This window comes from Flavobacterium sp. 38-13, from assembly GCF_001899155.1.
GTDB classification, from domain to species: Bacteria; Bacteroidota; Bacteroidia; order Flavobacteriales; family Flavobacteriaceae; genus Flavobacterium; species Flavobacterium lindanitolerans.
Map to the genome: position 1 here is coordinate 146,194 of NZ_MKVG01000018.1, position 56,282 is coordinate 202,475.

Sequence of the window (56,282 nt, forward strand, 5' to 3'; positions counted from 1 at the left end):
GAAACCATTTGACCCGAGATTGATTTCCGTAGTGGCTCCTGCAGTTGCCAAGGCAGCGATGGATTCCGGAGTGGCAGCAAATCCAATTCAGGATTGGGATAAATACAGAGAAGAATTAATGGAACGTCTTGGTTCCGATAATAAAATGGTTCGTTTGTTGGCCAATCGCGCCAAAACTGACCCGAAACGTGTGGTTTTTGCTGAAGCAGACCACTTAGACGTATTAAAAGCAGCGCAGATTGTTCTGGAAGAAAAAATCGGAACCCCGATTCTTCTTGGAAATCGCGAAATCATCCAGGAACTGAAAGAAGAATTAGGCTTTGATGCCGATGTTCTTATCATCGACCCGAAAACGCCTGAAGAAGATGAAAGAAGATTGCGTTATGCCAATTCATTCTGGGAAGCCAGAAGAAGAAAAGGAACCAGTTTGCTGGATGCTCAGAAATGGATGCGCGAAAGAAATTATTTCGCAGCCATGATGGTCAATGAAGGTGAAGCTGATGCTTTGGTTTCGGGCTATTCCAGAAGTTATCCGTCTGTCGTAAAACCAATGATGCAACTTATTGACAAAGCACCGGGTGTTTCTAAGATTGCGACAACCAATATGATGATGACAAAGAGAGGCCCGATTTTTCTGTCGGATACCGCTATAAATCCAAATCCGACTGCTGATGAGCTGGCAAAAATCGCATTGATGACAGCCAAAACTGTACGTATGTTTGGAATGGAACCGGTCATTGCCATGGTATCTTTCTCAAACTTTGGTTCCTCTAATGATGAAGGAGCAAGAAAAGTTGCCGAAGCCGTTGCCTATCTTCACAAATACTATCCGGATTTGGTTGTTGATGGAGAAATCCAGGCCGATTTTGCTTTGAATTCTGAAATGTTGCAGCAAAAATTCCCATTCTCTAAACTGGCAGGCAAAAAAGTAAATACGCTTATATTCCCTAATCTGGAATCGGCTAACATCAATTATAAGATGCTGAAAGAATTGGATAAGTCGGTTTCAATCGGACCAATCATGATGGGAATGGACAAGCCTGTTCACATCTTCCAATTGGGCGCAAGTGTAGAAGAAATGGTAAATATGGCCGCTGTTGCAGTTGTTGATGCACAAGAAAAAGAAAAAAAGCAAAAATCCATAAAAGTCAATTTTTAACGTATTTTTTTGTTGATGAACAATTAGATGAGGCTCAATAAAAGTTTTTCGTTACATTTGGGATTTATTTAACAATTCATGATAGCGCATTTACAAGGAAAATTAGTGGAAAAAAACCCTACAGAAGTTGTGATTGACTGCAACGGAGTAGGGTATCATATTAATATTTCACTTCATACTTATTCTTTGATTCCTGACTCGGAAAACATTAAACTTTTTACTTATCTCCAGATTAAGGAAGATGCACATGTACTGTTTGGATTTGCCGAAAAATCTGAAAGAGAAATCTTTAAATTGCTTTTGTCTGTTTCCGGTATCGGAGCAGGTATTGCGCGGACTATGCTGTCTTCGCTGGAACCAAAGCAAATCATCCAGTCTATAGCTTCGGGCGATGTGGCAACCATCCAATCCATTAAAGGAATTGGCAGTAAAACAGCACAAAGGGCTATATTGGATTTGAAAGATAAAGTGTTAAAAGTGTATGATTTAGACGAAGTTTCTATTTCACAAGACAATACAAACAAAGACGAAGCGTTATCTGCTTTGGAAGTTCTTGGATTTAACAGAAAATTGGCGGAAAAAACTGTAGAAAAAATTGTTAAGGAAAATCCAAATGCAAGCATTGAAAACATTATTAAACTAGCCTTAAAAACCTTATAATACTTGAAAACTAACTATACTAAAGGCATTGCCTGTAACTTGAAAATTAGCTTTTGGCTGATTTCGATTTTTTTTAGTGTAACGATACAAGCACAAGAAGACGAGGAAGTTCAGGATACTACCAAAACAGGGTATTCCGTTGGAAGAGTAGAATTGAAAAATCCCCCTAGTATTATAGAGGCATATACCTATGACCCCATAACAGACCGTTATATTTATACGAATACCGTAAATGGTTTTAATATAAATTATCCTGTAGTTCTTACACCGCAGGAATATGAGGAATTGGTGCTTAGGGAATCAATGCGAAAGTATTTTAAGGAAAAATCAGATGCGATAGAAGGTAAAAAAGATGGTAGTGATGCCAAGAAAAAAGACCTTTTGCCGCGATATTATGTCAATTCCAGTTTCTTTGAAACCATTTTTGGTAGTAATACCATCGACATCAAACCAACAGGTTCTGTCGAAATGGATTTGGGAATCCGACATACAAAACAAGACAACCCTGCGTTATCGCCAAGAAACAGAAGTACAACCACTTTTGATTTTGACCAGAGAATCAGTATGAGCCTTATGGGGAAAGTTGGAACGAGGCTGAATGTCAATGCTAACTATGACACCGAGTCTACCTTTGCTTTCCAAAACCTGATAAAGTTGGAATATACGCCTACGGAAGATGATATCATTCAAAAGATTGAAGTCGGAAACGTAAGCTTGCCGTTAAACAGTACGCTGATTCGTGGTGCGCAAAGCCTTTTTGGGGTTAAGGCGCAATTCCAGTTTGGAAAAACAACCATTACGGGAATCTTCTCAGAGCAGAAATCCCAAACCAAAACAGTTACGGCCCAGGGCGGAGGAACAGTGCAGGAATTCGAATTGTTTGCATTGGATTATGATGCAGACAGGCATTTCTTCCTTTCACAATACTTCAGAAACCAATACGACAGATCGCTCCGAAACTATCCGTTGATTGATAGCCGTGTTCAGATTACCAGAATAGAGGTTTGGGTAACCAATCGCCAGAACAGGGTCAGCACAACAGACAATAACCTAAGAAATATTATCGCAATTCAGGATTTGGGAGAAGCACAACTCACGGGTCAGGATGATAATGAAGTAGTATCGGCGAACCCAATTCCGGGAGGCTTCTTTACAGCTCCGGCCAATACGCCTTCAAAAAACTCAAACAACCGATATGATCCTGCCAAAATAGGAACAACCGGTGTGCTGAATCCGTCAATTCGTGAAATTGCAACGGCAAGCTCCGGGTTTACAGGTATTACGGTAAGTGAAGGAACGGACTATTCTAAATTGGAAAATGCCAGAAAATTATCATGGCCAAGCGACTATTCCTACCATCCGCAGTTGGGATATATTTCCCTGACACAGCGTCTTACCAATGATGAGGTATTGGCAGTTGCCTACCAATATACCATAGGTGACCAGGTGTATCAGGTTGGGGAATTTGGTACTGATGGAGTCGATGCAACACAAGTAAGCAACGGTATTCCAACTACCCAAAGCTTAATCCTGAAAATGCTGAAAAGTAACCTGACCAACGTCAATAAGCCGGTTTGGAACCTGATGATGAAAAACGTTTATGCTCTGCCTGGAGCCTATCAATTGGAGCAGGAAGATTTCAAGCTGAACATCATGTACACGGATCCGTCGCCATTAAACTATATCACACCGGCTGCGCCTTCGGCTGCCAACCCATTACCGCCTGATGTGGAACAAACACCTTTATTGCGTGTTTTCAATATGGACAGGCTGAATTATACCAATGACCCGCAGCCTAACGGTGACGGTTTCTTCGATTTTATACCGGGATTAACGGTTGATAAACAAAACGGAAGAATCATCTTTACAACCGTAGAACCTTTCGGGGAACACCTTTTCAACAAATTAAGAACAAGCCCGACTCAGGACTATGATGCCCCGGCTGCAGGTAACTATAACGGAAACCAGAATAAATACGTTTACAGAACGATGTATCGCAGCACACAAGCGGCGGCACTTCAGGACAGTGATAAAAACAAGTTCCAGTTAAAAGGAAAATTCAAGTCAACAAGCGGAGACGGAATTGCAATTGGTGCATTTAACGTTCCTCAAGGTTCGGTTACGGTAACTGCCGGCGGACGAGTTTTGGTAGAAGGTGTTGATTATACCGTCAATTACCAGTTAGGAAGAGTTAATATTATGGATGCTTCCTTACAGGCTTCCGGAACACCAATCGAAATCTCGTTGGAAAACAACTCGGTTTTCGGACAACAAACGCGAAGATTTTTCGGGGTTAACGTTGAACATAAATTTAATGATAAGTTTATCGTTGGGGCTACATTGTTAAAAATGAGCGAAAGGCCGTTTACCCAAAAATCAAATTACGGACAGGAATCGGTAAATAATACCATCATAGGTTTGAATACCAACTTCTCAACAGAAGTTCCTTTCTTAACAAGGTTAGTAAACAAACTTCCTAATATTGATACTGACGTTCCTTCTAATATCTCTTTCAGGGGAGAGGTGGCTTACTTAAAACCGGATACTCCAAAAGCGGATAGATTTCAGGGTGAATCTACGGTTTATGTAGACGACTTTGAAGGTTCACAGACCACTATCGATATGCGTTCTCCGTTTGCCTGGAGTCTTTCCAGCGTACCGGAAAAACCAACGGTAAGTGATTATAATGACTTTGGAGGTTCTTTGACTACATTGAATTATGGTTACAAGCGAGCAAAACTAGCCTGGTATTCTATTGATCCTACTTTCTATGTGCAAAGGCCGGGCGGTGTTTCTGAAGACGACCTGAAGCTTTACAGTACAAGAAGAATCTATAGCAGAGAATTATTCCCTGTCACAGATATTGCTGTAGGTCAGCAAACAGTTATCAATACTTTAGATTTGACCTATTTCCCTCGTGAAAGAGGTCCGTATAACTTTAACCCGTTGGCACAGGCTACAAACAGCTTTACGCCGGAACAGGCGGTTGACAACTTTGGTGGTATCATGAGAGCTATCAACTCCACCAACTTCGAACAGTCAAACGTAGAATACATTCAGTTCTGGATGTTGGACCCGTATTACAATGACCAAAGAGGTTCTGCCAATACAGCAAATACAGGAAAACTATATTTTAACCTTGGGGAAATTTCAGAAGATGTCCTGAAAGATGGAAGAAAACAATACGAAAACGGACTTCCGGGCGCAGGTTCAACACAGCCTACATTTACAACTATCTGGGGTAAAATTCCAATCTCGCAATCTTTGATTTATGCATTTGATACCAATGGAGGTAACAGGCAGTTTCAGGATGTGGGTCTTGACGGTCTGAATGATGCAGAAGAAGCCGCACAGTTCCCTGGCTTTGCTTCACAACCTGACCCTGCTGCAGATAACTACCAGTATTTCCTTAGCGCATCCGGAGATGTTATTCAACGTTATAAAAATTATAACGGTTTGCAAGGAAACTCTCCTGTTGATGTAGGTGATACTAACAGAGGAGCAACAACTTTGCCGGATACAGAAGATATCAACAGAGATAATACAATGAACGAAATCAATGCTTATTATGAATATGGCATTGACATAAGACCAAACATGGTAGTTGGGTCAAACCCGTATATTACGGATATCAGAGAAACAATAGCAAGCATCCCCGGACAGGAGACTACCGGAGCTCGTTGGATTCAATTCAAGATTCCGGTTTCACAACCGCAGAATACAGTTGGAAGTATTTCCGATTTCAGATCGATTCGTTTTATGAGAATGTTCGTAACTGGTTTCAACGATCAGATTACACTTCGTTTCGGAGCATTGGAATTAGTGCGTGGCGAATGGAGAAGATATGTGAAAAGTCTTGATCCGAACGAACAGGATGACGATATTAACAATGCAGATGATACGGCTTTGGATGTATTGGCAGTTAACGTTCAGGAAAACGGTGACCGTTCACCAATTAAGTACGTAACACCTCCGGGAGTTGTTAGAGAGCAATTGTATAACAGTAATACGATTATAAACCAAAACGAGCAGTCACTTTCTTTGAGAGTTACAAAAGCGAATCCGTCACTTCCGGGACTTGGAGGTCTGGAGCCTGGTGATTCAAGAGCGGTATTTAAAAATGTAAGTGTGGATATGCGTCAGTTCAAGAAGCTGAAAATGTTCCTGCACGCAGAAGCATTGCCGGTACCTACAGACATACAGCCTTTGGCAGACGACCAGATGGTTGCATTCATCCGATTTGGTAATGACTTTACGCAAAATTTCTATCAGGTAGAGATTCCGTTAAAGGTAACACAACAAAGCGCAGCTGTGACAGCAGAGCAGGTGTGGCCGGAAGCAAACCAGATAGATCTGGCATTGTCATTGCTGACCAAGCTGAAGATTTTGGCTATGGATCCGAACAATGCATTGCTGGTGGAAGATGCTTTGGGTGTAAAATATGTAGATGATTTCGTTTTAGATCCGTCACTGGCAGGAAGAATCAATCCATTACGATTAGGTATCAAAGGTAATCCGAACTTTGGTTTGGTAAGAACACTGATGGTAGGTTTGAAAAACCGCCATACAGATGACATCCGTGGAGAAGTTTGGTTCAACGAACTTCGTCTTGCCGATATGGATAATAAAGGCGGAATGGCAGCCATTGCCAGCTTGGATAGTAACCTGGCTGATTTTGCAACGGTTTCCGCAACCGGAAGAATGAGTACGCAGGGCTTTGGTTCTTTAGAGCAGGGACCTAATGAAAGAAGCCGCGAAGATATCAAGCAATATGACATCGTAACCAATGTCAACTTAGGAAAATTATTGCCTAAAAAATGGGGAGTTAACCTTCCGTTCAATTATGCTATTGGCGAAGAAAAAATTACTCCAGAATACGATCCGTTCAACCAGGATATCCGTTTGGACCAATTGTTAGACAATACGGCCGATGCTGCTGCAAGAAATAATATTGAAAGCAGGGCAGTAGACTATACGAAGAGAAAAAGTATCAACTTTATAGGAGTCAAAAAAGAAAGAGGTGCAGAACAGAAACCGCATTTCTATGACCCGGAAAACCTTACTTTGTCGTATTCGTTTAATGAAACAGAACACCATAATTATGAAATTGAAAGCTTGCTTGACCAGCAGGTAAAAGCTTCTGTGGATTATACTTTTGCGTTCCAGCCTAAAGCGGTAGAACCATTCAAAAACACGAAGTTTATGAAGAAAAGCCAGTATTGGAAACTGTTGAGTGATTTCAACTTCAACTACCTGCCATCTTCGATTTCTTTCAGTTCCAATATTATGAGGCAATATAACAGACAGGAATATCGTGACGTGGATATTCAGGGAATTGGATTGTCACCATTATACAGAAGAAATTATATGTTCAACTACCAATACGGTTTCAACTATAATCTGACAAGAGCATTAAAAATAAATTATACGGCATCTACCAATAACATTGTAAGAAACTATCTGGATGAATTTGGTGTTCCAATGGAAGACTTTACGATTTGGGATGATTTCTGGAACATTGGAGAAGCAAACCAGCACATGCAGCAGCTTGTGGTTAACTATGACCTGCCATTGAACAAGATTCCGGCATTAGGATTTATTAAGTCAACCTATTCCTATACGGGAGACTACAGCTGGCAACGTGCAACAGATGCATTGGCATCTGTAACTACAGAAGATGGTACATTCAGTCTTGGAAATACAATTCAAAACAATGGTTCGCACCGATTAAATACTTCATTGAACATGGATGTTCTTTATAAGTATATAGGATTGGGCAAAAAACCAAAAGTAGCGACAAGACCAACAACTCAGGCACCACCAAAGCCAGGAGAAAAAATTACGAATGCCAACAAACCGCAAACTTCAGGAAGTAATGTATTCCTGGATGGATTGGTAGGAGTTCTTACCAGCGTTAAAAACGTTCAGATTAATTATACCCAAAATGAAGGTACGGTCTTGCCGGGATTCATACCGGGTGTAGGTTTCTTTGGAACTACAAAACCGTCTTTAGGATTCGTTTTGGGAAGCCAGGCAGACATACGTTATGAAGCGGCAAAAAGAGGTTGGTTGACAAACTATGAGGATTTCAACCAGAACTTTACACAGACTTCTTCTAAAGTATTGAACATGACTGCTAATGTGGATTTGTTTCCTGACTTTAAGATTGATTTGACGGCAGACCGTTCTTATACCGAAAACTTCTCAGAACAATTTGATGCGGCTGATGGAATTTACCATTCGCGTTCGCCATACAACTATGGAAACTTCTCGATTTCGACGGTAATGATTAAAACGGCATTTGGCAAAAGTGATGAAAACTCATCGGCAGCTTTTGATGATTTCAGAAGTAACAGATTGACCGTAGCAGATCGTTTGGCGACCAGCTATTATGGAACTACAGAATTCCCTAGAACTTCTGACGGTTTCCCTGTTGGATTCGGAAAAAACAGCCAGTCAGTATTATTGCCATCGTTCCTTGCAGCCTATACGGGAGCAGATGCAGGAGGAGTTAAATTAGGGCCTTTTAGAGATGTGCCAATTCCAAACTGGAATGTAAAATATAACGGTTTGATGCGCTATAAGTTCTTTAAAGACCGATTCAAACGTTTCTCATTACAGCACGGATATAGAGCGTCCTATACGATCAACTCATTCCGTTCTAATTTTGAATACGACCAAAACCGTGATGCGGTTGATGCAAGCGGTAACCTGTTAAGTAAGACAATTATCTCAAACGTTAACCTTGTAGAGCAATTCAATCCTTTGGTTAGAGTAGACTTTGAGATGAAAAATTCATTCAAGGTATTGGCTGAGGTTAAGAAAGACAGAACGCTATCGATGAGTTTTGACAACAACCTTCTTACAGAAGTAAGAGGAATGGAGTATATCGTAGGTTTGGGCTACCGTTTCAAAGATGTGGTAATCACATCCAGATTGGCAGACAACCCAACAAACACTATCCGAAGCGATATAAACCTTAAAGCAGATTTTTCTTTGAGAAAGGCAAACACAATTGTGAGATATCTGGATTATGATAACAATCAGTTGGCAGGTGGTCAGAACATCTGGTCTGTAAAGTTGACGGCAGATTATGCATTCAGCAAAAACCTGACAGCAATATTCTATTACGATCATTCTTTCTCTAAAGCAGTGATCTCCACATCATTCCCATTGACGAATATCCGTACCGGTTTCACGCTGCGCTATAACTTTGGAAATTAATTCGGAAAACATTTTAAAAATATATAAGTTAATAATACATTTGCCCAAAACAACAAACAATGAATATACCAGCAAATTTAAAGTATACGAAAGACCACGAATGGGTTAGCATAGATGGCGATGTTGCAACTGTAGGAATTACAGATTTTGCACAAAAAGAATTAGGAGATATCGTTTATGTAGAAGTTGAAACTTTAGACCAGACTCTTGATAAAGATGAAGTGTTTGGTACAGTAGAAGCCGTAAAAACAGTATCAGATTTATTCTTGCCGCTTTCAGGTGAAATTATTGAATTCAATGATACTCTCGAATCATCTCCGGAAAAAGTAAATACAGATCCGTATGGTGAAGGATGGATGGTGAAAGTAAAAATAGCTGATGCTTCTGAAGTAGAAGGATTATTGGATAGCGAAGCTTATAAAAACCTAATTGGAGCCTAACAAAAAAAGAATACTGTTTCTTGCCCTGGCGGTTTTTTGGACGATTTCCATTACAATTGCCTGTTTGGTAAGCATGTCAGAAGTTCCTGTCGTTAATGTAGACCAGGCCGATAAGATTGTGCATTTGTGTTTTTATGCTGTTTTTTCAATTCTTTGGTTTTTGTACCTAAGGACAAAAATCAGAAATACAAAAAAACTCTTTCTGTTTGTGTTTTTTCTTTCGGTTCTGTTTGGAATCCTGATTGAAATATGCCAGTCGCTTTTTACGGTAAGCCGGCAGGCAGACTTGAAAGATGTTATTGCTAATACGATTGGCGCACTCCTGGGATTGGCACTAATGGCAGTTTACAATAAAAGATTTAAAAATTAATCTGAAAATATCCCGCTTCGGTGGGATTTTTTTATTTTTATCATATGGATATCAAGCAATATTTAGATTCGACCTATTTAAAGACGCCGCAACAGGCAGGAATCAGTGAGGCAGAAAACGAAAAAATTGTCAGAAGCTTTGTTCAGGAAGCCATTGACGAAGGTTTTAAACTGATTATGATCCGTCCGGATATGGTGCATATGGCAAAACAAATGATTCTGAAAGCAGGCTCAAAAGTTTTGGTAGGAACCGTTATCGGATTTCCGGAAGGGAATTATTCTTTGGAGCATAAATTAGAAGAAGCCGAGAAAGCAATCAAAGACGGTGCTGATGAACTGGATTTTGTTTGCGATTATGAAGCGTTTAAAAGAGGCGATCTGGATTTGGTAAAAAAAGAAATCCTGAAAGGAACCCAATTGGGATTGTCCAATCATAAAGTGGTAAAATGGATCATAGAGGTTGCGGCCCTGAATAGCCAGCAGATCATGCACCTGTCCTGTCTTGTGAAAAATGTGGTCATCTCTAATTTTGCTGAAGACAATTACGCGTCGGTTTTTGTTAAATCGTCTACCGGATTTTATAAAACGGAGGATGGGCTTCCAAACGGCGCTACAGTTCCATCAATAATCATGATGTTGGAAAATGCATCACCACTTCCGGTTAAGGCGGCAGGCGGTGTCAGGACTTTTGAGGAAGCAAAGGAAATGATTCGCTTAGGAGTCAGAAGAATCGGAACTTCTTCCGCTAAAGCAATTGCAAACGGAGAAGCGGCAAATAACGATTACTAAAATCAGCAGGTCAATACATGAAAAAACTCCTAAAAATTGCCATCTTGCTTTTGTCTGTACATTCATGGGCGCAGAGTAACCGGGAAAGAGAGCAATTTCCTGTTTTTCCTAAATGCGAAGGACAACAGTCTGAAAATCTGGAAGCCTGTTTTTATAACGAGCTTCAGGATTTCGTGTTTGCCAATTTCAAAGTGCCGCAGGAAACAACAGATAAAAATTACAAAGGCAGGGTAATCGTACTTTTTGAAGTCGATACGGCCGGAGTTTTTAAAGTACAGTATGTGGATGCTGTTGATGCTTCACTGGCTGAAGAAAGTAAAAGGGTTTTTGGTCTCTTGCCAAAGATAAAACCAGCCACTTATAATGGTAATCCAACCTATGCGAAATACACAATCAGCATTAACATTCCTTTGGAAAAACAGGCGGCTGTTGTGGCAGAAGCTAAAAAGGAAAAAATAAATGCTGTTATAAAAGACAGAAGCAGGGAACTGACGGAATTTGATAGCATTGTTTACAAAAAGTTTGATAATCCCCAGCTTAAAAGCCATCTGAATATTCCATTTTCACACAGCCTTTATGCTCAGTTTGACAGAGCTTTGAATCAGGTGGGAAGCAATAATCATACAGCTTCCAAACCTTATACTTATGCGGAAGTGTCCAGATATTATGATTTGGAACAAGCTAACAAAATGATTCAGAAAAACAAACAGGGTTGGTGGGGACGAAAACTCTGGAACGAAAATCTTGTGGCGATTCAGGGAGATAGCTATTGGTTCACGATGAACCCGATTTTGGATTTGCGAATGGGGAAAAGTGATCCGGGCAAAGCAGATTATACATATCAGAATACCCGGGGTGTTCAGGTTCAGGGAGAAATTGGTAAAGAGCTAAGCTTTACTGCATCCATATATGAAAGTCAGGGGCGTTTCGCAGATTACTACAACAGATATGCCGAATCCATCAAGCCGTCAGGCGGTAATCCGGCAGTTATTCCCGGGATAGGAATTGCGAAGCGATTTAAGGAAGATGCCTATGATTTTCCAATGGCAGAGGCTAATATATCCTATACTCCGAGTCAATTCATTAACCTGCAATTGGGCTATGGAAGGAATTTTTTAGGTGATGGATACCGCTCTTTATTGCAAGGCGATGGAACAAGTCCGTATCCCTTCTTTAAAATCAATACCAATTTCTGGAAAATTAAATACACAAATACTTATATGTGGCTGAAAGACGTAAGGCCGGAAGTTACAGAAGACAATACCTACGCTACAAAATTCATGGCAAACCACTACCTGAGCTGGAATGTCACAAAAAGATGGAATCTCGGTTTTTTCGAATCTGTAGTATGGGCTAACCAGAACAATCGCGGTTTTGATGCCAGTTTCATTAATCCGATTATATTTTACAGAGCTGTAGAATTTTCATCATCTTCAAAAAGTGGTAATGCTCTTTTGGGTCTTACCACAAAGTATAAATTCAGCAACCAGATCCAGTTGTATGGGCAATTCTTATTGGATGAATTTTCCATTGCCGATATGAAAGCCGGGGATCAAAGCTGGAAAAATAAATTCGGATACCAGCTTGGGGCAAAATATTTTGATGCTTTTAATATTGATAACCTGTTGTTGCAATTGGAGTACAATCATGTGCGTCCATACGTTTATGCTCATAGCAATCCTTTAACCAATTATGCGCATAGCAACCAGAGTATGGGTCACCAATGGGGAGGTAACTTTAAAGAATTTATAGCCGTAGCCAGATATTTTAAAGGAAGATGGTTTGCCGATGCGAAACTTACCTACGGAAAAAGAGGGCTTGATTTCGATACGGAAGAAAATAGCTTTAATTACGGAGGCAATATCTATAAAAATTATGGAGAAGGAAGACCTTTTGATACCGGTGTTAAAACAGGTCAGGGAAATGAAACCACAATTCTTATTGCCGATTTACAGGCAGGCTACCTGGTTAATCCGGCCACAAACCTGAAATTTTTTGCGGGACTGATTTACAGAAACTTTAATCCGAATGTAGATACCCCAACAGCTTTTAAAGAAGATACGACATGGTTTTCAATAGGTTTAAGAGCCGATCTTTTTAACTGGTATTTTGATTATTAATTCGGTTTTCGCTAAACCTGCGTTTTTTGTGATTTGTTTTTTGTGATTTTCTTTCCGAACCAGTATCTTTGCGCAAGATTTCAAAATCCAAATGAAAGCAGCATTGAGCACTACAGCAAATAACTTCTCTTTAAAATCCCTGTATATTGATTTCAGAGAAATCACCAAGGCAAGATTGGCGGTTAGCGTAGTTTTTTCTTCTATAGCCGGCTACCTGCTGGGCTTTGATGATGCGCATCCATTCAAATGGCTCACTTTGTTTATGCTTGCCGTTGGAGGCTACTGCATGGTGGGGGCGTCAAATGCTTTCAATCAAATTATAGAAAAAGATCTGGATGTTTTGATGGATAGGACCAAAAATCGTCCTGTGCCGTCCGGAAGAATGTCAGTAAACACGGCCTTTATTATTGCTTGTGTTCTGACAATAATCGGTTTGGTAATCCTTTACAATATCAATCCTAAAACCGCCATGTTTGGCGCAATTTCTATTTTTCTTTATACGAGCGTCTACACGCCGTTAAAAACCAAAACCCCATTATCTGTTTTTGTGGGAGCTTTTCCCGGAGCCATCCCTTTTATGTTAGGATGGGTTGCGGCTACAGATGATTTCGGAATCGAAGCAGGAACACTTTTCCTGATTCAGTTTTTCTGGCAATTCCCTCATTTTTGGGCTATTGGATGGTTTTTGTTTGATGACTACAAAAAAGCAGGATTCTTTATGCTCCCAACAGGAAAAAAAGATAAAACCACAGCAACCCAAATTATATTGTATACAGTCTGGGTGATTGTGGCCTCATTGCTTCCGGCATTCTTCCCGGTGATAGGGCTTGTTGGAAGTAAATTACAACTAAGTCCAATTGCAGCGGTTGTTGTATTGCTGTTAGGGCTTTGGATGTTGGTTTATGCAGTGAAATTGTATAAGTCCCGTGAAGCAAAAGCGGCACGAACACTAATGTTGGTGAGCGTGTCTTACATTACCCTGCTGCAGATTGTATATATAGCAGATAAATTTTTACGATAATGGAAATGACGATAAAAGGAATGACAGCTAACGAGCATAAGGAAAGAAAAGCAAGATCATACAAACTGATTTTGTGGTTTGCAATGATTAGCATGACAATGATGTTTGCCGGATTAACCAGTGCTTATGTTGTGAGTGCTTCAAGACCGGACTGGTTAAAAGATTTTGACCTGCCAAGTGCATTTTATGCCAGTACGGTTGTAATTGTAATCAGCAGTCTGACATTTCATTTTGCAAAAAAAGCAATTCAAAAAGATAACAGAAGCCTGACGACTTCGCTTTTGCTGGTGACTTTGGCGCTGGGATTGCTTTTCGTTTTTCTGCAGTTTGAAGGTTTTAACCAAATGATTGCTATGGGGCTTAATCCTACAGGACCAACAAGTACAGTAACTACTTCTTTTATCTATGTAGTCGTATTGGTTCACTTTGCCCACCTTTTTGGGGGTCTGATATCGCTTTTAATCATAATTTATAATCATTTTAAACAAAAATACAATTCAGGTCAAACCCTTGGAATAGAGCTAGGTGCGATGTTTTGGCACTTTCTGGACTTTCTGTGGTTGTATTTGTTTTTATTTTTATATTTCTTTAAATAAGAAAAAAACGTAAATTTGGGAACTTTTTAACTAAATAACTTTATGGGATCTACTGTTACTACTGCAAATAGTGAAGGTAAAATTTGGGGAGGCGGCAACGAGCCTATGGGAATTAATTATGGCAAAATGATGATGTGGTTTTTCATCGTGTCTGATGCCTTAACATTCTCTGGATTTCTTGCTGCATACGGTTTTTCAAGATATAAATTCATTGAAACTTGGCCTTTGGCGGATGAAGTTTTCAATCACTTTCCATTTATGCACGGTGTGGATGCTCCGATGTACTATGTGGCATTAATGACCTTTATTCTTATTTTCTCATCTGTAACGATGGTATTGGCAGTTGATGCCGGCCACCAGATGAAAAAACAAAAAGTTGCAATCTATATGTTCCTTACCATTATTGGCGGTGGAATCTTCTTGGGTTCTCAGGCTTGGGAATGGAAAAACTTCATCAAAGGAGAATATGGAGCTGTTGAAACTAAAGGAGGAAGCATTCTGCAGTTTGTAGATGCAACTACCGGAAAAAGAGTAAAGCTTTCTGATGTGGCAATTCCGCTTCATGAAGAAAGAGAGCAGTTGACAAGAAATAAAGGATTCTGGTTTTCAAAAGAAAGCACATTGCCAACTTATTCTGTAAACGAAGTAGTAGAAGGATTCAAGGCTAACCCTAATATATTGGTTAGAACTGAGGCGATTTACCACCCGTCTATGGCGAAAAATGTTGGAGTTCACCCTGAATTGAACAAATCAACTCACAAACACAAAACAATCTTAACAAGAGAAGAGTCTCTGAAAAGATTAGCTGATGTTCACTATGTTGTTGAAGGAGCTAACCTGATTAGAAACGAATACGGTCAAAAATTATTTGCTAACTTCTTTTTCTTTATCACTGGTTTTCACGGTTTCCACGTATTTACAGGGGTTTTAATCAACGTGTTGATTTTCCTTAATGTGGTTTTGGGAACTTATGAAAAAAGAAGAAGCTACGAAATGGTTGAGAAAGTTGGACTTTACTGGCACTTTGTCGATTTAGTTTGGGTATTTGTATTTACATTCTTCTACTTAGTTTAATTTTTTAGAGATTATTATTATGGCACACGCACACGAGCACGTTTCTAATACGAAAAGAATTTGGATGGTTTTTGGAATACTATCTGTTGTAACTATTATAGAAGTTGCATTTGGTATATACAAACCGGCTATTTTGCACGATACTTTGTTTCTTCAGATGAATCTGCTTAACTGGTTGTTCATTGGATTGACAATATATAAGGCATATTATATCGTTTGGGCATTCATGCACCTTGAAGGCGAGAAAAGTAATCTTAGGTGGAGTATTGTGGCACCTTTAGTATTCTTAATTATCTATTTAGTGTTCATCTTACTAGTTGAAGGTAATTATGTTTTTGATGTGTTCAAGAGTTCTCAGATAAAATGGAATTTTTAACAGCATATTAAATCACAAAAAAAGACGGTATTACACCGTCTTTTTTTATTTTTGCACTGCAATAACTTCTACATTACAATGAAAAAAAATATAGTCCTTTTCGTGCTGTTTATACTTCCAATCGTAGCTTATCTTTTCTTTGCTTCCGGTATTAACAGTTTCGCAAAACTTCCGACTATAACTGAAAAAATTCCCGACCTGAAATGGAAAACTGCCGATGGTCAAAGCATCACTCTTGATAATAAAATTACCATTTTAGGTTTTACAGGAAGTAAGGTGCTTTACAACGAAGGGAATTTTTTTAACCTGAACCAAAAAATTTACAATAAGAATAAAAACTTCAAGGATTTTCAGTTTGTCATGATCGCACCAAAAGGGAGCGAAGGCGAAGTGAAGGAACTGATGGAGAAACTCAAGCCGATTGCTGAAGATAAAGATATTTCAAAATGGATTTTTGTATTTGCTGCTCCGGAGGAAATCAGGGAATATTATTCGAAATTGAATCTGGTAGGACAGCTTGATGAAAATGCCGGAACAGCGAATGTCTATATCGTTGATAAGGCAAGGAACCTGAGAGGCAGAAAAGGAAAGAACCTGGAAGGTAAAGAAGAATATAAAGAAGGGTACAATACTATTTCTGCGGCCGATTTACATAACGAAATGAGTGATGATGTGAAAATCATCCTGTACGAATACAGGGCTGCCTTGAAAAAGAACAACCCTAAAACGGAAATGAAAAGAAAAATTTAATACGATGAAAAATAAATCATACATCGGAATTTCGTTTATTATTTTGGTTTTTGGAATCTATGCCATTCCAAAAATCATTGACAGGGTAAAAAATAATGATGTTTCTGTACAGGACAGATTAAACGTTCCGGCAAAGGAAAGAAAATCGGAAGAAGCTAAAAATCTGGTTAAGATTGGAAACGCTCCGCAATTTAGCCTCACAGACCAAAACGGGAAAACCATATCCAACAAAGATTATGAAGGAAAAGTTTATGTAGTAGAATTTTTCTTCTCTACCTGTCCGACTATCTGTCCTGTGATGAACCAAAACATGCGCATGATTGAAGATGAGTTTGGAAAGAATGAAAATTTCGGAATTGCTTCCTTTACTATAAACCCTGTAAACGATACGCCGGAAGTTTTAAAGGAGCATGCGAAACAATTGGGAGTAACTTCTCCTAACTGGCATTTCCTGACCGGCGACCAGGAGTATATTTATAAAATTGCCAATAAAGGATTCAATATTTATGCCGGCGAAAGTAAAAAAGAGGGCGATGCCGGATTTGAACATTCGGGTTACTTTGCCTTGGTTGATAAAAAAGGAAACATCCGAAGCAGAAAAGATAAATCAGGAAATCCTATCATATTCTATACGGGACTCAACTATAAAGACAAGGAAGGTTTTCAGGATGACCTGCAAGGGAAATACAAACCGGGCATTCATGCCATCAAAGAAGATATTGCAATTTTATTAGAAGAATAATTATGGATAACAATCTGAATGCTGTTGAACTGAAATATAGAAAGTGGATTATTGTTTTGTCAATAGCCGTCCCTCTTGTTGTAGCTATCCTTTTTGGCGTAAAACTAAAGGATTTTGGATATGACGTCAAACCGTTATCATTCCTGCCGCCAATTTATGCTGCTATCAACGGAATTACCGCAGTCCTTTTGGTTTCGGCTGTTATGGCAGTTAAGAACGGAAAAAGAAAATTGCATGAAAATTTAATGAAAACGGCTATCGCGTGCTCGGTAGCGTTTTTAGGGATGTATGTAGCCTACCATATGACTGCGGAAAGTACTCCTTACGGCGGCGAAGGAATATCCAGATACATTTACTTTTTTATATTGCTCACGCATATTCTTTTGTCGATAATCATTATTCCTTTTGTTCTTATAACCTATGTAAGAGCTTTGGCAGAACGATTCGATAAACACAGAAAACTGGCAAGAATAACCTATCCTATGTGGCTCTATGTGGCTGTCACCGGGGTTATAGTCTATCTAATGATTTCTCCTTATTATGCGCATTAAAAACCGCCTGAATAAAAATCTTTCGCTGAAATGGATGTTTCCGTTTTTAGCACTGTTTCTGCTTTCTTTAGATGCTAATGCGCAATGTGCCATGTGTCGTGCCGTTTTGGAAACGGAAGAAGGAGGAATCAAGGCCGAAGCGGTCAATGACGGAATAGTATATTTGATGGTGATTCCTTATATCCTGGTTGGTATTTTGGGATTTGCCATTTATAGAATGAAAACAAAAAAAAAGCCTGAATAATCAGGCTTTTTTTATTTCAATCCGTCTATACTGACGTCCACTTTTCCATTCACGGTAATAAATGCAATGATGGCCTTGTTAGTGAGCTGAATCTTTTTGAATTCGATTCCTTCAATATTGCCGTTCACAAAAACACCCGGCATAGGAGAATAATTCTTCAGATAATTCATCATATTCTTTTTGCCTTCCTCAAGATTAGGCTTGATAGAGTAGCGGCAGCTTTCCTGCATCTTTCTCAACACCATTCCGGAAGCCAGCCAGTTTGCCGTTCTGATAAGCTTGTCTTTAGTGTCCAGTACATAATCCAGCTGGTCAAAATAGATTTCTTTGGTCGCATCATTATATTGCGGATAGCCGGAAAGATAAATGGTTCCCGTAACCGAACCTAATAAATCCAGGGCAATAATCATTTTGTTGTTTTTTTGCCAGATGTCTACCTTTTTTACGGTCACTTTTCTTTTTCCGGAACCAAACTCCTGTCCCTGGAAATTTTTTGTCATCAATTTTGAAGCATCCTGATAGGTTGAGATAGCAGCAATATTAGCGGAAATATAATCCGGCATTTTGGTTACCGGTTTTAATACGATTTTATCCCTGTCGAGTTTGTTTTTTGGTTGTTGTCCTACGATGGTTTCCATGTTGCACTTCAATCCCATTTCAAAAGAAACCATGTCTTTCTGGAGCTTGGAATTGGTCGCATATAGTTCTATCGGCACAATGCGCAGCCAGGAATCATAGGTTTCGCTCATTTGAAATGGCGTACATATTTTTTCCAAAGCGTCTAACACGTTAGGCTTAAAATCCATTGACTTTTTAATCGCTTCATCCAGATTATTCTCTATTTTGGATTTGAAAAGGCGAATGGCAGGATTTATCAGGTAGGTAATGGCTACGTTTTTACCTGCAATTACAATAGTCGGGCTTTCGTTCCATTCCAATGACTTTATAGAAGTATCGGTGTTCATCTTCCAGTTGGTAAGCCCAACGTCGCTTATCAGTGTAATAACACCATTCATGTTGATTTCGCGCGTATCGTATAGTTTTATTCCTAACCTGTCAATACCGTATCGGTAATGGATGTTGATTTTTAAAGGAAGTACGGTCTTGATTTTTCCTTTCTCTTCGGAAATTTTTATGTCGCTCAGTTTCCAGACTTTCATCTGTATGTCGTCATCTTCAATGTTTTTATCTTCATAGATAACATCATTCAGCAACTTATTCGTCTGACTTTCGATGTCCTTCAGCTTTATTTTTACCGGAAGGTTGATAAATGATGTCGAGTTTTCATAAACCAGAGGCGAAGCATCGTCAGGTTCCGGTTTTAAAGCCTCTATTTTCTTTGTGGTGGCACAGCTGCTCACCAGTAGTAAGGTTAGTAATGAGATTGATAGGCTAAAATATTTACCCATGTCTTTAACGATTTAATTTCGAAGTAAATGTAAATTTATTTTTTAATATCTTTTCTAAAAAAATCTGTAACAGTTTCCCCATTTAAAAGTCTAATAATTTTATTAAGTGAGTAAAAAGGCTAAATTTGTATTGCAATAACTTGCCCATATTGTACGTAATTATTTATGAAAAAAACATTCGTCAGTAAAATTATTTTGATTTTTGCCTTGTTCTCAGGGCTCGCATCAAATGCTCAGGCAAAAAAATGGACTTTGCAGGAGTGCGTGCAATATGCATTAGATAACAATATTTCTATTAAACAAGCCGATTTAGACAGCCAGGTTGCTGAAATTGACAAAAAAGATGCCTTTGGGAATTTTTTGCCAAGCATTAACGGTAGTGCTGTCCATTCCTGGAACATTGGTCTGAACCAGAACATTACAACCGGTTTGCTTGAAAACCAGACGGTGCAGTTTACTTCTGCCGGACTAAATGCCAACATTGATATATACAGAGGCCTTCAAAACATAAACAGGATGAAGAAAGCCAGGCTTTCTATCATTGCAGCGCAATACAAGCTGTCTAAGATGAAAGACGATGTTTCCCTGAATGTAGCCAATGCCTTTTTACAGATTCTTTTCAATAAGGAAAACCTGAAAGTTCAGAAAGAACAACTGCAAAACAACGAAAAGCAAAAGGAAAGAACCAAAGCATTGGTTGATGCAGGTTCTGTTCCGAGAGGTGATTTGTTGGATATAGATGCTACAGTAGCCAGCAGTCAGCAGGCGGTAATCGTGGCAGAAAATACACTGCTTATCTCTAAATTGAGTCTGGCGCAGTTGCTGCAGATTGAAGATTTCCAGAATTTTGATATTCAGGACAACGACTATGAAGTAAGAGAAAGTGAAGTAATGCTGCAATCGCCTTCTGCCATCTTTGAAAAGGCAAAGGAAGAAAGAGCCGAACTTAAAATCGCCAAAGCAAATCTGGATATAGCAGAAAAAGACGTACAAATTGCAAGAGGTGCCTACCAGCCAAGTCTGCAAGGTTTTTATAGCTTTAGTACCAGGGCTTCCTATTCAGACAGAATTGTTGATTATAATCTTAATGCACAAAACCCTACAAGGGTGATAGGAGTTGTTGAAGGTACGAACCAGAATGTGGTTACACAAAATCTTTCTCCCATTTTAGGAAAACCGGCGCCTATTTTTGACCAGTTTAGCGATAATAAAGGACATTCTTTCGGTTTCCAATTGAATATTCCAATATTAAACGGATTATCTGCAAGAAACAATGTAGAACGTTCAAAGGTGGCTTTGGAACGCTCAAGAACATTATACAGCCAGCAGGAACTGGATTTGGAACGAAATGTTTATACGGCTTTTACAGATGCCAAAGGTGCCTTGAAATCATATGAATCGGCATTGGTGGCATTAGAAGCAAGAACAGAAGCGTTTAATTACGCAAAAGAAAAGTTTGAAGTCGGATTAATGAATGCTTTTGAGCTGAACCAGGCCCAGACACTGTATGTGAATGCGCAATCGGAAGTCCTGAGGACAAAATTCGATTATATCTTCAGAGTGAAAGTTTTAGAATTTTATTTCGGCATACCTATCCAAAAACAATAAGTTATTATGAAAAAGAAGACTGTTTATTATATGTTAGGAGGAGCTATTCTTCTGATAATTGTTTTGTTAGTGCTTTCAAAAGCAGGCATTCTGGGAAATAAAGAAAAAGGGAAAGAGATAGAGGTTGCTCAGGTAGATGCCATGACGATTATTGAAACAGTTTCTGCAACAGGAAAAATCCAGCCCGAAATTGAAGTAAAGATATCTTCTGAAGTATCAGGAGAAATTATTGACCTGCCTGTAAAAGAAGGTCAGGTGGTAAAAAAAGGTGACCTCTTGGTTCGAATCAATCCGGATTTGTACACTTCGGGACTTAACCGTTCTGTAGCGAGCCTTTCCGGAACTAAAGCCGGATTAAGCCAGGCCGATGCGCAGTTCAAAGAAGCAAAGGCAAATTACGAAAGAAATAAGACGCTTTTTGAAAAAGGAATAATCTCAAAATCGGATTGGGACAAGGCCGTTTCTTCTTATGAAGTGGCCCAGGCTACAAAACAATCGGCCTATTACAATGTTCAGAGTGCTTCGGCAACGGTAAATGAAGCCAGAGATAATTTAGGAAGAACAACAATTTATTCGCCAGCCGACGGTACAATTTCTTCATTAGGTGTAGAATTGGGAGAAAGAGTATTGGGAACACAACAAATGACCGGTACAGAACTTTTAAGGGTGGCAAACCTTAACAATATGGAAGTGGAAGTAGATGTAAACGAAAATGATATTGTTAAGATTAATGTTGGTGATTCTGCAAAAGTAGAAGTTGATGCCTATCTTAAAAAAGAATTCAGGGGAATTGTGACCAGTATTTCAAATTCTGCCAGTACGGCTCTGACTGCTGATCAGGTAACCAATTTCAAAGTAAAAGTAAGAATCTTGAAAGAATCATATGCAGATTTGCTGGAAGGCAAACCGGCTAATTTTTCTCCTTTCAGACCAGGAATGACAGCAACGGTAGATATTATCACAAAAAGAAAAGAGAATGTCTTATCCGTTCCTATTAGTTCTGTCGTAGTAAAATCAGATACTTCCGCTACTGCAAAGCCGGTAGTCGTAAAATCAAAAGATGACCAGAACAATAACCAAAAGGCTCCAAAATCAGACAAGAAGTTTGAATGCGTTTTTGTAAAAGAAGGCGATAAGGCCAAGCTTAGGGTTATAAAAACGGGAATTCAGGATGATACTAATATTGAGGTTTCATCAGGTTTGAAAAAAGGAGATATTGTTATTGTAGGTCCTTATGCTACAGTAACCAAAGATTTGAATTCCGGAGATTTGGTATATGTGAAGAAAGATGATAAAGCTAAAAAAGATAAGCCTAAAAAATAATGTCCTATATACTCAATATTGAAACAGCTACAAAAAACTGTTCGGTAAGTATTGCCAAAGAAGGGAAAACGCTTTTTTGCAAAGAAATGTCAGAACAGGGTTTTTCACATGCAGAGAAACTTCATGTTTTTATTGCGGAATCTCTTGAGGCATTAATGATTGATTTTTCAGATTTGGCTGCCATAGCTGTAAGTCAGGGACCGGGTTCCTATACAGGGCTAAGAATAGGTGTTTCTGCGGCAAAAGGGCTGTGTTACGCCCTGAATATTCCACTAATAGCAATTGATACTTTAGAAATAGTAGCCAGACAGCTTACGGTTTCTGAGGGATTGATTATCCCTATGATTGATGCCAGAAGAATGGAAGTTTATGATGCTGTTTTTGACAGCCAACATACTAAAATACGCGAAACCAAAGCAGAAATTATTACTGAAGATGTTTTTGCAGATTTTGAAGGAACCATTCATCTTTTGGGTGATGGTGCAATGAAGTGTGCAGAAATATTAAACGACAGCAGATTTTTGTATCATCCGGAGATTATCTATCCTTCTGCCAAAGAAATGAGCAGCCTTTCTTTTGATAAGCATAAAAAAAGCGACATCGTAGATGTCGCTTACTTTGAACCTTTCTATTTGAAAGATTTTATATTACATAAGTGAGTTAATGAATTTTCCTAACTGATTAAGGTCAGCATCTTCAGAAAATGAAATTTTATTTTCCTTGATGAAAGAAGCAATTTCTTTTTCTTTTTCCGGTACTATTGAAACGATTGCTTTCTTCTTTAAAGGTAAAGTTTTTATTTCTGAATCACCTATTTTGATAAAATATTCATCTTTTGCTTTTTTGTAAGAAGCCGGCTGATATGTGTCGTATCCGGAAGCAGGATGTACTTCAGGCTTAAGGTACACCACTTCAGATTTGTAAATCTTTACTTTCGGATTGTTGCTCACTAATTTTAAATAACCTTCCTTCTTTACTCCTTTTTCATTGGTGTAAGGCACATACTCATAAGAAATACTGCCATTTACCATATTAATCACCATGTTTGTTTCAGCAGGTACGATTTTAATATCATCGTTAACGCTCACTTCCATATCATCTGTGTAAGCATTGTGTCTTACCAGGATGATTTCATTAGAACCTACAATTTTGGCAGGTAGGAAAGTTTCGTTAAAGTACTTTGAACCGGCTGTTTTATCAACTGCATTTTTATCTGCGAATCTTCTTTCGTTAGTAACAATGTCATTAACTGTTTGTTGTGCATTAATTTGCGCTTCAGCAAAATTTGAAAATAATGCTGTGAGAGAAATGCTTAAAAAAAGTATTTTTTTCATGTTTTTAAATTATTAATTCTAGTTTTTAGTTTTTATTATGTAGTTGCTTTAATAAACGGATTTTTTTCTGTCTTTTCTAATTCGGTCAATATTTGCTCCAATACATCAGAACTCATATTTCCGAAATTTTCATTCTTAGCCCATGGTCTTGCTACTAAATTTATGCCATTGTCTGTTAAATCGCTAACAATTATAGCAGGAGCCGGATTCTTTAACACTTGTGGATGCTTTTTCATAATATCCATTATCGTGTCTTTTACCTGTTTTATATCGGCTTCATAGTTTATTTTAACAACTAAATCGGCCCTCCTGTTATTGTTTTGGGAAAAATTCTTGATTTTATTATTTGAAAGTATCCCGTTTGGTATATAAACAATCTGATTGGACGCTGTCAACAGCTTGGTCGTAAAAATCTGAATTTCCAAAACTTTCGCTGTTTCCCCTTGTGCTTCTATCGTATCGCCAACTCTAAAAGGCTTGAATAAAATGATAAGCACGCCCCCAGCGAAATTAGAAAGTGAACCTTGCAGGGATAATCCAATGGCAAGACCGGCGGCTCCCAAAATAGCAACAAATGACGATGTTTCGACTCCAAGCTGTGAGATAAATGCCACAAATAGCAATACTCTCAATACCCAAATCAAGATATTTGCTAAGAACGTAGTCAGTGTCGGTTCAAGATTTCGACTGATCATTATTTTTGTGGCTAGACGGTTTAAAAGCCGTATTCCCCACAAACCTGCAAAAAGTAGTAAGAAAGCTGATACCAGTTTAGGGGAATAATCCACCAAAATTGTAATAATGCGATCTGTAAAAGTTTCTATTTTTTGGGCGTCAATCAACATCCTCAGACACAATTTTTTTAAAAGCCAAATCTAATAATTTAAAAAATAAATTTTTGTTAAATTATAAACAATTAATACTTTTTGTTATGCAATTTTATGAAACGTATTAACTTTTTATGGCATTTAGTATGGAAATAATGTCTTCTAACGGCTGTTCGCAGGTTTTATTTTGACATAAGTAGAATAAATCTTTTCCTTTTTCAAGTCGAGCTTTCAAGAAAGGAAGTTCGGATGGTTTGTAAGTTCCTGCCAAAACAACATCCGGTAAGTATTCTTTTTGTAGTAAATGAATATTTTCCAAGGCGTTTTCTCCGCAGACAGCCAGTTCCTTATTGCTGTCTGAAAAGTTTAAGAAGGCATGCAGCCAGTTTGAAAATGCAGATGGATAGTCTATGTTTGGGAGAATATGGTTCAGCATTTTTTGTGCTACGGCTTCATAGTATGAATTTTCAAAGTAAATGCCCAGTTTATAAAGATTATTGGCCATGGCAGAATTCGAGGCCACAATTACATTGTCTTCCAGTTCGTAATGTTTTGTAATCAGCGCAGTATCTATGTCAGAAGTAAAGGTGAAAAAGCCACTGGCCGGTTCATAAAAATGGTCAAAGCAATAATCTGTCAACTGCTTTGAATTTTGAAGCCATTTTTCATCAAGGGTAGTTTCGTACAGGCTGATAAAGGCTTCAATTACGAAGCAATAATCTTCAAGATAGCCATTAATGGTGTTTTTGCCATTTTTATGGTTGTGGAGCAGATTTCCTTCAGGTGTCCAAAGATTCCCGATTATAAAATCAGCATTTTTCAGGGCAATGTTTAAATACTCTTCCGTTCCTATCGCTTTATAGGCATCAACGAATCCTTTTAGCATTAATGCGTTCCATGAAGTAAGGCATTTGTCGTCCAATCGGGGTTTTTTCCTTTTTTCCCTTGAAGCGTAGAGCAATTTTTCCCAGTTTTCTTTTTTGTTTTGTAATTCAATAACCTCTAAGTTGAAGCGTTGAGCGATTGTTTCCAATGACTCGGATTGAATCAAAACATAGTTGCCGTTTTCCCAATAGCCAAAATCATTTATATTGAAAACAATAGCAAACAGTTCAAAATCTTCTCCTACTATAGTTCTCAGTTCTTCTTTATTCCAGACATAGTAAGCACCTTCTTCCAAGTGTCCTTGTGCGGTAAGACTATCTGCATCCAATGCCGAATAAAAGCCTCCGTTTGGAGCAGTAAGCTCTTTTGAAATAAAGGATAATGTTTTTTCGATGGTTTTCTTATATAAAGGATTATGGGTAAGTCTGTAAGCTTCTGAATATAAAGAAACCAGCTGTCCGTTATCATAAAGCATTTTTTCAAAGTGCGGTACATGCCATTTCATATCGACAGAATAGCGTGAAAAACCACCGCCCACTGTGTCGAATAATCCTCCGTAAGCCATTCTTGTAAGTGTCAGGTTCACAAATTCAGATAATTCGGAGTCCTTATTTTGATAGGCATAACGCAACAGGAAAGAATAGTTGCTGGGCATCATGAATTTTGGCGCTCTGCTGTAGCCGCCAAATTCCCAATCAAAACTTTTTTTCCATTTTTCAACAAGTGCTTTAAGATTATCAGCGTCAAAGTTGGCATTATTGTCGGGTTGCTGCACCAGGCTGATGGCATTGATTCCCTGATGCAATTTTTCTGCATAGTCCAGCATTTTTTCAGGGGCAGACAAATAAAGCTGCTGCAGTTGTTCGAGTGTGTCTATCCATTCTTCTTTTCTGAAATAGGTTCCTCCCCATACAGGTCTGCCATCAGGCAGACACACTACGTTCATAGGCCAGCCTCCGCGACCGGTCATAATCTGGACGGCTTTCATATAAACAGCATCAATATCCGGTCTTTCTTCTCTGTCGACTTTGATATTGATGAAACTTCTGTTCATTACCGCCGCCGCCGCCGTATCTTCAAAAGTTTCGTGTTCCATGACATGGCACCAGTGGCAGGCGGAATAGCCCACGCTAACAATTATCAGTTTGTTGGTTTCTTTAGCTAGTTCTAAAGATTTTGGGTTCCAGGCTTTCCAATGTACGGGATTGTTGGCATGTTGCAGCAGGTAAGGGCTGGTTTCAAATTGCAGTTCATTCATGGTAAGATTCTAATATTATAAAAAAAGCGTTCCGATTTCGAAACGCTTAAATGTACAATGATTTGAGTGTTTATTCTAACTCGAAGGTAAGTTTTAAAGTTACCCTAAATTCTTTAACCGATCCGTTTTCCACGGTAGCACTTTGGTCCTGGACATAAACCGATTTTATGTTTTTTAAAGTTTTTGATGCTTTTGAAACGGCCTTCCTGGTGGCGTCTTCCCAGCTCGTATCTGAGCTTGAAAGAATCTCGATTACTTTTAATACAGACATAATTTGCTAGTTTTAAGTTGTTTATCCAATAAAGATAGCAAAAAATTGTCGTTTTCTAGCCGTTTAATGCCTCTACTTTTATATCCTGATCGTTTAACATGTCCTTCAGCATATTTTCAATGCCACTTTTAAGCGTGAAGGTTGAGGACGGACATCCGCTGCAGGCACCTTGCAATACCACTTTTACACGTTTGTCATTTTCATCGTAAGAATCGAAAAGAATATTACCTCCATCAGCAGCTACAGCCGGTTTTACATATTCTTCAAGAATATTTATGATTTGCTGTGAAGTAGTATCCAGATTATCAAAATTTTCAATCTTCTGTTTTTCAACTTTTGGATTTAGAGCGGCAATGCTTTCATCAATGACAATACCTCCGTTTTCAATAAATTCCTTGATGAAGCTTCTTAATTCATAAGTAATATCCTGCCATTCTTTTACGGCATATTTAGTTACCGAAATATAATTTTCATCAATGAAAATTTCCTTAACATAAGGAAACTTGAACAGTTCTAACGCTAAAGGAGAAGCAGCCGCCTCGTCAATGTTTTTGAATTCCATTGCGGTTTTGGTCATCATTCGGCTGCCAACAAATTTTTGTACAGAGGGGTTTGGTGTGCTTTCCGCATAAACGGTCAGGGGTTGTTTGGTTACTTTTTTCTCAGTAACGTTTAAGATTTGTCCGCCTTTGTTGACAAAATTTTCGATTTGCTCTGCTACGGCTTCTTTTACGTCATCCCATTCTACTATATTATAGCGTTGAATGGCGATGAAATTTCCGGAAATATATACAGCCTTTACAAAAGGAAGGTAAAATAATTGCTGGGCAAGGGGAGAGTCTTTTGCCTCATCTATATTTTTGAATTCAAAATTTTCATTTTGTGTAATAAAATCAGGCAATTCAAACTTTAGAATTGTCGGATTTTGGGTCTCTTTTATAGTAACATTTATCATTGGAATCTTATTTTGAGCAAATTTAACAAAGAAATTTTCGGCGAAATGTTATATTTGATTTTTTATAGAATAAATTAACAGTTCTTTCGTTTTTGTTTAACACCCAGACATTATTGAGGCCAATAGTTTTTTTAAGAGCTTCTTGGTTTTTTTCTTAAAGTTTTTATAAAAAGTGATTATAATATTAACGAATTAGTATACGAACCTAACACAAAAATTTATATATTTGACCGCTACGAAAAATTACTCAATCAAATCAGCACGCCTGTTTAATAAGGTAATCTAGGATTAGCAGTTTTTTTTGAATAATAATTAAGAGCGTTTTTCATTAATAAAGATAGACCCCATGAATTTTAAAAAGAGGTATTTAGCATTATTATTGTTATTGTCACAAATATCGTTTTCACAAGAAGGAATTGCCGTTTATTCAGATTATTTATCCGATAACTATTACTTGATTCACCCTTCTATGGCGGGTGCTGCAAATTGTGCTAAATTACGTTTAACAGCTCGTCAGCAATGGTTTGGCCAGGATGATGCTCCGGCTTTGCAGACTTTGAGTTTTAACGGAAGGCTAGGAGAACAATCGGGTGTGGGAATCATACTTTTTAATGATAAAAACGGTTACCACTCACAGGTAGGAGGAAAGATTACTTACGCACACCATATCATGTTTTCAAGAGGTGATTATGATTTGAACCAGTTGTCTTTTGGTATGAGTGCCGGATTGGTGCAGAGTAAATTGGATGAATCAGAATTTGAAGGATTCGATCCTATTGTTGTAGGAGGGGTTTACCAAAAAGATTCTTATTTCAATGTTGATTTCGGAGCTTCCTATAACTATTTGGATTTTTATGCGCACTTCACCGTTAAAAATGCGGTTGCAAATATCAGAAGAGAAATCTATACAGATTACGAATCGGATAACTTAAGAAAATATTTATTCAGTGCCGGATATGTTTTTGGAGATCCGGACAGACTTCAATGGGAACCATCTTTCCTGTTCCAATATGTTGATGAAACGAAAGAGAAATCAATCGACGTAAACTTAAAAGTATACAAAGATTTAGATTTTGGAAAGCTTTGGGGAGGTTTATCCTATAGAAGAAGCTTTGACGGAGCACAATATCTTGATGGTAACAGTGTTTCAGATCAAAAACTACAATACATTACCCCAATCGTGGGCTTAAATTATAAAAACTTTATGGTTGCTTATACCTATTCTCATTTGACAGGAGATGTGAAGTTTGATAACGGAGGTTTTCACCAAATCACTTTAGGTCTGAATTTATTCTGTAAGAGAGAGAAATGGGATTGTAACTGTCCTGCTGTTAATTAATTATTTTAAAGTTGATATTAATTCTGTCCCGATAATTGCGATGCTTTATCGGGACTCTTTTTTATATGCTATGCTGATAAAAACTGTAAATGGTAAAAGCCCTTCCATTCCTGAGGACTGTTATGTGGCTGAAAATGCAACAATTATTGGAGACGTGACTTTTGGAGCTTCCTGCAGTGTTTGGTTTAATGCTGTGGTGAGAGGTGATGTGCATTATATTAAAATTGGAAATAAAGTAAATATCCAGGACGGGGCAGTCATACACTGTACCTATCAAAAGCATCCAACGGAAATAGGAAATAATGTGTCAATTGGACATAACGCCATCGTGCATGGCTGTAAAGTGCATGATAACGTATTAATAGGAATGGGCGCTATTGTAATGGATAATTGCATTATTGAAAGCAATTCTATTATTGCAGCCGGAGCAGTAGTAACACAAAATACAGTAGTTGAATCCGGAACCATCTATGCCGGAGTGCCTGCAAAGAAAGTAAAAGACATTAATAAGTCTGACTTCGCTGGTGAAATTGAGCGTATTTCCAATAATTACGTGATGTATTCCGGATGGCTGAAGGACGAGTAGTCTTTTCAGGTTTAAAAGTCTTTTTGAATAACAGGATATTTGTTTTCCAAAATACTTTTCAAAACTTTTGGATCGGAGTTGGTGTAAAACAATGTGCTGTGTTCTCCGGCAACCGTATTAAGCCCAATTTTTTCCTCAAGCACTTTATAGGTTTGGCGGGCTACCGCTTCACCGGAATCGATAATTTTGATATGGTGTGGCAGGATTTCTTTGATTTGAGGAATAAGGTAAGGATAGTGGCTGCAGCCTAAAACCAGATAATCAATATTGGCTTCAATCATTGGCGTTAGATAGGTTTTTAATAGCGAAGTCATTTCGTCAGAATGCATTTCACCATCTTCAATCAGCTTGACTAAATTATAGCCCACCTGTTCGATGATATTGGTGTCCTGGAACTGTTCGGCGGTTTTATTGAAAAGCTCGCTGTTAAGCGTTCCTTTGGTGGCTAGAATTCCTATGGTTTGTGTTCGGGAATTATTGGCAGCCGGTTTTATGGCCGGTTCTATTCCAATAAATGGAACGTCGTATTTGGCCCTTAATTCCTTAATTGCATTTGTAGTGGCCGTATTGCATGCTACTACAATAATCTTGGCATTCTGATTTAAAAGGTATTCGGTATTTTTAATGCTCAAAGCAATAATCTCATCTTTTGTTTTTTGGCCATAAGGCGCATTTTTACTATCGGCAAGATAGATAGTGTTTTCGTTGGGCATTAATTGGTGAATTTCCTTCCAGATGGATGTTCCGCCTATTCCGGAGTCAAAAAGTCCTATTGGGTTTGAGTTTATCATAAAAACAAAAGTAAAAAAAAAACTGCTCAATAAATTTGAGCAGTTTCTAAAATATTCGGGTTTTGGATTAGAACCCAAGTTCTTTTTTTACATCAGCTGTAATGTTTGGTCCGTCAGCAAGTAAAACCATAGCTGAATCCAAAACATACTGATATCCTTTAGCTTTTCCTACTTTTTGGATAGCAGCTTTGATTTTTTCCTGGATAGGCTTAAATAAATCCTGCTCTTTTTGTTGTAATTCTTTTTGAGCATTTTCGCCGTAATCTCTGATTCTTTTTTGCATGTCCTGAATTTCAACAGCTCTGTCCTGATTTACTTTTTCAGCAACTGTACTTGATTCCGCATCATATTTTTTTAGTTTGGCCTGATACTCGTCAACCATCGTTTTGTAATCAGCGTTATAAGTCTGGTTCAATTTTTCAAGTTGCTTTTGCCCTTCTATCATTGCAGGCATCTTAGCCATAATTTCACTAACGTCAACATGTGCTGTCTTTGCTTGAGCATTCATAGTCTGGCTTGCACCAATGAAAAGCGCTGCGGCGATTAGTAAAGTTTTCAGTTGTTTCATCATTTTCAAGTATTAAATATTAATTTAGTTTTAGTTCCCTTTATTGTTTTTCTTCAGAATTTTTCTTTTCTTCTTTTTCTTTTTTAGCAGCTTCTCTTTCTTCTATTAATTTCTTTCTTTTTTCTTCGAGTGCTTTTTTACGTTCGTCTAATTTTCTTTGTCTTTCTTCGGCAGCTTCTTTTTTAGCCTGTTCCATTGCTGCTTTCCTTTCTTCAGCAGTTTGTCCGGCTTTTTCTTCTGTTTTGCCTTTGCCTTCTTCAGTTACATTTTCAGTAGAAGTGGTCTTTTTCTCTGCAGCTGGCTTTTCTTCTTTTTTAGTGTCTTCTGTTTTTGTTTTAGCAGCATTTCTTTTTTCTTCTCTTTCCGCTAACAGTTGCGCTCTTTTTTCTTCAAAAGCCTTTCTTTTTTCTTCGGCAGCAAGTTTTCTGTCTTCAATCATTTTTTCTCTGGCAGCTTTTTTGTCTTCCAGTACTTTCTGTCTTTCAGCCAATTCAGGATTAGCATCAATCATATCTTGCTTGCGCTCTTTTTCAGCTTCATCTTTCAGTTGTTTTTTGCTCAACTGTTCTCTTTTTTCTGCTCTTGTAAGTTGACGTACAACCTGGTCGCTGATATTGTGTCTTTGGGCACCAAACAACATGGTCAAATCAGAGGACTTGTCAAAAATAAAGTCATATTTTTTTGCTTCAGCAATATCCTGTACAATTGTAAAAACCTGATCCTGGATTGGTTTTACCAAAACAGCTTTCTGTGTAATCAAATCACCGGTTGAACCGAATCTTTTTTGCTGAAATTCTAATAATTCATTTTCAAGAAATGAGATTTCTTCTTCTCTTTCCTCAATAAGCTCTTTGGTCAATAAAACTCTTTCCGTTTTTAGATTTTCTTTAAGCTTGTTGATTTCATTTCTTTTTACTTCTGCTTCCTGCTTCCATTTCTGGGCTTTTAGTTCGAGTTGGTTTTTTGCCTCGGCATAGTCAGGAACTTTTTCCAGAATATATTCCATGTCGATGTATCCAATACGAATACCTCTTGTCTGCGCATTGATGGCAGTTGAAAATGTAGCTGCTAGCAATAGTATAAAAAAATGTTTTCTCATATTCTTAATGTTATATTAGAAAATATCGTGCCAAATTTAAGTTTTTAAAACTGTTGTCCAATAATGAAATGGGTTTCCCATCCATTTTTCTGCGTACTGCCAGGAACCGGATCGAATCCGTGACCAAAGTCAATACCCAATAATCCGAATGCCGGCATGAATACTCTTAAACCAAATCCTGCTGAACGTTGTAATACAAACGGATTATAATCTCTAAAATTGTCATAAGCTGCTCCGGCTTCAAGGAAAGTTAAGGCATAAATTGATGCTGCTCCTTTCAATGTAATCGGATATCTTAATTCTAACGAGAACTTGTTATAAATTGTTGCTCCGTTTTGGTTTCCATTAACATCTAGTGGTGTCAGGGATTGGTTTGGATAACCTCTCAACTGTATTACCTCTCGTCCGTCTAACGAATAGTTTGCCAAACCGTCTCCGCCAAGGAAGAATCTTTCAAATGGAACCAAACCTCTGTCATTATTATAAGCGCCTAAGAAACCAAATTCACCCAATGAACGAAGTACGAATTTACCATAAATTTTTGTATACCAATCTGCTTTGAATTTAATTTTATAATATTCCAGCCAATTAAATCTCTTTTGGTCGATTTTTGATTTGTCTGGAACAACATCTCCCGCAGCGTTTGTGGTTTGGTAATCCGGATCATTTTTTAAGTTTGCATAATCAATTCCATTGAAAAGTGAATATGGCAAAGTGAATTTTGCACTAATGCTAAACTCCGATCCAAAAGTAGGGAAGATTGGGTCTATACCTCGGCTGTCTCTTCTTAATCCTATAGTGTAAGCCAGGTTTCGTGAGTTACCATTTCCGAATGTAAATAATCCGGTGTTATAATTGTTCAGGTCATAATACTGGAAACTGATTCCTTGCGAAAGGATGAAGTAATCATCAGGGACATTAAGCTTCTTGGCAATACCCAACGATATCGATGTGATGTTAAAACTCTTGTCTCTGTCAACGTCACTTGTTCTTCCTGTGTATAAGAACTGCTTACTGTGCGAAATAGATCCGGAGAACTGTACCGGTTTTTTCCCTCCAAGCCATGGTTCAGTAAAGGAAAGGCTGTAGGTTTGGAAGTAGGAACTTCCCTGAAGCCTTAATGCCAATTTCTGTCCGTCACCCATTGGAAGTGGAGTATAGGCGTCTTTTTTGAAAATATTTCGTATGGAGAAGTTATTGAAAGAAAGACCCAGGGTTCCGATGAAGCCACCGCCGCCATAACCTCCCTGAAGTTCGATTTGGCTGGAACCTTTTTCAACAACATTATATTCAATATCAACTGTACCTGCAGCCGGGTCAACGTTTTTGAATTTTGGCTCCAATGCCTGAGGATCGAAAAACCCTAACTGCCCAAGTTCACGAAGCGTTCTCATCAAAAGCTCCTTGCTGTATTTTTGTCCCGGAAGTGTTCTTAATTCACGATAGATTACTTTGTCGTTGGTTTTGTCGTTTCCAACTACAGTAATTTTATTGAAATACGCCATCGGTCCTTCCATGATTCGGATTTCGAAATCAATGGTGTCATTGGCTGTTTTTACTTCTACCGCATTTACGGTTGAAAATAAATAACCACTGTTTTGGTACAGGTTTTTGATGTCGTTAGCGTCAGGTTTTGTCTTGTCTTCAATTCTTTTTTGAAGCAATACACCATTGTAAACATCTCCTTTTTTGATCCCCAGCATTTTTGTCAAACCTTGATCAGAGTATACAGAGTTTCCTAAGAATTTGATGTTTCCGAAATAGTATTTGTTACCTTCTTCAACTTTTAATTTTATGTCAACCGTATTTTTATCTTTGTTATAAGATATGGAATCAGATACGACACGGGCATCGCGGTATCCTTTTTCTTTATAAACGGATACGATGTTCTCTAAATCCTCATTGTATTTTTCCTTAATATATTTAGATCCTTTCCAAAAACGCAATGGAAATCTTGTTTTGGTGTTTTTCATCGCCTTTCTGATTCTTCCGTCAGAAAGTTTGTCATTACCGTCAACAACTATGGAGCTTACTTTTACTTTTTTGCCTTTGTCAATGTTTATTAGCATTTTAACCTCATTGCCGGATGTAGTGTCCGGATAGGTATTGATGACAACTTTGGTGTTATAGAAACCGTCTTTTTTGTATTTGTTTTCGATGTAGTTTTTGGTAGTAGTGATAAGGTTTTCGTTGACAATTTTACCTTTTGTGAGTGAATTGTCTTTGATAAGTCCGTCTACCTTGGATTTTTTGACACCATTGATTTTTACTTCGCTAAGTTTTGGTAACTCGCTGATGTGCATGTCAATAAAGATACTGTCGCCGTCAATTCTATTGATATAGGTGTCTATTTCGTTGAATAATCCAAGTTTCCATAATTTTTTAATGGCACTACTGATTTCTTCTCCGGGAACTGTGATTCTTTGGCCTTTTTCAAGACCGGCAAATGTAACAACTGTTTGTTCGTTATAGCTGATTTTTCCGATGACGCTTACACCGGCTAGAATATATTCTCTTCCTTGATCAAATGGGACTCTCTCTTGGGCTTTTGCTTGGAAAATATTTCCTAAAACTAATACGGTTAAGAATAGTTTAATGCTTTTATTTAACATTAAAAATTTATTTAATTTGTTCACTTGTTTTTCCAAATCTACGTTCTCTTTTTTGATAGCTAATTATAGCTTCATACAAATCTTTTTCCCTAAAGTCAGGCCACAATACGTCTGTAAAGTACAATTCTGCATAAGCTATCTGCCAAAGTAAGAAATTGCTGATTCTATGTTCGCCACTGGTTCTTATTAATAAATCAACGTCTGGTAAATTTTGCGTGTAAAGATGCTGATTAATAATTGATTCGTCAATAGCGTCTATTGAAATTATATTATTTTTAACTATACTGCTTATGCTCTTTACCGCTGAGACGATTTCCTCACGGGAACCGTAGCTTAGCGCAAGAGTCAGCGTCATTCTGGTGTTGTCTTTTGTTTTGGAAATGACCTGTGATAATTCTTTTTGAGCAGAAGCCGGCAATTTTTCAAAATTACCTATAGTGTTGAGTTTTATATTGTTTTCGGTAAGCGTTTTAAGCTCATTTTTTAATGAGTTTATAAGAAGTTTCATTAAAGTGTCAACTTCCAGTTTTGGACGGTTCCAGTTTTCGGTAGAAAAAGCATAGAGCGTCAGGTTTTCAATGCCTAACTTAGCGCAGGTCTCTACTGTAGTCCTTACAGCCTTGGTTCCGTTTTCATGGCCAAAGGCTCTGAGCATACCTTTTTGTTTAGCCCAACGACCATTGCCATCCATAATGATGGCCAGATGCTTTGGGAGGTTGTCTTTGTTTATAGTGTTAAGTAAGTCCATTCGTTATTCTGCACAGTAGCAAGGTTTGTTTCCAAAGGTATATGTTAGTGTAAAGCCTGTGAAAACATACCAGTCGTTGCTGTTTAAATTTCCAAATCGCAATGTTTTAAAACTGTCATTTTTGGGATTGCTGCCGTCCAGATTATCCGTAAAGGTATATCTGGCTCCGACTTCAAATCCTAAAATCAGTTTTTCTGCAATCCTGGTTTTTATGCCGACTGTCATAGGGATGGCAAAGGTATTTTTATCCTCATCTTCCTCATATTGGTTATTTACGTGATATAGTTCTGTATATCTGAAATAACTGATACCGGAATATACGTATGGTGTCAGCAAAAAGCCTGATTCATGCAAATTAAAATCAAAAAAATTGAATTCAAGCCCTAAAGATAATTCTTTTACGCTATTTTCAAAGTTTAATCCTCTTTGTTTTCTGGCAGGCATGTCGGAATCGTGATCGTTGGAAGTAACTTTTCCCTGCATATAGGAAATTCTCCATGAATGTCTCGGGCTTTTATTCCATTTATAAAGTAGTCCGAAGGCGAATTCATTGGGTTTGACATAGTTTGTCGGACCCACATCTCCTATGTAGTTATTTCCGCCGGCAAAAATTCCAATTTCATGGATTTGGGCATTGGAGACAGCATAACTAAAAATGCAGAACAAAGTGATTATTATCCGATTCATTTAGTAAAAAATAAGGGTGCAAATATAATAATTATGAGCACTTATCAACTGTCTAATAATTAAATATCCTTAATTTTAGACAAATGACAGGCTTTTCGATTTAAAGTAAACGAAACTTATGTGCCGATAGTATAAGAAGAAAGGGAATTTTAGTTTCTCTTGTCCTCACCCCAAAGCAATTTTGTACGCAATGTTTTTAAGAAACTTTTTTCGGGAAGTTCGACCATATTGATTTGGAAAGGTGTTTTTTTGATGGTCAGGATGGCGTTATTACTCATAGAGGCAACTCTGGAATCCAGTGAAACCAGATAATGTTCTTCCCTGCCTGAAACTTTTAGCTTGATTTCAACATTGTCAGGAATCACAAAAGGTCTTGCATTCAAATTATGGGGAGCAATAGGGGTAATTACAAAGCTTTCAACCGCAGGCATCAGTATTGGTCCGCCGCAGCTTAAGGAATATCCGGTTGATCCTGTTGGTGTTGAAATAATTAAACCGTCGGCCCAATAGGCATTCAGGTATTCTCCATTCAGGTAGGTTTCGACAGTAATCATCGAAGTGGTGTCTTTTCTGTTGATGGAAATCTCATTCATGGCAAAGTTCAGCCTCTCAATTTCCGGGATACTCTCTGTGCTTTCAAGGCTGAGTAGGGTTCTTGGCGAAAGGGAATAGTTTTTATCAATGATATACTGCATCAGTTCATCAATATTTTCTTTTTGCACTGTCGCTAAGAAACCAAGCCTTCCGGCATTAATTCCTAAAATCGGAATTCCGGAATCTCTTACTAGTGTGGCCGCGCGCAAAATCGTTCCGTCTCCACCAATACTTACCAGAATGTCGATATTTCTGTCGAGGTCGTTGTAGTCATGAAAAGTATTGTATTCCTTCTTGATAATTTCTTTTTGGTGTAAGATTGCCAGAAAATCGTCCTGGATGACCAGATCTACATTGTTCTTGTTGAAGAAAACAAAGATATCCCGTATGATTGGTTCCGTGCTATTTTGGTAATATTGACCGTAAATGGCTACTTTCATTTCTGATAAATCTGAATTTGGTTTATATGTTCAAATATTTGTCCAGGTAATCTGAGCGTTCCTTTAAGGCATTCAGGTAATTGTCTTCCTGGTGCTCGGAGATAATTTCATAATTGTAGCGTCTGAAGGTCTGGATAATGTCATTCAGGGAGCCTAGAGCGATTTTTACGGTAATCTGTATTTTGTCGGCTTCCGCACTCGAAACAAACATGCCGAGTAATTTTCCGTTATTACTTTCTACAATCTGCGAAATCTGGCTCATGGAATAATCGTTGATGTTTTTTTCAACTATAATAATTCCTCCCATTTCTTTAAGGAAAGGAGTTTCGTGGAAAAATTTGATAATATCTGTAATGTCGTAGTAGCCAATATAGTTGTTTTTCTCATCCAAAACCGGGACTATACTTGTATGGTTTCGGGCAAAAATTTCTAACAAATCCAGCCAGATCATATTTTTTCTGGCATAAAAACCTTCCAGTGTATAGCGGTAGTCCAGTATCTTTTTTTCAGTGTCGAAAGTTTCTACATCATCTCCTGAAATACTGCCAATGTATATGCCATTTTCCAAAACCGGAAAATGGGAAAAAGACAGGTCTGCAAAAAAATCCTGAACGGACTCAATGGTATCGTCTACTGTTATCGCTTTAATATCATTATTAATGTAGTCTGTAATTTCAGTCATAGCCCAAAGTCAATAATCGTTGCAAAATAATCAAAAAATAGCACAAAACACCGTGTTTAACTTTGTATTTTTGTATTTAATAATTTTTCACAAAAAGCATTCCAATGACAAAATTAAGCGTAAACATAAATAAAATAGCTACTTTAAGAAACGCCCGGGGAGGCAATGTTCCTGATTTATTGCAGGTTGCTAAAGACATACAGCGTTTTGGTGGTCAAGGAATCACGATTCATCCAAGACCTGATGAGCGCCATATCCGTTATCAGGATGCACGCGACCTGAAACCGATAGTTTATACGGAATACAATATTGAAGGGAACCCGGAGCAGAAATTCATTGACCTGGTGCTTGAAGTGAAGCCTACACAGGTAACTCTGGTGCCGGATGCTGTTGATGCCATAACTTCTAATGCAGGTTGGGATACGGTTAAACATCAGGATTATCTGAAAGAGATTATACAGGAATTTCAACGTAATGGTATCAGGACTTCTATTTTTGTAGATCCGGTGCTTGAAATGATTGAAGGTGCCAAAAAAACCGGAACTGAAAGAATTGAATTGTATACGGAAGCTTTTGCCCATCAATATGGTCTGGGAAATAAAGAAGGTATATTGCCTTATGTTGAGGCTGCAAAATTGGCAAGCGAATTGGATTTGGGAATCAATGCAGGTCATGACCTTAGTTTGGATAACATACAGTTTTTTAAGCGAAATATCCCTAATCTCCTCGAAGTTTCTATAGGGCATGCTCTGATTTCAGAATCTATTTACTTAGGGCTTGAGAATGTTGTGAATATGTATCTTCAAAAATTGAAATAACCCTAAATAAAAACAGAATTATGTTATATTCAAGAATAGAAGGTGAAGGAAAACCATTGCTTATTCTTCACGGTTTTTTAGGGATGTCAGACAATTGGAAGACCTTTGCAGGGCAGATAGCTACCGAAGGATTTCAATTGCATATTTTAGACCTCCGCAATCATGGAAGGAGTTTCCATTCGGACGTTTTTACTTATGAAGCAATGGTTCAGGATGTGTTTGAATATTGTGAGGGACACGGTTTGGATAAGATTTCAATTTTAGGACATTCAATGGGTGGCAAGGTGGCAATGTTTTTTGCAACTACCTATCCGGAAAAAGTGGAAAAATTAATTGTGGCTGATATTGGTCCAAAATATTACAGGCCACATCACCAGGATATATTGGCGGGATTAAATGCGGTAGATTTATCACAAAAGCCGGATCGCGCACAGGTCGAGGAAATCCTGAAAGAATATGTTTCGGATTTTGGTACACGCCAGTTTTTAATGAAAAGTCTTTATTGGATTGAGCCGGGGCAACTTGCTTTCCGTTTTAATCTGCCTGTTTTCAATGAGTACATTGATAATATAGGTGAAGCACTTCCGGAGAATGCCCTATTTGAAAAACCAACATTGTTTGTAAGGGGAGGAAATTCCAATTACATTAAAGATGAGGATTTTGAAATGATAAGGCGCCATTTTCCAAATTCTGAAATCAAGACCATACCTAATGCCGGACATTGGCTGCATGCAGAAAATCCAAAAGATTTTTATAGCGAGTCTATTCAGTACTTGTTAGTATAAAAAATTCTTCTTGCTTTTTTGAGTATAACGGAATAGGAATTCAATTCGATGGGTGATAAAATTAACATATTGTAAAAAATCATTATATTTGATTAAACATAAATCGATATATTATGAATTTAATTATCAGAATTCTTATCACGGCTGTTTTAGTAATGATAATAGCACATTTTATGCCCGGAGTTGCCCTGAAAGGAACTCATGGAATCTCATCAGAAAATTTTGTGACTGCAATAATTGTTGCGGTGGTTTTAGGGCTCCTTAATTTATTTGTAAAGCCTCTTTTGGTTTTGCTTACGCTTCCGGTAACCGTCATCACTTTCGGATTATTCCTTCTTGTAATTAATGCGCTGATAATTATGCTTTGTGCCAATCTGGTTGACGGCTTCGCGGTTTCGAGCTTTTGGACGGCACTTTTGTTTAGTTTAATCCTGTCTATTTTGCAGTCTGTGGTGTTCTCGCTCACAGGAGGAGATAACTAATATAGTCTATTTGATAGCAGATAGTTATACTATTTGTTAATCCTATATTAATACATGAATGTAAAACTTGGTTGGGTTGTAAAAATGTTATAATTTTGCAACCCAATTTTAGTATGTAAAAAAATGAATATTACAAGAAATAATGTTGACGCATTAAATGCGGTTGTAACAGTTGAAGTATCAAAGGCAGATTATGCTCCTCAAGTTGACAAAGTTTTAAAAAACTACTCAAAAAATGCTAGTGTTCCTGGTTTTAGAAAAGGTGCAGTTCCAATGAGCCTGATCCAGAAACAATACGGAAAGGCAGTTTTACTGGAAGAAGTAAACAAGGTGTTACAGGAAAACCTTAACAACTACCTGGCTTCTGAAAAATTGGATATACTTGGGAACCCGCTTCCAAAAATCAACGAAGACTTCAATTGGGATGCCGATGATTATTCTTTTGAATTCGAATTGGGTCTTGCACCTGAGTTTACGGTAGATTTAGAGGCTAAAAATAAAATCACTTACTATAAGATTACTGCCGATGACAAAATGCTTGATGATCAGGTAAAACGCATTCAGAAGCAATATGGTAAATTGATTTCTAAAGATACGGTAGAAGAAGGTTTTGACGTGACCGGTACTTTTACTAACGAAGAAAACGGAATCAACAATACAGTTACAATTTCTCTTGATATTTTTAAAGATAAAAAGACAGCTAAAAAATTCATCGGAAAGAAAGTAGGCGATGTTGTTACTCTAAAAACAAAAGGTCTTTTTGATGACGATCATAAATTAATGGATTACCTTAAAGTAAGCCACGATAATGTTCATGGTCTTGATATTGATGTAGATTTCAAAATTGAAGAAATCAACGCTACAGAATTGGCTGAATTAAATCAGGAGCTTTTCGATAAATTATTTGGAGAAGGAAATGTAACTTCTGTTGAGCAGGTAAAAGAAAAAATCAAAGAAGATGCTGAAAAGCAATTCGCTTCTCAGGCTGATCAGAAATTCATAAACGATGTAACAACTTCGTTATTGGAAAATACTAAATTCGATTTGCCGGCTGCTTTCCTTAAAAAATGGATTCAGACTGTTGGTGAAACACCTTTGACAGCAGAGCAGGCAGAAGAAGAATATGCAAGATCTGAAAACGGACTTCGCTACCAATTGATTGAAGGTAAAGTGATGGCGCAAAATAATCTTCAGATTACTTTTGATGATTTGAAAGCGTATACTGCTGATGTTATCAAAAAGCAAATGGCACAATTCGGACAAATGAATCCAACCGATGAAGATGTAGATGGAATTGTGGCTAGAGTACTTTCGAACCAGGAAGAAGTAAAAAGACTTTCGGAACAGGTAATGAATGAAAAAATGCTAAACCTGTTCAAAGAAAAAGTAAAAGCAAAGACAAAAGAGGTTTCTTACGAGCAGTTCATCAAAGAAATGTACGGAGAATAAATTCTTGAAAAAATCGTTATCTTTAAGGCGCCAAAGTATTTTTTGGCGCTCTTTGTTTTATGCTTCCTCGGATTTTATACTCAGATACTGACGGATTGTCCGATTGTGTAAATGCTTTTCATGCCAATCAGGTGAGATTTGCCCTTAGCACGAACTTTGCATAGTCAAAGAATATGACAAGAACTGTTTTTATAACTCGTAACTTTTAACTTAATTTAAAAAAATGGATTACGGTAAAGAATTTAAAAAATTTGCTATAAAGCACCAGGGCGTTAACAGCATGTATTACGATAAAATCGTTAATAGCATGACGCCATATATTATTGAAGAAAGACAATTAAACGTATCGCAATTGGATGTGTTTTCGCGTTTGATGATGGACAGAATCATTTTCCTTGGAACAGGAGTTGATGATCATGTAGCCAACATTATTCAGGCACAATTGCTGTTTTTGGAAAGTGTTGATTCATCAAAAGACGTTCAAATCTATATCAATTCTCCTGGCGGAAGTGTATATGCCGGATTGGGAATTTATGATACGATGCAGTACATCAAACCGGATGTGGCTACTATCTGTACGGGAATGGCCGCTTCTATGGGAGCAGTTTTACTTTGTGCCGGAGCAGCAGGAAAACGTTCGGCTTTGCCACATTCAAGGGTTATGATTCACCAACCATCAGGAGGAGCACAAGGTGTCGCTACCGATATGGAAATCAATCTTCGTGAAATGTTGAAGCTGAAAGATGAATTGTATGAAATCATCTCTAAGCATTCAGGACAACCTTTTGACAGAGTTCATAAAGACAGCGAAAGAGATTACTGGATGAAAGCTGACGAGGCAAAAGAATACGGAATGATTGATGAGGTTTTGAGAAGAAGTTAATAAAATTAGTTTTTAGTGTATAGTTGATAGTTTATACAAAGCAACTATCAACTATACACTATCCACTATCAATTAATAAATATGGCTAAAGAAGTATTAGAGTGTTCTTTTTGTGGAAGGAAAAAGCCAGAAACAAATCTGCTGATTGCAGGAATTGACGCGCATATTTGCGACAGGTGTATCGAACAGGCACACGGAATCGTCATCGAAGAACTAAAGCAGAACAAAAGAAACGGAGCAATGGCTTCGGATCTAATTTTGCAAAAACCAAAAGAGATTAGAGCTTTTTTGGATAAATATGTTATTGGACAGGACCAGACGAAAAAAGTTATGTCTGTTGCTGTTTACAACCACTACAAGCGTCTGATGCAACAGCAATCCGACGATGAGGTTGAAATTGAAAAGAGCAACATCATTATGGTTGGACAAACGGGTACAGGAAAAACATTGGTGGCAAAAACCATAGCCAAAATGTTGGATGTGCCTTTGGCAATAGTAGATGCGACCGTATTGACCGAAGCGGGTTATGTGGGTGAGGATGTTGAAAGCATTCTTACGAGGTTGCTTCAGGCTGCTGACTATGATGTGGCAAAAGCGGAACGTGGAATCGTTTTTATTGATGAGATTGATAAAATTGCCAGAAAAAGCGATAACCCATCCATCACAAGAGATGTTTCCGGAGAAGGTGTTCAACAGGCGTTATTGAAACTTTTGGAAGGAACTGTAGTCAATGTGCCGCCAAAAGGAGGAAGAAAACACCCGGACCAAAAATTTGTCGAAGTAAATACGCAAAACATCCTGTTTATTGCCGGAGGTGCTTTTGACGGAATAGAAAGAATTATTTCTAAACGTTTGAACCGTCAGGCTGTTGGATACAGTTCTTCAAAAAATACAGACAATATCGACAAGGATAATCTGTTGCAGTATGTTATTCCAAAAGACATAAAAGATTTCGGATTGATTCCTGAAATCATTGGACGTCTTCCGGTTTTGACACATATGGATCCTCTTGACAGAGAAACTTTAAGAGCCATTCTTACAGAGCCAAAAAATGCATTAATCAAGCAATACCAAAAGCTTTTTGCTATGGACGATGTAGAACTTTCGGTTTCTGGCGAAGCATTGGATTATGTAGTTGATAAGGCTCTTGAATACAAGCTTGGTGCTCGCGGTCTGCGTTCTTTATGCGAGGCTATCTTAACCGATGCGATGTATGATCTGCCAAGTTCAGATGATAAGACTTTGGTGATTGATAAATCATATGCTGAAAATGCCTTGGACAAAAACCTTTTGCAGCGATTGAAAGCTGCATCTTAAAAAAAATAATTATAAAAATAAAAATCCCGATGAGCCATTCATCGGGATTTTTTATGTCTGATTCTGATTCGTTGGTTTTCCTAACCTAATAAATAGTAGTGCAATTTCAGTTAGGTGTTGACAGGGTGCTGCATGGATTTCAATTCTTCCAGATAGTTCCTTTGGTTGGAAAGTCTTGGAATTTTATGTTGTCCGCCCAGCTTATCCTGTTCCTTTAACCAATCATAAAACAGGTTTGTTCTGGCTATGTTGATGATTAGAGGATTTAAAGTCATGTTGTTGTGGCGCTTTGCCTCATAGTCTGAATTTAAAGATTGTAACGTATCGTCTAAAATCTGTCTGAAATCAGATATGTTTTCAGGAGCATTTTTAAATTCAATCATCCATTCGTGTGCGCCTTTTTCCTTTCCTTCCATAAAAACCGGCGCTACAGTATAGTCAATAACTTCGGTATTGGTTAGTTTACAGGCTTTGGCAATTGCCTTGTCTGTATTTTCGACGATAAGTTCTTCCCCAAAAACATTGATATGGTGTTTGGTTCTGCCGCTCACGCGGATTCTGTAGGGATTTAAAGAAGTAAATCGCACGGTGTCGCCTACCATATAGCGCCATAGTCCGGCATTGGTAGTGATTACAATAGCATAATTTTTGCCTAATTCTACTTCAGATAGCCTGATAGTTTTTTGTTCCGGTGTTCCGAAAGTATCTATAGGAATAAATTCATAGAATATTCCGTAATCCAACATTAACAAAAGGTCGCTTGAATTGTTGAGGTCCTGAATGGCAAAAAAACCTTCAGACGCATTGTAGATTTCGTAATATTGGAATTCTGAACTGGGAAGTATTTTTTTGTATTGCTCACGGTAAGGTTCAAAACTCACACCGCCATGAAAATAAACTTCCAGATTAGGCCAGATTTCGAGCAGATTTGATTTTCCGGTAGCTTCCAGGGTTTTGTTCATTAGTACCAGCATCCAGGAAGGAACCCCGGCAAAACTGGTCACATTTTCATGGATGGTTTCATTGATAATTGCCGGAATTTTGGTTTCCCATTCGCTCATTAAGGAAACTTTATTACTTGGCGTACTGCTAAACTCGGCCCAAATTGGCATATTGTCAATCAGGATGGCTGACAGGTCTCCAAAAAAAGTATTGTTGTCTTCATACAATTGCTTGCTGCCGCCCAAACGCAGGCTTTTGCCGGTAAACAATTGTGATTCTTCATTGTTGTTGAGGTACAAACTCAATAAATCTTTTCCGGCCTTATAATGGCAATTTTCTAAAGCTTCGGTACTTACCGGAATGAATTTGCTTTTGGCATTGGTTGTTCCACTTGATTTGGCAAACCATTTTATAGGTGTGCTCCAGAAAACGTTTTGTTCCCCTTTTCGTGTTCTTTCAATCAAAGGCTCCAGATCTTCATAAGTGGAAACCGGAACCCTTTCAGTAAATTCCTGATAAGATTTTACAGAAGAAAAATCATATTGTTTGCCAATGACGGTTTGTTCGGCAGTCCGTATCAGGTTCAGAAGCAATTCTTCCTGGACTTCATTAGGGTATTTCAGGAATAATTCAATTTGATGGATTCTTTTTTTTAAAATCCATGTTGCTACTGAATTGATTATGGGTAACGCCATTTTTTAGGTTTGAGTTATGATTTATGAGTTATGAATTCTAACTTTACCAAAAATAAAAAAAATAGTCGAAAGTCAAGTATTTCTGACTATAAAGCAATCGCCTCAATTTAAATCCGAAATTATAATGCAATACGAAGGTGTTCTTACTAAGATGGAAACGGAATTTGCAAGTCCGATTCAATATTATATGACTTTTGAAAACAGCTTCCTGAACGTAAATCAGGCTCTTGATAAGAATATAGAAATAAGTTTTTTGGGCTACCAATGCCTGAACTGTTCAAAAAAGAAAAAAATATTTCGTCAGGGTTTCTGCTATGACTGTTTTTATAGCAGTCCGGCTGTGGGAGACTGGATTATGAGACCCGAACTCAGTACGGCGCATCTGGGTATTGCAGACAGGGACCTGGACTATGAAACCAGGGTTCAGCTGCAACCGCATATTGTATATCTGGCTTTGTCAAGTGAGATAAAAGTAGGAGTGACGCGAAAAACGCAAGTGCCTACGCGTTGGATTGACCAGGGTGCTGACGAAGCCATTTCAATTGTTGAGGTTCCCAATCGTTATTTGGCAGGAATTACAGAAGTAGCTCTTAAAAATCATTTTGTAGATAAAACCAATTGGCGAAAAATGTTGCAGAATGAAGTGGTGTCGTTGGATTTGATGGCCGAAAGAATGCGTATTTTTGAAAGGCTTCCGGAGGAAGTCCGGCCTTATTTCAATACCGATTTGAATGAACATTTCATACTCAAATATCCGGTTTTAAGATTTCCAAAGAAAGTTGCCGGATTAAATCTGGAGAAAACCCCAAACTATGAAGGCCGATTAATAGGCGTAAAAGGACAATACCTGATTTTTGAAGACGGAACCGTTTTAAATGTCCGCAGCTATGAAGGTTATGTTATTGGAATGAATATTTCTTAAAAGAAACACCCTGCCAGGGTTCAAAACCCTGCCAGGGTGCTTCTTTTTATTTTAAAGGTTAAACCTATTCTTTTTTCTTCTTATTAAAAAGCCCTTTAATTCCTTCAGAGACTTTCGTTTTTACGTCTTCCTTAGTATTAGGTGTCTGTGTTTTTGTAGTGTCTTTTTTGTTGCCTCCCAAAAGATTTTCCAAAGCGTTGGTTCCTTTGGTAACCAATTTGTCTTTTTCGGTTTTAATCAGCTGGTTTGCTAGTTTAGTAACGGCCTGTTCAATATCGGTAGAAACTTTAGGATTTTTGAAATTACCGGTAAGTATTGCAGTAACCGGAATATTCTCCAATTTGTTGGCTTCGGCAGGAGTCAGTTTTGCAATTAGCTTATTGGCATCGTTTCCTAAGTATTTTGCAGGAACATCAAATTTCAGGTTGTAATTCATCGATTGGTCAAAACCATGCTGTCCACCAATATTAACCTTAATATCCTGATATTTGATATCAAAAGGTTTTACGTTGACTTTTCCATCTTTAAAGGTAAGATTGGCTTTCAAATCATTCAGGTTTAATTTTTGCAAATCGATAAACTTTACCTTTTCATCAAGCTTGTTCAATACGGCAGAATTCTTAGCATTTACAGTAGTCGATAACAGCTGCCCAAAAAGGTCACCTGATAGTGTGTTCAAATCCGGTGACATGGTTTTGGCATCCAGATTACCGGACAATTTGATGGTCGAATTTAATTTTCCGTTAATCGCTTCGGCAATCGGGGCAATCTTTTTCATCATGTCCAATTGTGTAAATGTCTGGTTGATATCAACTGTCGTTAATCCAAGATTCATGTCAAATGTAGGTACTTTGCCTTTGGTAGAAACATCTCCTGTAGCGGTTATCAATCCGTTAAAAATTGAAGTTTTCAGGTTTTGCAATGAAACGGCTTCGTCTTTTACAACAATTTTTCCGGATACGTCTTTAAGATTCAGGTTGTCATAAACTACAGTATTTGCAGAAGCATTCAGCGTAACGTTTAAAAGTTTAGGAATCTTGACAGCCTCCGTAGTAACTGTTTTGTTGTTAACCGTGGTTTCCGTTTTCGACATAAAGTCAGAAACTAAAAACTGGTTAGATTTCATAGTGAAATTTCCTCTTAATTCCTGGTTTTTGAAAGCATAACCCAGGAAGTTTTCCAGAGTTCCGTTTACTTTCAAATCTGTTTTTCCGGTAGTCATGTCTAGCTGCTGCAGGTTGATTTTTTGGTTTGAGAATTGGGCAGCGGCCGTATTGATTGTATAGGTTTTCTTATCGGCATCAACATATTTAAATCCGGTAATGCTCGCATTACCCATAGCCTGTATGTTCTGGTATTGATTGGCTTCCACAGATTTCATGTCAAACTTCGTTTCAACATCGGCTTTTAATATTCCGGAAAGTGGCGTATCCAGCTTTACCGGATAAGCTTTAGAAACATTCCCCAGATTGATTGTTCCTTTTAGTTTTGCATCAACCAAAGGATTCTCAACGATGTTTTTTACATTGGCCTGAACATTGAAAACGTCCTGGTCGATTCTGAAAGAAAGCTTGTCCAAATTGACATAAGTATCATTCAGATTTCCGGTTTCGTTGATGATTTTGGTATCAATTACAATGTTCTCTACAGATTTTGGCAAGTCAGGATATTTGAATGAAGCATTATTTGACGCAATGGCCAGATTGAATTTAGGAATGGTTTTGTCGCTGTATAGTCCTTTTGCAAAACCGGAAACTTTAAAGTCACCTGTTGTTTTTACGGTATTCAGATTTCCGGCATAAGCCTCAGGAATGACACCCAGGAAATTCTTGAATGAAGAAGTTGGTGTTTTAAAAGTCAGGTCGTATTCCTGTCCGGCATCCACAATCTGGATAAAACCATCAAATTCCAGTGGCAATTGGTTAATTAGTGCCTTGTTGTCTTTGAAAGTATATTTGCTGTTTTCGAGGTCAATACCCAATATGGCATCCAAATCCAATTTGACGTTTTTCATGTAATTGGTTTTGTCCATGTCCAATGAAACCTTAGCTGTAGTTTTTGTAGTCAGGTCTAATTTTGAAGCTGCAAAATTTCCTTTTCCGGTATGGTTCAGGCTGTCAATCACCATTTTCACCTTTGAACGTTCGTCAAAGTAAGTAAAACGCAGATTTTCTATTTCATAGTTCTGGATGTTCATGGCAAAGGGCTTACTTTCAGAATCGTCCTTTTTTTCTTTATCGTCTTTTATGGCAATATCGAAATTGCCAACACCATTCTTGTCAAAAAGAATATTGACCACACCATTGGTAGAAGAAAATGATTCGATATTCATTGGTTCACCATCGCCTTTGAAAAGTTCCCTGACAGACATTTTCAGGTTTACTTCTCCGGCATAAAGCAGGGTGTCGCCTTCAAAAGGAGCTTTGTTGATAATAGCCAGCTTGTCAATAGTGACATTAGCACGCGGGAAGCTTTTGAACAGGCTCAAATGCACATCATCAAACGCTACTTTCGCGTCTACCTCCTCATTAATTGATTTCAGCACCAACTGCTGAATTTTATCTTTAAACAAGAATGGAGCCGCAGCTAATGCAATTATCACTACCAGAAGGAATATACCAATAGCTTTTAAAATCTTTTTTAACATAATAAAATCATTTGTTTAGCGAAATTATAACAAAAATTAAACCAAATAGCTTAATAAAAGTATAAAAAATGAATTTTTTAAATAAAAAACAATTAGGAAATGTCTGAATAAAAAAAATCAGGGACTATGCCCTGATTTAATTGTAATTTATATTTGGTCGCTATTTTATATTGATTTCATAAGGGAGCAACGCCTGCATTCCTTTTTGAGCGCTCATTCTTCTGATTTGCTCAATCATCTGGTAGTTTTCCTCGCCAACTTCTTCTTTGATAAAGCTTTCTTTGGATTTCATGAAAGGCATTCCTCCAAATAAGTCTCCAAATTTTTTCTCATAGGCAGGGAAATCAGCCGTTTTATATTCCTTAATATTTGCGAGTTTTGCAGCTTCCTTCAAAGCATCGTCCATGCCGCCAATTTTGTCTACCAATCCAATTTTCAGGGCATCGGTACCGGTCCAGACTCTTCCTTGTGCGATAGAATCAACAGCTTCAAATTTCATATTTCTCCCCTGGGCAACGCGGCCTACAAAAACTTTGTAGATATTTTCTACACTTTCCTGAAGGGTGCCTTTTGTTCCTTCATCCAATGGCAGGAAGATGCTGTATCCGGCTGCGTTCTGATGTGTTTTTACCTGTTCGGTATGAATACCGATATTGTTGGTCAGTTTTGTAATGTTTGGCAATGTTCCAAAAACTCCAATAGAGCCTGTGATTGTTGTTTCTTCAGCAAAAATTTTGCTGGCATTGCAAGCTATATAATAACCTCCGGAAGCGGCAACATTACCCATAGAAACAACTACCGGTTTTACTTTTTTGGTCAGTTCAATTTCTCTCCATATCAGGTCGGAAGTCAAGGCGCTACCACCCGGACTGTCAATTCTCAAGACAATGGCTTTTACATTTTTGTCCTTTCTGGCTTTTTGCAAAGAACGTCTCATTGAGCCTTCGCCTATAATATTTACATCACCTTCTCCGCTAAGTATGGTTCCTTGTGCGTAGATTATAGCAATAGTGTTATCAGTGGCAGGTTTTTTTCCTGTTGTGGAGTTTTTATGGGCATAGTCAATAATGCTTACCGTATTGTATTCTTCGTCTTTTTTAACTTTTAGAGCTTTACGGATACCGTCATGATATTCGTCTTCATAAGCAATCTTATCAATAAGCTTCTCTGTTTTTGCCATTTCAGGAGTCCTTGCCAACAGGCCATTTGCGATTTCATTCAGTCGGTCAACAGAAATGTTTCGGCTTTTTGAAATGTCGGCAACTACAGAATTCCACACAGAATTTAATAAAACAGAAATCTGCTCACGGTTGGCCTCACTCATTTCGTTAGCCAAATAAGGTTCCACGGCGCTTTTGTATTTTCCATGACGGATAACTTCCATTTTAATGCCGGTTTTTTCCTGGAAGTCTTTGTAGAACATAACTTCGGAAGAAAGTCCCTTGAAATCCATTTCTCCAACCGGGTTAAGATAAATGGTGTCGGCAACAGAATTTAAGTAATATTCTTTCTGGCTGTAAGAATTCGCATAGGCTACGACAAATTTTCCGGACTTCTTAAAGTCTTCCAGTTTGTCACGAAGTGCCTTGCTTTGTGCCATTCCTAATAATGAAATGTTATTCAGGATTGAAATTCCTTTGATTTTGCTGTCTGTTTTTGCCGCATCAATAGCATTGATAACGTCAGAAAGCCCGTTTGTTTTTTCTTCATTCAGGAACTCGAAATCCTCGTATAAAAATTTTCCGGCATAGTCGTTCGTTACTTCTTCGAGATTGAGTTCAATCACGGAATTGTCTTTTACAGTGACGGTTTTTTCATTATTGCCAAACAAAGCGGCAATAATTATAAATCCGAAGAAAAGGATAAACAGGAAAACAAATAAGCCGAGTACGGTTGAAAATACATTCTTTAAAAAATTCATAGTATTGTTATTTCTTTATAGGTCACATACATAATAGAAAAGTTACAAATTTCGGTGGAATAATTTCAGGTTGCAACTTAAAAATGTGCTTTTGTGTGAAATACTTTTCCTTAATTTGCAGTCTATGAAAATGCAGCACCAGGCCATATTATCTATCGGAAGCAATCAAGGCGACAGGCTTCGCAATATTCAGGAAGCTATTGATTTGATTCACAGCGAGGTTGCGACTGTTGTGAAAGTTTCCAGGCTGTATGAAACGCCGGCCTGGGGTTTTGAAGGCGATGCATTTTATAATTGTGCCCTATTGGTTCATACCTGCAAAGAGTCTGCGGTGCTTTTGGATGAAATCTTAAATGCCGAACTTCGTTTAGGAAGAATCAGAAACAAGGCAATGGGTTATCAGTCCCGGACTATTGATATTGATGTCATCAGTTTTGATGAAGAAATAATCGATACCGAAAACCTGAAAGTACCACATCCACGCATGGCCGACAGGAAATTTGTGTTGTTGCCAATGGATGACCTGAAATCGGATTTTATACATCCTGTATTGCAGAAGAATGTAACCGAATTGTTGAGAGAGTGCCACGACGATTCAGATTGTAAAGTGGTTTCCAATTTGAAATCTCCGGTAACAGACTATCATTTTGACCGATTCAATTATATAGCCATTGAAGGAAATATTGGCGCCGGAAAAACAACATTGGCTCACAAAATTGCCGAAGATTTTAATGCCAAGACGGTTTTGGAAGGTTTTGCAGACAATCCTTTTTTGCCAAAATTCTATAAAGACCAGGCAAGGTATGCTTTTCCATTAGAAATGTCATTTTTGGCCGATAGATACCAGCAACTATCGCAAGATTTGGCACAATTTGACCTGTTTAAGGATTTTATTGTTGCAGACTACCATATTTTTAAATCCCTGATTTTTGCCAAAGTTACTTTAGGAGAAGACGAATACCGTTTGTATAAAACGCTTTTTGATATCATCTACAAGGAAATGAAAAAGCCCGATTTGTATGTGTATCTTTATCAGAATACGGAGCGGCTATTGGAGAACATCAAAAAAAGAGGACGTTCCTATGAGCAGGAAATCCCGGCAGAATATCTGGATAAAATCAGCAGGGGATACCTGGACTATATAAAATCTCAAAAAGATTTGAATGTCCTGATCATTGATGTTTCGGATAAAGATTTTGTCAAAAATCAAAGCGATTATCTTCAGATTTTAAACGAAATCGAAAGCAAGGCTTTGGCTGTATAAGCTAGTAATTCAGTTTCTGGAACAAATCCCATACTACAATACCGGCACTTACAGAAATGTTTAGCGAATGTTTGGTTCCCAATTGTGGAATTTCTATTGTTCCCTCACACTTTTTGATGGCTTCCTGCGAAACACCTTTTACTTCGTTTCCAAAAACCAGAGCATATTTCTGTCCGCTTTTTGGTTCGAATTCCTGAAGTGAAATAGAGTTTTCTACTTGTTCTATTGCCATGACCGAAACGTTTTCTTTTTGTAACGTATCAATAACTTCCAAAACGTCTTTTGCATATTCCCAGGCAACGGTTTCGGTAGCGCCTAAAGCTGTTTTATGGATTTCTTTATTGGGTGGAGTTGCCGTGATACCGCAGAGATAGATTTTTTCAATCAGAAAAGCATCGGCTGTTCTGAAAACAGAACCGATATTGTGCAGGCTTCGGATGTCGTCCAGGATGATTGTAATTGGTGTTTTTTCTGCCTGTTTAAAATCTTCAATGCTTTTTCTTTCTAATTCGCTGTTGGCAAGTTTTCTCATAAATGCGGATGCAATATTGTTAGTTTTTCTATTTTAGCAAAAATAATTTAAAAATCTGAATACTCTTGGCCACGAAAGATAAAACTCCGAAAGAAACTCCGTTAATGAAGCAATACAATGAGATTAAGGCGAAATATCCAGATGCCTGTTTGTTGTTCAGAGTAGGAGATTTTTATGAAACTTTTGGAGAAGATGCAATACGCGCTTCAAAAATACTGGGAATCGTCCTGACAAAAAGAGGCGCAGGTTCCGATACGGAAACAGCTTTGGCCGGATTCCCACACCATTCCCTGAATACTTATTTGCCTAAACTGGTTAAAGCCGGACTTCGCGTAGCGATTTGCGACCAGCTTGAAGACCCGAAAATGACAAAAACTATCGTGAAGCGTGGTGTTACTGAATTGGTGACTCCCGGCGTTTCTATGAATGATGAGGTATTGCAGTCTAAATCGAATAACTTCCTGGCTTCGATTTATTTTGGGAAAAGGATTATCGGTATTTCGTTTCTCGATGTTTCTACCGGAGAGTTTTTAGCAGCACAGGGTAATGAAGAATATATTGACAAGCTGCTCCAAAACTTTAGCCCAAGTGAAGTGCTGGTTCCAAAACAGAACAAGGCCAACTTTAAAGAGGTTTTTGGTGAAGACTACCATAACTTTTATCTTGAAGACTGGGTGTATAAAGAAGATTATGCTTTTGAAACGCTAACGGGACATTTCCAAACCAATTCCTTAAAAGGATTTGGAATTGAAGAATTGCCGGAGGGAATTATTGCGTCAGGAGCGATATTGTATTATCTGTCCGAAACACAGCATAACAAAGTACAGCACATTACTTCAATACAGCGAATTGCGGAAGATGCGTATGTTTGGATGGACCGGTTTACCATTCGAAATTTAGAATTATACCATAGCTATAACCCGAATGCGGTAACACTGTTGGATGTTATAGACAGAACACTTTCTCCAATGGGTGGTCGTCTCTTAAAGCGTTGGCTGGCCTTGCCGTTAAAAGATGCAGATAAGGTTAAAGGACGTCATGAAGTGGTGTCTTATCTGAAGGAAAACAATGAGGTGCTGAAAAGCATCCAATACCAAATCAAGCAGATTTCGGATTTGGAACGGTTGATTTCAAAAATCGCTACCGGAAAAGTGTCGCCAAGGGAAGTTGTAAACCTGAAGGAATCGTTGGATGCCATTATTCCAATAAAAACATTGGCACTTGACAGTAAGAATACGGCTGTCAAAACGATAGGAGACAGCCTTCATAGTTGTGACCTCCTAAGAGAAAAAATTAAAGAGACCTTAAATCCGGATGCTCCTGTTTCGATCAACAAGGGAAATGCGATTGCCAAAGGAGTGCATGCAGAATTGGACGAGTTAAGAAGTATATCTAATTCCGGCAAAGAATATCTTGAGGGAATTGAAACCCGAGAATCGGAGAGAACAGGAATTTCTTCTTTAAAAATATCTTTTAATAATGTTTTTGGTTATTATATAGAAGTAAGAAATACGCATAAAGATAAGGTGCCGGCTGAATGGATTCGCAAGCAGACTTTGGTCAATGCGGAGCGTTACATTACGGAAGAATTAAAAGAATATGAAACCAAGATTCTGGGTGCCGAAGAGAAAATCCACCAATTGGAAAGTCAGCTTTTTGAGCAACTGGTGGTTTGGATTTCGACTTATATAAAACCGGTACAACTCAATGCGAATTTAATTGCGCAATTGGATTGCCTGTCTTCATTTACGCAGTTGGCAATCGAGAACAATTACGTATGTCCGGTACTGGATGATACATTTGAATTGGAAATAAAGAACGGTCGCCATCCGGTAATTGAAAAACAGCTTCCGGTTGGTGTTCCTTATATTGCCAATGATGTTTATCTGGACAGGGAAACCCAACAGATTATTATGATAACCGGGCCTAACATGTCCGGTAAGTCGGCTATTTTGCGCCAAACGGCACTGATTGTGCTGTTGGCCCAGATGGGAAGCTTTGTTCCGGCAGAAAGCGTTAGGATGGGTATTATTGACAAGATTTTTACAAGAGTAGGAGCATCAGATAATATTTCTATGGGCGAATCTACTTTTATGGTCGAAATGAATGAGACAGCTTCCATTCTTAACAACCTTTCAGACAGAAGCCTGGTGCTTTTGGATGAAATAGGCAGGGGAACGAGTACGTATGACGGAATCTCAATAGCCTGGGCAATTGCAGAATACCTGCATGAGCATCCGGGCAGGCCAAAAACGTTGTTTGCGACGCACTATCATGAGCTTAATGAGATGACAGAAATCCTGGAACGTATCCAGAATTATAATGTGTCTGTAAAAGAGCTCAAAGACACGGTGCTTTTTATCCGTAAGTTAATCAAAGGCGGAAGTGCCCACAGTTTTGGAATTCATGTGGCTAAGATGGCAGGAATGCCGCAAACAGTAATCCAGAAAGCACAAAAGCTGCTTAAAAAACTGGAGAAAGACCATTCGGGCGAAGCATTGAACGGTACTAAATCTTCAAATGATGAAATGCAGCTGAGCATTTTTAACCTGGATGATCCGCTTCTGGAAGAAATAAAAGACGAAATACTCAATTTGGATATCAATACGCTGACTCCGGTTGAAGCCCTGATGAAGCTCAATGAAATCAAACGAATGTTAGGAAAGAAGTAACGGGATTTTAAAGATTACGTTATCAGAAAGTTATGTTTTTCTTGATGTTTTTTTGAAAAAAGTTCTTGTATAATTGAATTAATGTATTAAATTTGCATCCGCAATACGGTTCAAGTGTTGCAGTTCTTATCAAATACACAATGCGAAAATAGCTCAGTTGGTAGAGCGCGACCTTGCCAAGGTCGAGGTCGCGGGTTCGAGCCCCGTTTTTCGCTCAAATTAAAGTCCATGCTCGGATGGTGAAATTGGTAGACACGCTGGACTTAAAATCCAGTGAACAGCAATGTTCGTGCGGGTTCAAGTCCCGCTCTGAGTACTCAAAAGCCCCTAAACACGGGGCTTTTTCTATTTCAGGCCGTTTCTAATAACGCCCTGAAAAGCCTAGAAACCATCATTGGGAAGCCGCAGGGAAGCCCGTAAAGATCATAATCAGAGGTATGCACAACGGCATTCTGAAGTAGCGTTGCAGTTTTCGGATCCGCTTCCGGAAGAATAAATTTTCCCGCTAAAAATAAAAAAGCACCTTTTAAGGTGCTTTTTTCTCAAAATATAGTTATAAGGTTTGCAAAACCGTTTCAGTCTCCTCTTCTGAATTACATCTTTCATGAGTATTATGTAATATTGGTCTATTTTAAATTAACGGATGTAAGTTTAAATCCATCGTATATATCTGAAAAAGCAACGCTTCTTCATTTGCTGAAAATCTTATGTTTTTGCATTTTATTTTTATATCGAATATGAATAAATTTTCAAGCAAACAATTCCTAGAGAAAAACAGTAGACATGAAGAAAACAATTACCCTATTTTTATTTTTTTTATCA

General features: G+C 38.0%; 47 protein-coding genes and 2 tRNA genes (1 of these 49 running past the window's edge). 31 read left to right on the forward strand and 18 right to left on the reverse strand.

Features of this window, described 5'->3' with window-relative positions; all coding sequences use genetic code 11:
- The 15 genes from BGO88_RS13045 to BGO88_RS13115 all read left to right on the forward strand — a co-directional run.
- A protein-coding gene (locus tag BGO88_RS13045; RefSeq protein WP_286707139.1) for an NADP-dependent malic enzyme crosses the window boundary here: on the forward strand, positions 1-1,159 show its 3' portion. 1,139 nt of this gene lie to the left of the window's left edge; only the last 1,159 of its 2,298 coding nucleotides appear in the window; its start codon lies beyond the left edge, outside the window; its stop codon occupies positions 1,157-1,159.
- Between the two features lie 78 nt (positions 1,160-1,237).
- Positions 1,238-1,819: a Holliday junction branch migration protein RuvA gene (gene ruvA / locus BGO88_RS13050; protein ID WP_101471264.1), complete on the forward strand. Its 582-nt coding sequence runs from the start codon at positions 1,238-1,240 to the stop codon at positions 1,817-1,819.
- A 3-nt stretch (positions 1,820-1,822) separates the two neighbouring features.
- Positions 1,823-9,043 (forward strand): T9SS outer membrane translocon Sov/SprA, encoded by a 7,221-nt coding sequence (gene sov, locus BGO88_RS13055; protein ID WP_502686512.1) that lies wholly within the window; start codon positions 1,823-1,825, stop codon positions 9,041-9,043.
- A gap of 59 nt (positions 9,044-9,102) precedes the next feature.
- The gene (gcvH, locus tag BGO88_RS13060; RefSeq protein ID WP_056068085.1) at positions 9,103-9,483 is read left to right on the forward strand and encodes a glycine cleavage system protein GcvH; all 381 of its coding nucleotides are present in this window, start codon (positions 9,103-9,105) and stop codon (positions 9,481-9,483) included.
- A complete protein-coding gene (locus BGO88_RS13065; protein WP_286707140.1) occupies positions 9,473-9,853 on the forward strand; it encodes a VanZ family protein in 381 nt (126 codons plus the stop codon). The genes gcvH and BGO88_RS13065 overlap by 11 nt, the downstream gene beginning before the upstream one ends.
- Positions 9,854-9,897: 44 nt before the next feature.
- Positions 9,898-10,641: a deoxyribose-phosphate aldolase gene (deoC, locus tag BGO88_RS13070; RefSeq protein ID WP_056068088.1), complete on the forward strand. Its 744-nt coding sequence runs from the start codon at positions 9,898-9,900 to the stop codon at positions 10,639-10,641.
- A gap of 17 nt (positions 10,642-10,658) precedes the next feature.
- The gene (gene remB, locus BGO88_RS13075) at positions 10,659-12,761 is read left to right on the forward strand and encodes a gliding motility outer membrane protein RemB (RefSeq protein ID WP_286707141.1); all 2,103 of its coding nucleotides are present in this window, start codon (positions 10,659-10,661) and stop codon (positions 12,759-12,761) included.
- Between the two features lie 103 nt (positions 12,762-12,864).
- Positions 12,865-13,782, forward strand: a complete 918-nt coding sequence (gene cyoE, locus BGO88_RS13080; RefSeq protein ID WP_502686513.1) for a heme o synthase — start codon at positions 12,865-12,867, stop codon at positions 13,780-13,782.
- Positions 13,782-14,378, forward strand: coding sequence for a cytochrome c oxidase subunit 3 (locus tag BGO88_RS13085; protein WP_101471268.1), 597 nt, complete (start codon positions 13,782-13,784; stop codon positions 14,376-14,378). The genes cyoE and BGO88_RS13085 overlap by 1 nt, the downstream gene beginning before the upstream one ends.
- A 42-nt stretch (positions 14,379-14,420) precedes the next feature.
- Positions 14,421-15,452 carry a cytochrome c oxidase subunit 3 gene (locus BGO88_RS13090; protein ID WP_277016583.1) on the forward strand — a complete coding sequence of 344 codons (1,032 nt, stop codon included), beginning with the start codon at positions 14,421-14,423 and terminating at the stop codon, positions 15,450-15,452.
- 19 nt (positions 15,453-15,471) lie between these two features.
- Positions 15,472-15,828, forward strand: a complete 357-nt coding sequence (locus BGO88_RS13095; RefSeq protein WP_286707143.1) for a cytochrome C oxidase subunit IV family protein — start codon at positions 15,472-15,474, stop codon at positions 15,826-15,828.
- Between the two features lie 78 nt (positions 15,829-15,906).
- Positions 15,907-16,578, forward strand: coding sequence for a hypothetical protein (locus tag BGO88_RS13100; RefSeq protein WP_277016581.1), 672 nt, complete (start codon positions 15,907-15,909; stop codon positions 16,576-16,578).
- Between the two features lie 4 nt (positions 16,579-16,582).
- A complete protein-coding gene (locus BGO88_RS13105; protein WP_286707144.1) occupies positions 16,583-17,320 on the forward strand; it encodes an SCO family protein in 738 nt (245 codons plus the stop codon).
- 2 nt (positions 17,321-17,322) lie between these two features.
- Positions 17,323-17,871: a DUF420 domain-containing protein gene (locus tag BGO88_RS13110; RefSeq protein WP_286707145.1), complete on the forward strand. Its 549-nt coding sequence runs from the start codon at positions 17,323-17,325 to the stop codon at positions 17,869-17,871.
- A 34-nt stretch (positions 17,872-17,905) separates the two neighbouring features.
- Entirely contained in the window at positions 17,906-18,115 is a 210-nt protein-coding gene (locus BGO88_RS13115; RefSeq protein WP_502686514.1) for a CAMCR motif-containing small membrane protein, read from the forward strand.
- A gap of 11 nt (positions 18,116-18,126) precedes the next feature.
- On the opposite strand, the gene BGO88_RS13120 is transcribed toward BGO88_RS13115, so the two are convergent.
- Complete coding sequence (locus BGO88_RS13120; RefSeq protein ID WP_286707147.1) at positions 18,127-19,524, reverse strand: DUF4403 family protein; 1,398 nt, start codon at positions 19,522-19,524, stop codon at positions 18,127-18,129.
- Positions 19,525-19,689: 165 nt separating this feature from the next.
- Between BGO88_RS13120 and BGO88_RS13125 the strand changes: the two genes are divergently transcribed.
- Genes BGO88_RS13125 through tsaB form a run of 3 tightly spaced genes read left to right on the forward strand, consistent with a single transcriptional unit; the run spans position 19,690 to position 23,114 of the window.
- The gene (locus BGO88_RS13125; RefSeq protein ID WP_056068114.1) at positions 19,690-21,132 is read left to right on the forward strand and encodes a TolC family protein; all 1,443 of its coding nucleotides are present in this window, start codon (positions 19,690-19,692) and stop codon (positions 21,130-21,132) included.
- Between the two features lie 6 nt (positions 21,133-21,138).
- On the forward strand, positions 21,139-22,455 hold the full coding sequence (locus BGO88_RS13130; protein WP_286707148.1) for an efflux RND transporter periplasmic adaptor subunit: 1,317 nt from the start codon (positions 21,139-21,141) through the stop codon (positions 22,453-22,455).
- The gene (gene tsaB / locus BGO88_RS13135; RefSeq protein WP_286707149.1) at positions 22,455-23,114 is read left to right on the forward strand and encodes a tRNA (adenosine(37)-N6)-threonylcarbamoyltransferase complex dimerization subunit type 1 TsaB; all 660 of its coding nucleotides are present in this window, start codon (positions 22,455-22,457) and stop codon (positions 23,112-23,114) included. Before BGO88_RS13130 ends, tsaB begins: the two co-directional genes overlap by 1 nt.
- On the opposite strand, the gene BGO88_RS13140 is transcribed toward tsaB, so the two are convergent.
- The 5 genes from BGO88_RS13140 to BGO88_RS13160 all read right to left on the reverse strand — a co-directional run bounded on the left by BGO88_RS13140 (position 23,103) and on the right by BGO88_RS13160 (position 27,985).
- Positions 23,103-23,789, reverse strand: coding sequence for a hypothetical protein (locus BGO88_RS13140; RefSeq protein ID WP_273236692.1), 687 nt, complete (start codon positions 23,787-23,789; stop codon positions 23,103-23,105). The genes tsaB and BGO88_RS13140 overlap by 12 nt on opposite strands.
- A gap of 35 nt (positions 23,790-23,824) precedes the next feature.
- On the reverse strand, positions 23,825-24,634 hold the full coding sequence (locus tag BGO88_RS13145) for a mechanosensitive ion channel family protein (protein WP_286707150.1): 810 nt from the start codon (positions 24,632-24,634) through the stop codon (positions 23,825-23,827).
- Positions 24,635-24,740: 106 nt separating this feature from the next.
- Positions 24,741-26,759 carry a thioredoxin domain-containing protein gene (locus tag BGO88_RS13150; RefSeq protein ID WP_286707151.1) on the reverse strand — a complete coding sequence of 673 codons (2,019 nt, stop codon included), beginning with the start codon at positions 26,757-26,759 and terminating at the stop codon, positions 24,741-24,743.
- 70 nt (positions 26,760-26,829) lie between these two features.
- The gene (locus tag BGO88_RS13155) at positions 26,830-27,030 is read right to left on the reverse strand and encodes a dodecin family protein (RefSeq protein WP_056068130.1); all 201 of its coding nucleotides are present in this window, start codon (positions 27,028-27,030) and stop codon (positions 26,830-26,832) included.
- Between the two features lie 55 nt (positions 27,031-27,085).
- Positions 27,086-27,985 (reverse strand): NifU family protein, encoded by a 900-nt coding sequence (locus BGO88_RS13160; RefSeq protein ID WP_286707152.1) that lies wholly within the window; start codon positions 27,983-27,985, stop codon positions 27,086-27,088.
- Between the two features lie 346 nt (positions 27,986-28,331).
- Here BGO88_RS13160 and BGO88_RS13165 point away from each other — a divergent pair, with 346 nt between their 5' ends.
- The gene (locus BGO88_RS13165; RefSeq protein WP_286707153.1) at positions 28,332-29,324 is read left to right on the forward strand and encodes a PorP/SprF family type IX secretion system membrane protein; all 993 of its coding nucleotides are present in this window, start codon (positions 28,332-28,334) and stop codon (positions 29,322-29,324) included.
- 70 nt (positions 29,325-29,394) lie between these two features.
- On the forward strand, positions 29,395-29,910 hold the full coding sequence (locus BGO88_RS13170) for a gamma carbonic anhydrase family protein (protein ID WP_056068137.1): 516 nt from the start codon (positions 29,395-29,397) through the stop codon (positions 29,908-29,910).
- A gap of 11 nt (positions 29,911-29,921) precedes the next feature.
- Here BGO88_RS13170 and murI read toward each other — a convergent pair whose 3' ends face one another.
- The 8 genes from murI to BGO88_RS13210 all read right to left on the reverse strand — a co-directional run bounded on the left by murI (position 29,922) and on the right by BGO88_RS13210 (position 38,131).
- Positions 29,922-30,701 (reverse strand): glutamate racemase, encoded by a 780-nt coding sequence (gene murI, locus BGO88_RS13175; RefSeq protein ID WP_286707154.1) that lies wholly within the window; start codon positions 30,699-30,701, stop codon positions 29,922-29,924.
- Positions 30,702-30,768: 67 nt separating this feature from the next.
- A complete protein-coding gene (locus BGO88_RS13180) occupies positions 30,769-31,269 on the reverse strand; it encodes an OmpH/Skp family outer membrane protein (protein ID WP_101471283.1) in 501 nt (166 codons plus the stop codon).
- A gap of 40 nt (positions 31,270-31,309) precedes the next feature.
- Complete coding sequence (locus tag BGO88_RS13185; RefSeq protein WP_286707155.1) at positions 31,310-32,368, reverse strand: OmpH/Skp family outer membrane protein; 1,059 nt, start codon at positions 32,366-32,368, stop codon at positions 31,310-31,312.
- Between the two features lie 44 nt (positions 32,369-32,412).
- Positions 32,413-34,980 carry an outer membrane protein assembly factor BamA gene (bamA, locus tag BGO88_RS13190; protein ID WP_056068152.1) on the reverse strand — a complete coding sequence of 856 codons (2,568 nt, stop codon included), beginning with the start codon at positions 34,978-34,980 and terminating at the stop codon, positions 32,413-32,415.
- Positions 34,981-34,987: 7 nt separating this feature from the next.
- A complete protein-coding gene (gene uppS / locus BGO88_RS13195; protein ID WP_101471286.1) occupies positions 34,988-35,728 on the reverse strand; it encodes an undecaprenyl pyrophosphate synthase in 741 nt (246 codons plus the stop codon).
- Positions 35,729-35,731: 3 nt separating this feature from the next.
- A complete protein-coding gene (gene porG, locus BGO88_RS13200; RefSeq protein ID WP_286707156.1) occupies positions 35,732-36,415 on the reverse strand; it encodes a type IX secretion system protein PorG in 684 nt (227 codons plus the stop codon).
- Positions 36,416-36,564: 149 nt separating this feature from the next.
- A complete protein-coding gene (locus BGO88_RS13205) occupies positions 36,565-37,449 on the reverse strand; it encodes an NAD kinase (RefSeq protein WP_056068161.1) in 885 nt (294 codons plus the stop codon).
- 22 nt (positions 37,450-37,471) lie between these two features.
- Positions 37,472-38,131 (reverse strand): CBS domain-containing protein, encoded by a 660-nt coding sequence (locus BGO88_RS13210; RefSeq protein ID WP_286707157.1) that lies wholly within the window; start codon positions 38,129-38,131, stop codon positions 37,472-37,474.
- Positions 38,132-38,235: 104 nt separating this feature from the next.
- Between BGO88_RS13210 and BGO88_RS13215 the strand changes: the two genes are divergently transcribed.
- The 6 genes from BGO88_RS13215 to clpX all read left to right on the forward strand — a co-directional run bounded on the left by BGO88_RS13215 (position 38,236) and on the right by clpX (position 43,865).
- Positions 38,236-38,949, forward strand: coding sequence for a pyridoxine 5'-phosphate synthase (locus BGO88_RS13215; RefSeq protein WP_286707158.1), 714 nt, complete (start codon positions 38,236-38,238; stop codon positions 38,947-38,949).
- A 20-nt stretch (positions 38,950-38,969) separates the two neighbouring features.
- Entirely contained in the window at positions 38,970-39,734 is a 765-nt protein-coding gene (locus tag BGO88_RS13220) for an alpha/beta fold hydrolase (RefSeq protein ID WP_286707159.1), read from the forward strand.
- A 113-nt stretch (positions 39,735-39,847) separates the two neighbouring features.
- Entirely contained in the window at positions 39,848-40,216 is a 369-nt protein-coding gene (locus BGO88_RS13225) for a phage holin family protein (protein ID WP_277016553.1), read from the forward strand.
- A 123-nt stretch (positions 40,217-40,339) separates the two neighbouring features.
- Positions 40,340-41,665, forward strand: coding sequence for a trigger factor (gene tig / locus BGO88_RS13230; protein ID WP_286707160.1), 1,326 nt, complete (start codon positions 40,340-40,342; stop codon positions 41,663-41,665).
- Positions 41,666-41,888: 223 nt separating this feature from the next.
- Complete coding sequence (gene clpP / locus BGO88_RS13235) at positions 41,889-42,548, forward strand: ATP-dependent Clp endopeptidase proteolytic subunit ClpP (RefSeq protein ID WP_056068174.1); 660 nt, start codon at positions 41,889-41,891, stop codon at positions 42,546-42,548.
- A gap of 81 nt (positions 42,549-42,629) precedes the next feature.
- On the forward strand, positions 42,630-43,865 hold the full coding sequence (gene clpX / locus BGO88_RS13240) for an ATP-dependent Clp protease ATP-binding subunit ClpX (RefSeq protein ID WP_056068176.1): 1,236 nt from the start codon (positions 42,630-42,632) through the stop codon (positions 43,863-43,865).
- Positions 43,866-43,975: 110 nt separating this feature from the next.
- Here the strand turns inward: clpX and BGO88_RS13245 are convergent, their stop codons facing one another.
- Positions 43,976-45,502 carry a GH3 auxin-responsive promoter family protein gene (locus tag BGO88_RS13245; RefSeq protein WP_286707161.1) on the reverse strand — a complete coding sequence of 509 codons (1,527 nt, stop codon included), beginning with the start codon at positions 45,500-45,502 and terminating at the stop codon, positions 43,976-43,978.
- Positions 45,503-45,626: 124 nt separating this feature from the next.
- Between BGO88_RS13245 and BGO88_RS13250 the strand changes: the two genes are divergently transcribed.
- Positions 45,627-46,424: a DUF2797 domain-containing protein gene (locus BGO88_RS13250; RefSeq protein ID WP_286707162.1), complete on the forward strand. Its 798-nt coding sequence runs from the start codon at positions 45,627-45,629 to the stop codon at positions 46,422-46,424.
- 64 nt (positions 46,425-46,488) lie between these two features.
- Here BGO88_RS13250 and BGO88_RS13255 read toward each other — a convergent pair whose 3' ends face one another.
- Together BGO88_RS13255 and sppA are read right to left on the reverse strand one after the other, a co-directional pair.
- A complete protein-coding gene (locus tag BGO88_RS13255) occupies positions 46,489-49,071 on the reverse strand; it encodes an AsmA-like C-terminal region-containing protein (RefSeq protein WP_286707163.1) in 2,583 nt (860 codons plus the stop codon).
- 160 nt (positions 49,072-49,231) lie between these two features.
- Positions 49,232-50,992: a signal peptide peptidase SppA gene (gene sppA, locus BGO88_RS13260; protein WP_286707164.1), complete on the reverse strand. Its 1,761-nt coding sequence runs from the start codon at positions 50,990-50,992 to the stop codon at positions 49,232-49,234.
- Between the two features lie 124 nt (positions 50,993-51,116).
- On the opposite strand from sppA, the gene folK reads away from it, so the two are divergent.
- The gene (folK, locus tag BGO88_RS13265) at positions 51,117-52,256 is read left to right on the forward strand and encodes a 2-amino-4-hydroxy-6-hydroxymethyldihydropteridine diphosphokinase (protein ID WP_286707165.1); all 1,140 of its coding nucleotides are present in this window, start codon (positions 51,117-51,119) and stop codon (positions 52,254-52,256) included.
- A 1-nt stretch (position 52,257) separates the two neighbouring features.
- On the opposite strand, the gene BGO88_RS13270 is transcribed toward folK, so the two are convergent.
- Positions 52,258-52,788: an RNA methyltransferase gene (locus tag BGO88_RS13270; RefSeq protein WP_056068187.1), complete on the reverse strand. Its 531-nt coding sequence runs from the start codon at positions 52,786-52,788 to the stop codon at positions 52,258-52,260.
- 65 nt (positions 52,789-52,853) lie between these two features.
- On the opposite strand from BGO88_RS13270, the gene mutS reads away from it, so the two are divergent.
- From mutS to BGO88_RS13285, 3 genes are all read left to right on the forward strand, one after another.
- Positions 52,854-55,460 carry a DNA mismatch repair protein MutS gene (mutS, locus tag BGO88_RS13275; protein WP_286707166.1) on the forward strand — a complete coding sequence of 869 codons (2,607 nt, stop codon included), beginning with the start codon at positions 52,854-52,856 and terminating at the stop codon, positions 55,458-55,460.
- A 142-nt stretch (positions 55,461-55,602) separates the two neighbouring features.
- Positions 55,603-55,675, forward strand: a tRNA-Gly gene (locus BGO88_RS13280).
- A 15-nt stretch (positions 55,676-55,690) separates the two neighbouring features.
- Positions 55,691-55,776, forward strand: a tRNA-Leu gene (locus BGO88_RS13285).
- The last annotated feature ends 506 nt before the right edge of the window (positions 55,777-56,282 follow it).

Coding starts and splice junctions, on each gene's coding strand:
- BGO88_RS13225 (WP_277016553.1), top strand. CDS start 39,848: ATGAATTTAATTATCAGAATTCTTATCACGGCTGTTTTAGTAATGATA.
- BGO88_RS13245 (WP_286707161.1), bottom strand. CDS start 45,502: ATGGCGTTACCCATAATCAATTCAGTAGCAACATGGATTTTAAAAAAA.
- BGO88_RS13100 (WP_277016581.1), top strand. CDS start 15,907: ATGAAAAAAAATATAGTCCTTTTCGTGCTGTTTATACTTCCAATCGTA.
- folK (WP_286707165.1), top strand. CDS start 51,117: ATGAAAATGCAGCACCAGGCCATATTATCTATCGGAAGCAATCAAGGC.
- porG (WP_286707156.1), bottom strand. CDS start 36,415: ATGAATCGGATAATAATCACTTTGTTCTGCATTTTTAGTTATGCTGTC.
- BGO88_RS13180 (WP_101471283.1), bottom strand. CDS start 31,269: ATGAAACAACTGAAAACTTTACTAATCGCCGCAGCGCTTTTCATTGGT.
- BGO88_RS13205 (WP_056068161.1), bottom strand. CDS start 37,449: ATGAAAGTAGCCATTTACGGTCAATATTACCAAAATAGCACGGAACCA.
- BGO88_RS13185 (WP_286707155.1), bottom strand. CDS start 32,368: ATGAGAAAACATTTTTTTATACTATTGCTAGCAGCTACATTTTCAACT.
- bamA (WP_056068152.1), bottom strand. CDS start 34,980: ATGTTAAATAAAAGCATTAAACTATTCTTAACCGTATTAGTTTTAGGA.
- BGO88_RS13255 (WP_286707163.1), bottom strand. CDS start 49,071: ATGTTAAAAAAGATTTTAAAAGCTATTGGTATATTCCTTCTGGTAGTG.
- BGO88_RS13115 (WP_502686514.1), top strand. CDS start 17,906: ATGTTTCCGTTTTTAGCACTGTTTCTGCTTTCTTTAGATGCTAATGCG.
- BGO88_RS13125 (WP_056068114.1), top strand. CDS start 19,690: ATGAAAAAAACATTCGTCAGTAAAATTATTTTGATTTTTGCCTTGTTC.
- BGO88_RS13250 (WP_286707162.1), top strand. CDS start 45,627: ATGCAATACGAAGGTGTTCTTACTAAGATGGAAACGGAATTTGCAAGT.
- BGO88_RS13085 (WP_101471268.1), top strand. CDS start 13,782: ATGGAAATGACGATAAAAGGAATGACAGCTAACGAGCATAAGGAAAGA.
- BGO88_RS13210 (WP_286707157.1), bottom strand. CDS start 38,131: ATGACTGAAATTACAGACTACATTAATAATGATATTAAAGCGATAACA.
- clpP (WP_056068174.1), top strand. CDS start 41,889: ATGGATTACGGTAAAGAATTTAAAAAATTTGCTATAAAGCACCAGGGC.
- BGO88_RS13270 (WP_056068187.1), bottom strand. CDS start 52,788: ATGAGAAAACTTGCCAACAGCGAATTAGAAAGAAAAAGCATTGAAGAT.
- uppS (WP_101471286.1), bottom strand. CDS start 35,728: ATGGACTTACTTAACACTATAAACAAAGACAACCTCCCAAAGCATCTG.
- BGO88_RS13220 (WP_286707159.1), top strand. CDS start 38,970: ATGTTATATTCAAGAATAGAAGGTGAAGGAAAACCATTGCTTATTCTT.
- BGO88_RS13145 (WP_286707150.1), bottom strand. CDS start 24,634: ATGTTGATTGACGCCCAAAAAATAGAAACTTTTACAGATCGCATTATT.
- BGO88_RS13150 (WP_286707151.1), bottom strand. CDS start 26,759: ATGAATGAACTGCAATTTGAAACCAGCCCTTACCTGCTGCAACATGCC.
- BGO88_RS13130 (WP_286707148.1), top strand. CDS start 21,139: ATGAAAAAGAAGACTGTTTATTATATGTTAGGAGGAGCTATTCTTCTG.
- BGO88_RS13090 (WP_277016583.1), top strand. CDS start 14,421: ATGGGATCTACTGTTACTACTGCAAATAGTGAAGGTAAAATTTGGGGA.
- deoC (WP_056068088.1), top strand. CDS start 9,898: ATGGATATCAAGCAATATTTAGATTCGACCTATTTAAAGACGCCGCAA.
- clpX (WP_056068176.1), top strand. CDS start 42,630: ATGGCTAAAGAAGTATTAGAGTGTTCTTTTTGTGGAAGGAAAAAGCCA.
- BGO88_RS13140 (WP_273236692.1), bottom strand. CDS start 23,789: ATGAAAAAAATACTTTTTTTAAGCATTTCTCTCACAGCATTATTTTCA.
- tig (WP_286707160.1), top strand. CDS start 40,340: ATGAATATTACAAGAAATAATGTTGACGCATTAAATGCGGTTGTAACA.
- BGO88_RS13105 (WP_286707144.1), top strand. CDS start 16,583: ATGAAAAATAAATCATACATCGGAATTTCGTTTATTATTTTGGTTTTT.
- BGO88_RS13165 (WP_286707153.1), top strand. CDS start 28,332: ATGAATTTTAAAAAGAGGTATTTAGCATTATTATTGTTATTGTCACAA.
- gcvH (WP_056068085.1), top strand. CDS start 9,103: ATGAATATACCAGCAAATTTAAAGTATACGAAAGACCACGAATGGGTT.
- BGO88_RS13170 (WP_056068137.1), top strand. CDS start 29,395: ATGCTGATAAAAACTGTAAATGGTAAAAGCCCTTCCATTCCTGAGGAC.
- BGO88_RS13155 (WP_056068130.1), bottom strand. CDS start 27,030: ATGTCTGTATTAAAAGTAATCGAGATTCTTTCAAGCTCAGATACGAGC.
- BGO88_RS13120 (WP_286707147.1), bottom strand. CDS start 19,524: ATGGGTAAATATTTTAGCCTATCAATCTCATTACTAACCTTACTACTG.
- remB (WP_286707141.1), top strand. CDS start 10,659: ATGAAAAAACTCCTAAAAATTGCCATCTTGCTTTTGTCTGTACATTCA.
- BGO88_RS13160 (WP_286707152.1), bottom strand. CDS start 27,985: ATGATAAATGTTACTATAAAAGAGACCCAAAATCCGACAATTCTAAAG.
- ruvA (WP_101471264.1), top strand. CDS start 1,238: ATGATAGCGCATTTACAAGGAAAATTAGTGGAAAAAAACCCTACAGAA.
- BGO88_RS13215 (WP_286707158.1), top strand. CDS start 38,236: ATGACAAAATTAAGCGTAAACATAAATAAAATAGCTACTTTAAGAAAC.
- sppA (WP_286707164.1), bottom strand. CDS start 50,992: ATGAATTTTTTAAAGAATGTATTTTCAACCGTACTCGGCTTATTTGTT.
- BGO88_RS13095 (WP_286707143.1), top strand. CDS start 15,472: ATGGCACACGCACACGAGCACGTTTCTAATACGAAAAGAATTTGGATG.
- BGO88_RS13110 (WP_286707145.1), top strand. CDS start 17,323: ATGGATAACAATCTGAATGCTGTTGAACTGAAATATAGAAAGTGGATT.
- tsaB (WP_286707149.1), top strand. CDS start 22,455: ATGTCCTATATACTCAATATTGAAACAGCTACAAAAAACTGTTCGGTA.
- murI (WP_286707154.1), bottom strand. CDS start 30,701: ATGATAAACTCAAACCCAATAGGACTTTTTGACTCCGGAATAGGCGGA.